This is a genomic window from Zoogloea sp. (assembly GCF_041911615.1).
Classification (GTDB): domain Bacteria; phylum Pseudomonadota; class Gammaproteobacteria; order Burkholderiales; family Rhodocyclaceae; genus Zoogloea.
The window spans coordinates 52953-104663 of record NZ_JAYROR010000015.1; the positions used below are offsets into that span (position 1 = coordinate 52953).

The window sequence follows — 51711 nt, forward strand, 5'->3', positions numbered from 1 at the left end:
CTTCGAGAACGAGGCGGATCGGCTCGGGGTGCAGAACCTCGCGGCGGCGGGTTTCGACGTGCGGGGGATGGTGAGCTTCTTCGAGCGCCTGCAGAAGAACGCGCGGCTCTACGAGAACAACGCGCCGGCCTACATGCGTACCCACCCGCTGACCAGCGACCGGATCACCGAGATGGAGAACCGGGTGGCCCAGATTCCGTATCACCAGGTGCCGGATTCACTGGATTTCCAGCTGGTGCGGGCCAAGCTGAAGGCGGGGCCGCAGCCGTCGCGGGAGCTCATTGCCGAGTTCGAGGCGGCGGCCCGGGTCGGCCATCCGACGGTCGCCGCTCAGTACGGGCTGGTGCGCGCTTACCTGGGGGCGCGCCGGCTTGCAGATGCAGACCGGGCGATGGTTGAGCTGCGCAAGCGCAACGCGCCCTCTCCGATGATCGACGGGCTGGAGGGCGACCTGCGCCTGGCCCACGCCGATCCGGCCGGGGCGGCCAAGATATTTCGCGACGCGCGGGCGCGCTATCCCCAGTCACGTCGCCTGATCTACGGCGAACTGGAGGCGCTGATCGATGCCGGGCGCCCGGCGGACGCGCTGACGGCGGTGAAGGCCGAGCTGCAGACCACCGCCACCGACGCGACCCTGTGGGAGCTGCGGGCACGTGCCGAGGCTGCGTTGGGCAGGCGTTTCGGCCAGCACCGTGCGCTGGCCGAGGTTTATGCGATCCGTGGCAATTACGCCGGCGCGGCCGAGCAACTGTCCCTCGCCCAAGGGGCGGGGGACGGCGACTTCTTCGAGCAGTCGGCGGTGGATTCGCGCCTGCGGGAGGTGCGGGCCCTGCTGGCCGAGCAGATGCGCGAGATGCGCGAGTCGCGCGGCCAGCACTGAATTAGATGGTGCCGTAGCGGACGTACAGCGCCCACACCAGATCGGCGAAGGCTTGCTGGTTGAAGCGCGGTCGGCCACTGACGGTGAGGGCCAGCCGGGTGCGCCCGATGTGCATCGGCCAGAAGCTGAGGCCGCTGATGCCGGCGGCGTCCACGTTGCCCCAGCCGTCGAGCAGATGGTCGCCGAGCTTGGCCAGGGCGACCGACTGACGCTCCGCCACCGACAGGATGTCGGCGCCGAGGGCGGCGAGGGCTTCGCCGGTCTCGGACGGATAGCCGGCCATGGCGAGGCAGAAGCCCATGCTGTCGGCAAGCACTGCCTGACCGCTGTCGCTGAGTGCGCCGAGCAGGACCGGGAGGGTCGATTCGAGGGTGCCCACCGGCGCCATCTTGGGCGCCGACCAGGCTTCGAGACAGGCGCTTTCCTGGAGCTGGAGCAGCGGCGCGAGGGCTGTCTCGGTGTCGGCCTCGCCGGTCCAGGCGCGGGCCTGCTCGGCACTCAGCATCGGGCTCATGGCCTCGCGCAGGATGGCGAGCAGGGCGCGGCGCTCGATGCTGTCGTCGGCGCGGGCGACGGCGCGCCAGGCGCCATAGGGCGTTACCGTGAGGTAGGAGCCGGGAATAATCTCAAGCATCGATCAGTCCGGGGTTGAGGGTGTAGAGAAGGGCCTTGACGAGCATGGCCACGTCGTCGCGGCTGCGCGCGTCGACCCGGAAGATGGCGGGGGCCGGCCGGTGACCGATGGCGGCGAGCTTGGCCCGATAGGCGTCAAGTCCGGGCGATTCGGCGCTGTCCATGTGGGTGACGCCGATCGCGACGGCAGTGCTCGAGATGAAATCCTTGAAGGCGGCGAGGTAGCCTTCGAGGTCGGCGAGCGGATCGGGATTGGCGTTGTTGATTAGCAGCACCAGGCCGATCCCGCCTTCCGACAGGATGTCCCACATGAAACTGAAGCGCTCCTGGCCGGGCGTGCCGTAGAGCATGACCTTCTCGCCGTCGGGCAGGTTCAGCACGCCGTAGTCCATGGCGACGGTGGTGGTCTTCTTGAGCTTGGCGGTCTCGTCGCTGGCCACGGCTTCGGTGCTGACCGGCGGAATGTCGCTGAGCGCGGTGATGGCGGTGCTTTTTCCTGCACCGACGGTTCCCGAGAAGATGATCTTGTTGTGACGGGCGCGTTCAGACCGCATTGAGGAGTTTCCTGAGAATTCTGGACAAAATCGACGGGCGTTGTTGTTGCTGTGGTGGAGGCGCGGCGGGCTCCGGAGCCGCGGCGTGTTGCGGCGCGGTCCGGCTTGCGGGTTGCGCGGGGGCCGGCGCGTCGGTGTCGAGCAGGCCCGCGAAGCGGGCCGACGAGAACACCGAGAAGACGTAGCGCTGCGGGACGCCGAGCCGGCTGGCGATGTCCACCGGGCTGGCCCAGGTGCGCACCCACAAGGCGGTGATGCGCAGCGCGTGGGGCGACATGAAGACCTGGGTGAAGTTGGGCCAGGCGCGCAGACGCACCGGCTTGTAGGGGTCGACGCCTTCCGGCAGGCGACCACGGGCGGCCCAGGCCGCGACGTTCCAGAGGAAATCCTCGGCGGTCCAGGTGGTGGCGTTGCCGGTGACGTGGGCGAGGGTCGAGGCGCCGACGATGCGCGCGGTGGTCTGGGGCAGCTGGGCCATCGACAGCGGGCGCAGCTGGTTGTCGCGAAAGTCGGTGATGCAGGCGGCCGAGGGCTGGGCGCGCACGCCGATGAGACGCGGCAGGCCGGCGATGAGGTGGGGCCGACCGGTGACGACGGCTTGCTCGACGGCGCGCTGGAGGTGGCCGATGAGGTAGTTGTCGGGGTTGAAGAACAGCTTTTCGGGCAGCGGGTAGGTGGGCGTTGCCGGCAGATCGTCCATCGCGCCGCAGAGGTCGCGCTCGTCGTCGGTCTGGACGCCGTGGCCCAGAGCGGCGGGCATCTCGGCCTGGAGCGGCGGTTCGGCGTCGGGCTGGATGGTGGGCGGTGCCGGCATGGTGGGCGGCGCGGGGCGTCGCGGTGGCACGGCGATGGTGCGGGCGCGCTCGGCCGCGGCCTGGGCGAGGATCCCGGGTAGCGCTTCGAGATTGAGCGGCTTGCCGAGAATCACCCGGTTGGGAAAGCGCTGGGCGTGATCCTTGGGGTGGAACGCATAGCAGACGACGCCAACCCGTGGATGGGCGCCAAGCTGCTCGAAGGCAGCGTCGACGCCGGGGCGATCGCAGTCGACGAGCGCCACCCGGGCGCCGTCGAGACTACTGGCCAGTCGTACCGAATGCTTCCAGTGGCGATCGACGGAGAGTCCGATCAGTCGCGCGTCCATGCTGCCCACGTGAAGCAGGAAGAGGGCGGTGGCGGGCTGGCCCGGAAGGATGGAATGGCGGCTCATGACGGTGTGAAACAGGTGGATGGCGGGCTCAGCGGATGCTCCCCGACGGCATCTCGGAATCGTGCAGGAAAACGCGGGCGCCTTCCACTGGCCGCGCCAGCACGGCGCCGGGGAGGGCGATGCGCGGGTCGTGACGGTCGAGCCCGGTGTCGAGGCGCGCGCTGAGGTAGAGTCCGAGGTCGTGCCGCTCCAGCGCTTCGTAGTGGTCGCGCAGCAGGCGGGTGCGCAGGGCTGCGCCGTGCGGGCCCAGGACGATCCACAGGTCGACGATGGCCGCGGCGGTGGCTGCGGCATCGTCGAGTTTGCTCCACAGGGAAATGCGCTGGACGTGAAGGTGCAGGTTCGCCGGCTTGCGGCCGATCTCGCCAGCAAGCAAGGCGCCGGTGGCCGGCGAACGCCAGCGGGATGCGATGCTCAACGTGCGCACCGGCAGACCGAAGACGGCAGGCGGCGCAGGACGGCGGATGCGTTCCGGCTGGGCCGGATCGGTCAGGAACAGCTTCACTGGGTCAGGGTCGAGATGATGTCGATCATGAATTCCACGTCTTCTTGCTGCACGGCTTGCCAGCTACGGGCGCCGAGGGCTTCGAGGATACCGCGCCCCTTGTCGCTTTCGTGCATGGAAACGAGTAGGCCCGTGATTTCGTCGGCACGCGGCTGCAGCGCCGGGCCGATCAGGAATACGTGATGGATGACGTGCAACTGACTGGTGACGAGCACGCGCAAGTCGCGGCGGACGATGGTGGACAGCGCCTCGAAGGCTTCGACCGGGAGGAAGCCGATGTCGGCTTCGCCACGCAGGATTTCGCGGGCGACCTGGATGTAGGTTTCGCGGCGGTGTTCGACGACATTGCCGGCGTCGAGGTTGGCCGGCTCGAGCAGGATGCGGCCCACGGTATTGACGCAGGGGTCGTCGCTGCAGGCGAGGCGGGCGCCGGCGCGCAGTTCGGGGATTGCCTGGACGGTGCTGCCTGCAGCGGCGACGATCACCATCTCGTCGGGCTGGCCTTCGGGGCGGGCGAGGGCGCGGAAGCCCTTTTCGCGTACCAGCAGGGACGCGTCGAAGGGGTTGGCGTAGATGATGTCGACCTTGCCTTCGGCGATGGCGGCACGCTGGTCGCCGAAGCTGTTGTAGAGCTCCAGGTGGATCGGCACCGACAAGGCGCGCTGCAGCCAGGTGTTGAAGATGTACCAGTCGGAAATGCGTTCGTTGGGAAAGCTGGGACTTACCGTGAAGTTGAAGGTCATGATCAGCTCATTTTCCGGTACTGGACTTCGGCAGCGATGACTTTTTCGCGGGAGGGCTCGCGCCGCACCGAGGTGTAGCCGACGATCTGGCCGTTGCGCACGTTGGGCACGACCGTGGCATACACCCAGTAGTGTCCTCCGTCCTTGCGCAGGTTCTTGACGTAGCCGTGCCACTGGCGGCCGGCCTGCACGGTTTCCCAGAGGTCGCGGAAGGCCTCGGCGGGCATGTCGGGGTGGCGCAGCAGGCAATGGGGCTGGCCGATGATCTCGGCTTCGCTGTAGCCGGACATGTCGACGAAGGACTGGTTGCACTGGGTGATGATCCCGGCGGTGTCCGTTCGCGAGACGATCAGCTTGCCATGGGGGTAGGGCGTCTCGATCGAGGTGACGAAAACCCGCCGACGGGTTCCGTCGGCGTAGGTCAGGGTGTGCTCGACAGCGTCGCCCACAATCTGGGCGGGGTCCATGTCATTCACGGCGCGGGCTCCTGTTAGCCGAGGATCCTTCCAATGGCATCGGCGGCGCGGCGGACGTCCAGGAAAACGAGGCCCAGCTTGGCGTTCGGCTTGGCCATGACGGTGAGCACGGCGTCGGCGCCGGCCTGGACCATCAGCACGTAGCCCTTTTCACCCTTGATGAGCACCTGGTCGAGGGCGCCGCGGGCCAGTTCGCGCGCGGTGCGATCGCCGAGGGAAAGCATGGCCGCGCTCATGGCACCGACGCGGTCCTCGTCGACCGTGTTGGGGAGCAGGGCGGCCATCATCAGACCGTCGGAGGAGATGATGGCGGAGGCCTCGATGTCCGCGGAGGTGCCGTTCAGGTCGTTGAGAACGGTTTGGAGCATGTTGGAGCGCATCGTTGAGTACCTTGAAGTGAGAGCGTTGAAGTGGTCGGGCGAAGTGTCGCCCCGCATAACATGTCCGTGTGGGCTGCACTGCAGGGTATCGCTTCGTTTATGACGTTATTTTTCGAGTTGTCATTATTTCACAATCTGTCTTGGGTTTTTTTGATCCGAGTTTGGTTGGTCGTGACGTTGTTATCGGGTCTGGGTGGGTTGCAGGTTAAAATTCTGCCTCGATTGTCCTGGATGAGGCTGGAGTCGTACGATGGATTTTGACAAGGAAGTGGATGCCCGAGGCTTGAACTGCCCGTTACCCATTTTGCGCGCAAAAAAAGGGCTGGCGGAGATGCAGGCGGGGCAGGTACTGCGCGTGCTGGCAACGGATCCAGGGTCGGTTAAGGACTTCGCCGCGTTTGCCCGGCAGACCGGCAACGAGCTGCTGGGTCAGGGCGAGTTGCCCGACAAGGCTTACGAGTTCTTCCTGCGCCGCAAGTAGGCGGTAAAGCGGGAGGCTGCAAGAAAAACGGCCACGCAAATGCGTGGCCGTTTTTCATTGCCGGAGAGGGCGCGTCAGGCGGCCGGCAGCTTGGCGAGCTGCGGCTTGAGCTTGTCCAGCGTGGCGCTGAAGCTGGCGAGGCGCTCTTTCTCCTGGGCGACCACGGCTGCCGGTGCGCGGGCCACGAAGCTCTCATTGGCCAGCTTGGCGTTGGCCTTGGTGATCTCGCCCTCGATCCGGGCGATTTCCTTCGAGAGACGCTCGCGCTCGGCGGCGATGTCGATCTCCACCTTCAGCATCAGGCGCTGCTCGCCGACGATGGCGACCGGGGCGATCTCATCGCTGCCGATCTCATCGACGACCTGGACCTCCGACAGCTTGGCGAGGCCGGCGATGTAGGGCGCGAACCTGGTCAGGCGTGCGCTGTCGCCAGCGGCCACCAGCGGCATGCGCTGGGCCGGGGAGATGCCCATCTCGCCCCGCAGGTTGCGGCAGGCGTAGATCAGGCTCTTGAGTTCGGCGACGTCGGCTTCGCTCGTCTCGTCGCAGCGGCCGAGATCGGCCTCCGGGTAGCGGGCGAGGCACAGGCTGTCCACGTCCTTGCGGCCGGCGAGCGGGGCCACCGTCTGCCACAGCTCTTCGGTGACGAACGGAATCAGCGGGTGGGCCAGACGCAGGATGGTCTCGAGCACGCGGATCAGCGTGCGGCGGGTGCCGCGCTGCTGGGCTTCGTTGCCGGTGTTGATCTGGACCTTGGCGAGTTCGAGGTACCAGTCGCAGTACTCGTCCCAGACGAATTCATAGATGGCTTTGGAGACGAGATCGAAGCGGTAGCCGGCGAAGTGCTCGGCGACTTCCTTCTCGACGCGCTGCAGGCGGCTGACGATCCAGCGGTCGGCGAAGGAGAACTCCAGCGGGCCGTTGCCGCCACAGCTCGGGCCGTCCTGCTTGTGCTCGAGGCCCAGGTCGTGGCCCTGGACGTTCATCAGCACGAAACGGGTGGCGTTCCAGAGCTTGTTGCAGAAGTTGCGGTAGCCCTCGCAGCGGCTCATGTCGAACTTGATGTCGCGGCCCGGGCTGGCGAGGCTGGCGAAGGTGAAGCGCAGCGCGTCGGTGCCGAAGGCGGGGATGCCTTCCGGGAATTCCTTGCGGGTCTTCTTCTCGATGCTGGCGGCCTGCTTGGGGTTCATCAGGCCGGTGGTGCGCTTGGCGACCAGCGCATCCACGCCGATGCCGTCGATCAGGTCGATCGGGTCGAGGACGTTGCCCTTCGACTTGGACATCTTGGCGCCTTCGGCGTCGCGGATCAGGCCATGCACGTAGACGTGCTTGAACGGAATCTTGCCGGTGATGTGCTTGGTCATCATGACCATGCGCGCCACCCAGAAGAAGATGATGTCGAAGCCGGTTACTAGGACCGTGGACGGCAGGTAGAGATCCAGCGCGTCGTTGGACTTGGCCGGGTATTCGGGCGTCCAGTCGAGGGTCGAGAACGGCCACAGGGCGGACGAGTACCAGGTGTCGAGCACGTCCGGGTCGCGGGTCAGCGGGCCGGGGTAGCCGGCCTTGTCGGCCAGGGCGCGGGCTTCTTCCTCGGAGTGCGCAACGAAGCACTCGCCGTCGATGCCGTACCACGCCGGAATCTGATGGCCCCACCACAGTTGGCGCGAGATGCACCAGTCCTGGATGTTGTTGAGCCACTGGTTGTAGGTGTTGACCCAGTTGCCGGGCACGAATTCGATCTCGCCGGACGAGACGACTTCGAGCGCCTTCTCGGTGATCGACTTGCCGTCGGCGCCGGGCTTGCTCATGGCCACGAACCACTGGTCGGTGAGCATCGGCTCGATGACCACGCCGGTGCGGTCGCCGCGGGGCACCTGCAGCTTGTGGGGCTTGGTGTCCACCAGCACGCCTTCGGCTTCCAGGTCGGCCACGATGGCCTTGCGGGCGTCGAAGCGGTCGAGGCCCTGGTATTTGGCCGGGGCGTGCTCGTTGATCTTCGCATCGAGCGTGAGGATGCTGATCTGCGGAAGATTGTGGCGCTGGCCGACGGCGTAGTCGTTGAAGTCGTGGGCCGGGGTGACCTTGACGACGCCGGTGCCGAACTCGCGATCGACGTAGTCGTCGGCGATGATCGGGATGTTGCGGTCGCACAGGGGCAGGCGGACTTGTTTGCCGATCAGGTGGGCGTAGCGCTCGTCTTCGGGGTGGACCATCACGGCCACGTCGCCGAGCATGGTTTCGGGACGGGTGGTGGCGACGGTGAGGCCGGTGAGTTCACCGATCGGGCCGTCCGCAAACGGATAGTTGATGTGCCACATGAAGCCGTCTTCTTCTTCCTGGACGACTTCCAGGTCGGAGACGGCGGTGTGCAGCTTCGGATCCCAATTGACCAGCCGCTTGCCGCGGTAGATCAGGCCTTCGTTGTAGAGGCGCACGAAGGTCTCGGTGACGATCTTGTTGAGGCCGGCGTCCATCGTGAAGCGCTCGCGGCTCCAGTCGGGGCTGGTGCCCATGCGGCGCATCTGGCGGGTGATGGTGCCGCCGGAGTATTCCTTCCACTCCCACACTTTCTCGAGGAACTTCTCGCGGCCGAGGTCGTGGCGGGAGATGCCCTGGGCGTCGAGCTGGCGTTCGACGACGATCTGGGTGGCGATGCCGGCGTGGTCGGTGCCGGGCTGCCACAGGGTGTTCCAGCCGCGCATACGATGGTAGCGGGTGAGCGCGTCCATGATCGTCTGGTTGAAACCGTGACCCATGTGCAGGGTGCCGGTGACGTTGGGCGGCGGCAGCAGGATGCAGAAGGATTGATCGGCGGGCTTGCTGCGGTCGAGTCCGGCGGCGAAGTAGCCGCTCGATTCCCAGTGCTCATACCAGCGGCGCTCGATCTCCGCCGGCTCGAAACTCTTGGCCAATTCCATGGTGGGGGCTGTCTTTGATGGCAAAACGCGGATTATAGCGGATGCAAGCCGCGTGCCTGCCGGCAAGACTTGGCGCGTAACCGTGGCTTACGCGTCGGCGTCGCTGTCGAGGGAGTCGGCGATCCGGGCCGAGACGAGGGGCAGCAGCGTGGCGCGCAGGTGGGCTGCGGCCTTGGTGCTCAGACGTTCGGCGAGTTCGTCGAGTTCGCGGGAGACGAGCTGGGGCAATTCGTTGGCGACCCAGTCCTCGATGTGGCGGGCGATGGCGGTGTCGAGGGCGACAAGACGTTCGGCCAGATCCGTGGGCAGGGCCGTGGATGCGACGGCGGCGATGACCGGGTCGGTGTCCACGGGCTCGAGGATGATCGGTTCGGATTCGCCGATGAAGGGCTCGACGCGCGCATCGTCGAAGTCGTCCACCACATCGGTGAGGATCGGCAGGTCGTCGGCGTCCTGCAGGGGGGCGAGGGCGTCGGCGGTATCGAGCAGGTGATCGCCGTCGTCGTCATCGAGGGGGATTTCGAGTTCGGGCTTGGCGTGGGGGGCGTGAAGGGTCATTCGCCACTCCGTTGGGCGAGGTCATGGGCGTCGAGGGCGTAGCCCTGCTGCTTGTAGCTGCGATAGCGCTGGCGCGCGGCGAGGCGTTCGGGTTCGCTGGGGCCGACGATCTCGATGACCAGCTTGAAACGGTCCACGTCGGCCGGCTGCTCGTCGCCGAGGTTGATCAGGACGTCCTCGTGCGTCAGTGCCTCGAGCCGGCTACCGATGACCACCGGGGTCTCGGCCGCCAGGGGCGAGGTGGCCGGCACGTGGGGGACGAAAGCGAGGGGCTGGAAGCTCCACAGCATGTGGTCGAAGTGCCGGGCAATGCCGTCGTCGGGCGCGAAGACCGACACCCGCCGCCCGCCGGCGCTGGCCTTGGCAGCGAGCACGCAGGCCACGCGCAGACGGTCGGGCGCGTTGTGGTAGAAGCGGATGTCGGTCATCGGCGGGGCTTACTGACCCGCCCGTTCGATCAGGAACTGGGTGAGCAGCGGCACGGGGCGACCGGTGGCGCCCTTGTCGGCGCCGGACTTCCAGGCGGTGCCGGCGATGTCGAGGTGCGCCCACTTGTAGGCCTTGGTGAAGCGGGCCAGGAAGCATGCGGCGGTGATCGTGCCGGCGCCCTTGCTGCCGATGTTGGGGATGTCGGCGAAGTTGCTCTTCAGCATGTCCTGGTATTCGTCCCACAGCGGCAACTGCCAGGCCTTGTCGCCCGCAGCCTGACCGGCGGCGAGGAGTTCGGCGGCGAGGGCGTCGTCGTTGGCCATCAGGCCCGAGGTGAGGTTGCCCAGGGCGATGATGCAGGCGCCGGTGAGGGTGGCCACATCGATGACGGCGGTGGGGTCGAAGCGTTCGGCGTAGGTGAGGGCGTCGCAGAGGATCAGGCGGCCCTCGGCGTCGGTGTTGAGGATCTCGATGGTCTGGCCGGACATCGAAGTGACGATGTCGCCCGGCTTGGTGGCTGCGCCTCCCGGCATGTTCTCGGTGGTCGGCACGAGTGCGACCACGTTGATCGGCAGCGCCATCTGCGCGATGGCCTTGAGCGTGCCGAGCACGCTGGCGGCGCCGCACATGTCGTACTTCATCTCGTCCATGCCCTCGCCGGGCTTGAGGGAGATGCCGCCGGTGTCGAAGGTGATGCCCTTGCCGACCAGCACCACCGGCTTGTCCTTCGGCTTGCCGCCTTTGTACTGGAGGACGATGAACTTGGGCGGCTCGTGGGAGCCGCGCGCCACCGATAGCAGGGCACCCATCCCCAGCTTTTCCATGTCGCCCTTTTCGAGCACCTCGACCTTGATCTTGTGGTCCTTGGCGAGCTTCTTGGCGGTGGTGGCGAGATAGCCGGGTGTGCACACGTTGCCGGGCAGGTTGCCGAGGGTCTTGGCCAGGGCCATGCCGTCGGCGATGGCCTCGCCACGGCGCAGCGCGTCGTCGAGCGCGTCGCCGGGCTTCTTGACGAGGAAGGTGAGCTTCCTGACGCCTTTCTTCGATTCTTCGCGCTTCGACTTGAGTTCGTCGCAGCGGTAGGTGCTGTCCTTGAGCACTTGCGTGGCCTGGGCGATGCGCCAGGCGAGGTCGCGGTGGGGCAGCTCGGCGTCGGCGAGGCAGAACAGCGCTTCGTGCGCCATCGAGCCGGCGAGCTGGCGGGCGGCGGCCGAGATCGCGTCCCGATAAGCTTTGTCGGACAAGTCGTCCGCCTTGCCGAAGCTGACCACCAGCACTCGCGGCGAGGCGACGCCAGGCAGGTCGTGGAGCATCAGCGTGGCGCCGGTCTTGTCGTCGAGCTCGCCGCGGGCAATGAGGGCGGAAATGGCGCCGTTGCTGGCCTTGTCGATGGCCTTGGCCGCCGCGCCGAGATCGCCGCCGGCGTAGGTGCCGACCACGATGCAGCCGCTTTTGAGTTTTTCCGGCGATCCGGCCTTTATGGTAAATTCCACCCGCTTCTCCTTGGAAACACGCGTCATTGGGACATCGCGCCATTATGGCCGGCACCCCGGCGGACGTCAAAACGCCCGCCCGACGACGCCAGACCCCCTCCCTCCGCATGATTTTTCTTCGAGCCGCTCAGCGCGAATTCACGCAGAACGCCGTGGCGGTCTTCGTGGCGCTGTTCGCCATCCTCATTTCCACGGTGCTGATCCGCCTGCTCGGCCAGGCCGCGGGCGGCCGCGTGCCGGCCGACGCGGTGCTGGCGCTGATCGGCTTCGGTGCTGTGGCGCAGATGCCGGTGGTGCTCTCATTGACCGTCTTCATCGCCATCCTGATGACGCTTTCCCGCTGGTATCGGGATTCGGAAATGGTGGTGTGGTTTTCCAGCGGGCTGCCGCTGACCGCCTGGGTCCGGCCGGTGCTGCGCTTCGCGCTGCCGGTGGTGGCGGTGATCGCGGCCCTGTCGCTCTTCGTGGCGCCCTGGGCGCAGAAGAAGAGCGTCGAGTACAAGGAGCAGCTCAGCAACCGCGATGACGTCTCGCGGGTTGCGCCGGGTCTGTTCCGGGAGTCGTCCGGTGGCGAGCGGGTGTTCTTCGTCGAGGCGCTGTCGGGTGACGAGGGCCGCGTGCGCAATGTTTTCGCGAGCAGCATGCAGCACGGTCGTCTCGGAATCATGGTGGCGTCCCAGGGGCACACCGAGGTCGATGCCGCCGGCAATCGTTTCGTGGTGCTCGAGCACGGCCGCCGCTACGAGGGCACGCCGGGGACGCCGAGCTATCGCGTGATGGAGTTCGAGCGCTACCAGATCCTGATGGAGTCCAAGGAAGCCGCCACCGCGCCGCGGGCCCCCAAGACGCTGGCGCTGCCGGCCCTGATCAAGAGTCAGGATGAGCGCAGTCGCGGCGAACTGCTGGCCCGGATCAGTACGCCGGTGCTGGCGATGATGCTCTCGCTGCTGGCGATCCCGCTTTCGTTCGTCAATCCTCGGGCCGGGCGCACCAACAACCTGATCCTCGCCATCCTCATCTACCTGATCTACAGCAACGCGGTGAGTGTCTGCCAAGCCTGGGTCGGTCAGGGTCGGATGCGTTTCGACGTGGGCCTGTGGGTTCCCCATCTGGCGATGCTCGGCGTGCTGGCCATCCTGTTCTATCGTCGGATCAGCGTGTTTGCCCGCTGGCGGAGGCGCTGATGATTCCTGTTTATATCCGCTACCTCGGGCGCGAGATTTATGCCGCGGTCGCGCTGGTGTTGCTGGCCTTCCTGGGGCTGTTCGCGTTCTTCGATCTGGTGAACGAGCTCGACGAGATCGGCAAGAGCGGCTACCAGTTGCATCACGCGGCCATCTACGTGGCCATGATCATGCCGGGGCGGGTCTATGAGCTGATGCCGATCGCGGTGCTGATCGGCACCCTCTACACCCTGACCACGCTGGCGCGGCATTCCGAGATCACCGTGCTGCGTGCCTCGGGCTTGTCCACGGGACGCTTCCTGGGCGGGCTGCTGGCCATCGGCAGCGTTTTCGTGCTGGTCACTTTCGTGTTCGGTGAGTACCTCGCCCCGCCGGCCGAGCGGGCGGCGCAGCAGTGGCGTCTGGCTGCAACCCGGTCGATGGTGTCCCAGGAGCTGCGCACCGGCCTGTGGGTGCGCGACGGGCGGCGCTTCGTCAATGTGCGCAACGTCCTGCCGGATACCTCCCTGCAGGGGGTGCGGCTGTATGAATTCGACGAGAAGGCGGCGCTCGTCTCGATCAGCGAGGCGGAGAAGGGCGTCCACGACAAGCAGGAGGGCTGGAAGCTCACCCATGTCGCGCAGACCCGCTTCCTGGGGAGCCGTACCGAGGTGGTCATCCTGCCCGAGATGCTTTGGAAGTCAGAGCTGACGCCGGATGTGCTGTCGGTGCTGATGGTTGTACCCGAGCGCATGTCGGTCGAAACCCTGTATTCCTACATCCACCACCTGCAGGAAAACAATCAGCGCACCACGCGGTACGAAATCGCGCTGTGGAAGAAACTCGCCTACCCGTTTGCGGCGCTGGTCATGATGGGGCTTGCGCTACCCTTCGGCTACATGCAGACGCGGATGGGTGGGGTGAGCCTGAAGGTGTTCTCCGGCATCATGATCGGCGTCGGCTTCCACCTTCTGAACGGTCTCTTTTCCAACCTCGGGGTGATCAACGGCTGGATTCCGGCGGTTGCGGCACTGACGCCGAGCATCGTCTTCCTGCTCGCTGCGATGGGGATGATGTGGTGGGTGGAGCGCCGCTGAGGCGGTAGGGACGCTTTAGGCGAGGCGTGTTCTGTCGGGCGGTCTCGTTCAGGTGTTCAGCAGGACGATCCGGGTGCCTGCAAGGCGATCGTGAAGGAACTGACGGTCGCGATCCAGAACCGCCCAAACCAGCCCCACGCCAAAAAAGCAGATCGAAGGCCAGGCCAGCGTATAGCGCACGCAAGCCTGGCCCAGCGGAACCGGCTTGCCCTCCACGTCGACGAGGCGAAGCTTCCAGGTCTGCATTGCGAGCGTCTGACCGCCGCGACGCCAATACCACAGGAAATAGCCGCCCAGCACGGCAAAGATGTAGGCCCAAAGCAGCCCGCCGCCGGGCGTGTAGTGGGTGCCGATGCCGATGATCAGGAGCGGCACCATGAAAGTCAGCGCAAGCACACCCAGAAGCAGCAGACCTTCATAAACAAGGCTCGCGAGACGGCGGCGCAGGCCCGCCAGTTCGACAGTCTGCCGCGCAGGAGGGGAAACCTCCGGGCGGGCTTTGCGTTGTTGCATGGCGTTGCCTCAGGGCTGAATTCAGGGCTTGATGGGCGCGGGGGGCGGGGGGGTATTGATCGCAGTCTCGATCGGGGCCGGCGTGACCGCCGGCACCACGGTGCTGGTGGCTGCCGGTGCAGCGGGCGCGCTGGCCTCGACGGCCGGGCTCGGCTTGGCCGGAATCTTCGGCTTGAGCGGGCGCGGCGGCGGCGGGGCTGTCAGGGGCTTGATCGGCGGAGCGCCGATCTTGGGAATCGCCGGCTTGGCGGCAGGCTTGTTCGCTGCCTCGGTGAACCGCTGCTTCTCTTCGCTGGGAAGATCGCGGTAGATGTTCCATTTCTGGCGCAATGCCTCGCGCTGCTCAGGCGGAATGCGCTGCAGGTTGCGGTATTGGTCGCGGGCGACTGCGCGTTGCTCCGGCGTGAGGGAGAACCAGGTTTCCATCCGACCTTGCAGGCGCGACTGCTCCTCCGGCGTGTAGCCGGGAAAGCGATCCGCGATGCCGACCCATTTGCGCTTGCGCTCGTCCGGCAGGTCGCGCCATTCCTTCGCCAGCGGCGCGAGCGTGCGCTGCTGTTCGGGCGTGAGGTCGGACCAGGCCGGTGCGGTGAGCGGAGGCGTCGCGAAAACCGGCGTCGCGCAGGCGATCAGACAGCCGGCTGCGATCAGTCGGGCGAGTCGTTTTGAACCCATGCGTCGAATCCGCGATCCAGGTAAGCATCAATCGGCAGGTCGTCGGCGAGCAGGGCGCTATCGACTTCCTCCATGTCGGCGGTGCGCTGGAGTTCGCCCAGGAAACCGGTGCCCAGTGCGGCCGCGATGACCAGCAGCATCGCCAGGGCGGTCCGGCCGCGGGGCAGGACGTGTTCCGAGAACAGCTGACCAATGCCCGCCACACTCAGGCCGCGCACCGCAACCTTCTGCCGGCCGAGCGCCTTTTGGCGCGCCTCGTGGAGGCGGCTCGAGACGGAAGGCGACAAGTTGCGGGTCGAGGTATTGAGGTGTTGCCGGATCCGGAACTGAAGATCGTGGTCGTTCATAGCGTGATGCCCTTTGCTGCAAGTGCGGCGGCAAGGGTATGCGTCGCCCGCGAACAGTGCGTTTTCACGCTGCCCTCGGAGCACCCCATTGCCGCGGCCGTTTCGGCGATGTCCATTTCTTCCCAGTAACGCATGAGGAAGGCTTCGCGTTGACGTGGCGGAAGCTTTTCGATTTCCCTTTCGATGGCGTTCAGGGTCTGCTGTTGTTCGAGTTGCGTGTGGGGCGATTCGCTCTTGTGTTCGCTGTCGGCCGATTCGATGGTTTCGAGCGGGTCGTGCTCGTCGTCTTCGGGCCCCGAAAACGCCGACAGCAGCGTTGTCCACATGCTCCGCACCTTTTGACGGCGGTAGTGGTCGCGAATGACGTTCTGGAGAATGCGCTGGAAGAGCATCGGCAGTTCGTCGACAGGCTTGTCGCCGTATTTTTCGGCGAGCTTCATCATCGCGTCCTGCACGATGTCGAGCGCCGACTCTTCGTTGCGCACCGCGAACAGCGCTTGCTTGAAGGCGCGCTTCTCGACGCTGGCGAGAAAATCCGATAGTTCGAGGCGGGAGGGCAGGGCGCGTTCCTCAGGAGTCAGGCAGATGCGGCGCGGGCGATGATACGTCGCGGCGGGCGAAGAAGGAAATCGGATAGGGCGGAAGTGCCGGTAACCCGCCTTGACCAATCGCGGGCCGGGCGGTATGGTTCGACGTTTTACATTGCCGATACAGCTTCGGGTGCGTTGATGGTCTTGACCGGTGCGGAAATTGTAATCAGGTGTCTCCAGGAAGAAAAGGTTGATTATCTTTTCGGTTATCCCGGCGGCGCTGTCCTCTATATCTACGACGAACTGTTCAAGCAGGACAAGGTTCGTCACGTTCTGGTTCGCCATGAACAGGCCGCGATCCACGCCGCCGACGGCTATGCGCGCTCGACCGAGAAGGTCGGCGTGGCGCTGGTGACGTCCGGCCCCGGGGCCACCAATGCGGTCACGGGCATTGCCACCGCCTACTGCGATTCGATTCCCCTGGTGGTGATCTCCGGTCAGGTGCCCGCTGCGGCGATTGGCCAGGACGCCTTCCAGGAAGTCGACACCGTCGGCATCACGCGTCCGTGCGTCAAGCACAACTTCCTGGTCCGCGACGTTCGTGAAATCGCCGATACCATCAAGAAGGCTTTCTATCTGGCCAAGACCGGCCGTCCGGGGCCGGTGCTGGTGGATATTCCCAAGGACATCACCGCCCAGAAGTGCGAATTCGAGTACCCGCAAACGGTGTCGATGCGCTCCTACAACCCGGTGGTGAAGGGGCATCAGGGCCAGATCAAGAAGGCGTTGCAGCTGTTGCTCGAAGCCAAGCGGCCGATGGTTTATACCGGTGGTGGTGTGGTGCTCGGCAATTCCGCCGACAAGCTTACCGCGCTGGTTCGCAAGCTCGGTTTCCCGTGCACCAACACATTGATGGGCCTGGGTGGCTATCCCGCCACCGATCGCCAGTACGTGGGCATGCTCGGGATGCACGGCAACTACGAAGCGAACATGGGGATGCACTACTGCGATGTGCTGCTCGCCGTCGGCGCCCGCTTCGACGACCGTGTCATCGGCAGTCCGGCGCATTTTGCGTCCGAGCCGCGCAAGATCATCCACATCGACATCGATCCGTCGTCAATCTCCAAGCGCGTGAAGGTCGATGTGCCCATCGTGGGCGATGTCGGCGAGGTGCTGGGTGAGATGCTGGCGATGCTCGAGGGTGCCGCAGAGCGTCCCGACGAGAATTCGCTGGCGGCCTGGTGGAAGCAGATCGAGGACTGGCGTCGTCGCGATTGCCTGAAGTTCAACCAGGGCGACACACTGATCAAACCGCAATTCGTCATCCAGAAGCTGTGGGAAGTCACCGGCGGCGATGCCTTCGTGACCTCCGACGTGGGGCAGCACCAGATGTGGGCGGCGCAGTACTACAAATTCGACAAGCCGCGCCGCTGGATCAACTCGGGTGGCCTGGGCACGATGGGCTTCGGCCTGCCTGCGGCGATGGGCGTGCAGCTCGCCAACCCGGGCGCTCCGGTCGCTTGCGTCACTGGCGAGGCGTCGATCCAGATGAACATCCAGGAGCTGTCCACCTGCAAGCAGTTCCGGCTGCCGATCAAGGTGGTGATGCTCAACAACCGCTACCTCGGCATGGTGCGGCAGTGGCAGGAGATCTTCCACGGCAACCGCTATTCCGAGTCCTACATGAACGCGCTGCCCGACTTCGTGAAGCTTGCCGAATCCTACGGCCACGTGGGGATCCGGATCGACAACCCGTCGGACGTGGAAGGCGCGCTGCGCGAGGCGTTCAGCCGCAAGAACGATCTGGTCTTCCTCGACTTCCAGGTGGATCAGACCGAGAACGTCTATCCGATGGTCCAGGGGGGCAAGGGCCTCACGGACATGATCCTGTCGGCCGAAGACCTCTGAGCGGTGGGCGCCTGTTGCGACAGGCGCCGATCCGCCGGCCGGATGCCAGCAGGTGTCGCGGGCCGATGAAAAATCACCAAGATACAGTTATGAGACACGTCATCTCTCTTGTCCTCGAAAATGAATCCGGCGCGCTGTCGCGTGTTTCCGGCCTGTTTTCCGCGCGGGGTTACAATATCGAATCCCTGACGGTGGCGCCCACCGAGGATGCCTCCCTGTCGCGCATGACGATCGTCACCTCCGGCTCCGACGACATCGTCGAGCAGATCACCAAGCAGCTCAACAAGCTGGTGGAAGTGGTCAAGGTGGTTGACCTTTCCGAGTCGGCTCACATCGAACGCGAGCTGATGCTCGTCAAGGTGCGGGCGACGGGCAAGGATCGCGAGGAAATGAAGCGCCTGGCGGACATTTTCCGCGGCCGCATCATCGACGTCACCGATGCCAGCTACGTGATCGAACTCACCGGCACCCAGGCCAAGCTCGATTCGTTCGTCAGTGCGATCGATGCCGGGCTGATTCTCGAAACCGTGCGTTCCGGCATCTGCGGCGTTGGCCGCGGGGATCGGGTATTGAAGGTTTAATGTGGCTTGAGGCGGGCCTCCCCGGCGCGCGTCACGCCTTGATTTGCTCCTCTTCTGTCAGAAAGGCAAGAAATGAAGGTTTTTTACGATAAGGATGCGGACCTCTCCCTGATCAAGGGCAAGCAGGTGACGATCGTCGGTTACGGCTCCCAGGGCCACGCTCACGCCCAGAACCTGAAGGAATCCGGCGTCAACGTGACCGTCGGCCTGCGCAAGGACGGCGCCTCGTGGAACAAGGCCGTCGCCGCTGGTCACAACGTTCAGGAAGTCGCCGACGCCGTCAAGGCGGCCGACGTGGTCATGATCCTGCTGCCGGACGAGTCCCAGCCGGACGTCTACAAGAACGACATCGCCCCGAACATCAAGCAGGGCGCGACCCTGGCCTTCGCCCACGGCTTCAACGTGCATTACAACCAGATCGTGCCGCGCGCCGACCTGGACGTGATCATGGTTGCCCCGAAGGGCCCGGGCCACACCGTGCGCTCCGAATACCTCAAGGGCGGCGGCGTGCCGACCCTGATCGCCGTCTACCAGGACAAGTCCGGCAAGGCTCGCGACATCGCCCTGTCCTACGCGGCTGCCAACGGCGGCACCAAGGGTGGCGTGATCGAGACCAACTTCCGCGAAGAAACCGAGACCGACCTCTTCGGCGAGCAGGCTGTCCTGTGTGGCGGCGCTGTCGAGCTGGTCAAGATGGGCTTCGAAACCCTGACCGAAGCCGGCTACGCGCCGGAGATGGCCTACTTCGAGTGCCTGCACGAGCTCAAGCTGATCGTCGACCTGATGTACGAAGGCGGCATCGCCAACATGAACTACTCCATCTCCAACAACGCGGAGTATGGCGAGTACGTGACCGGCACCGAAGTCATCAACGAGAAGTCCCGCGAAGCCATGCGCAACGCCCTGAAGCGCATCCAGACCGGCGAATACGCCAAGATGTTCATTCTGGAAGGCAAGACCAACTACCCGTCCATGACCGCCCGTCGTCGTCTGAACGCTGCTCACCCGATCGAAGTGGTCGGCGGCCAGCTGCGCGACATGATGCCGTGGATCAAGGCCAACAAGCTCGTCGACCAGTCCAAGAACTGATCTGAGCTGTCTTGATTGACGCGCGGGGGACGAAAGTCCCCCGCGTCGTTTCTGGCGCGCGCGACGGCGCCGATGCGCTTTTCCACCGCCATTTCAGGCCCGCCGGATTCAGCTGCGTTACAATCCCGTTCGATTTCACTCAGTGCCCGATTCCATGGCCGATCTGCAATCTCGCAAGCCCCTGCTGAACCCGGAGCGGCGACGCCGCGGCATCTACATCCTTCCCAATCTGTTCACGACCGCTGCGCTGTTCGCGGGCTTCTACGCCATCGTTCAGGCAATGAACGGGCTGTACGAGCAGGCCGCGGTGGCGATCTTCATCGCCATGGTGCTCGATGGCCTCGATGGCCGCGTCGCCCGCCTGACCCGTACCCAAAGCGCTTTCGGGGCCGAGTACGACTCGCTCTCCGACATGGTGTCCTTCGGCGCAGCCCCCTCGCTAATCGTGTACGAGTGGGCGCTCAAGGGCATGGGCAAGCTCGGCTGGATGGCGGCTTTCATCTACTGCGTCGGCGCTGCACTCCGTCTGGCGCGCTTCAATACCAACATCGACGTGGTCGACAAGCGTTACTTTCAGGGGCTGCCCAGCCCGGCGGCTGCGGCACTGGTTGCGGGTCTGGTATGGGTGATGATCGACAACGGCATTGCCGGCCCAGACGTGCGCTGGTACGCCTGCGCCCTGACCATTTTTGCCGGTGTATCCATGGTCAGCAACGTATTGTTCTACAGCGGCAAGGAAATCAACCTGCGTCGCAGCGTGCCCTTCATCGTCATCATCGCCTTTGTGCTGGGTTTCCTGCTGGTTTCCAGCTACCCGCCGGGTGTGCTTTTCGGTTTGTTCCTCTGCTATGCGGTCTCGGGTTATGTGCTCGGCGTCTGGAACTGGATCAAGGGGCGTCGCCGTGGCGCCGCATCGGTTGCGACGCCCGAAAAGACCGACTCATAGTTTTTCGCCCAGGGCTCTCGCAGTGGGCCCTTTGATTTTCCCGTTTTTCGTCCGGCCAATTGAACGGCCGGGTACTCGCATAAATCCAATTCAAGCGTCTCGGCAGGAGCCCATCATGAACGACCAGTTGATCATTTTCGACACGACCCTTCGCGACGGCGAGCAAAGCCCCGGCGCGTCGATGACGCGGGATGAGAAGCTGCGGATCGCGCGTCAACTCGAGCGCATGAAGGTCGACGTGATCGAGGCGGGCTTCGCGGCAGCCTCGAATGGCGATTTCGAGGCCGTTCGCGCGGTGGCCGAAGCGATCAAGGATTCCCGCATCTGTTCGCTGGCGCGCGCCAACGAGAACGACATCCGGCGCGCCGGCGAGGCCATTCGCCCGGCGGCCCAGAGCCGCATCCATACCTTCATCGCGACCAGCCCGATCCACATGGAGAAGAAGCTGCGCATGTCGCCCGACGAAGTCGTCGAGGCGGCGGTGAAGGCGATCGGATGGGCGCGGGAGTACACCGACGATGTGGAGTTTTCGGCCGAGGATGCCGGCCGTTCCGAGATCGATTTCCTGTGTCGCATCTTCGAGCAGGTTATCAAGGCCGGCGCGACCACCATCAACGTGCCCGATACTGTCGGCTACAACATTCCCGAGCAGTTCGCCGCGACGATCCGCACCCTGATCGAGCGGGTGCCCAATTCCGACAAGGTGATCTGGTCGGTGCATTGCCACAACGACCTCGGCCTGGCTGTGGCGAATTCGCTGGCGGCGGTGCGCGCAGGGGCGCGGCAGGTCGAATGCACGATCAACGGCCTCGGCGAGCGCGCAGGCAATGCGTCGCTTGAAGAGGTGGTGATGGCCGTGCGTACCCGCAAGGACGTTTATCAATGCGACACCCGCATCGATACGACCCACATCGTGCCGGCGTCCAAGCTGGTGTCGGGCATCACCGGTTTCCCGGTTCAGCCCAACAAGGCGATTGTCGGGGCCAACGCGTTCGCCCACGAATCCGGCATTCATCAGGACGGCGTGCTCAAGCACCGCGAAACCTACGAGATCATGCGCGCCGAAGATGTGGGCTGGACGGCCAACAAACTGGTCATGGGCAAGCATTCCGGACGCAACGCGTTCCGCTCGCGCCTGCTCGAGCTGGGGGTGGTGATCGAGTCCGAAGAGCAGCTCAACAGCGCGTTTGCGCGCTTCAAGGCGCTGGCCGACAAGAAGCACGAAATCTTCGACGAAGATCTGCAGGCGCTGATGAGCGACGACAGTTCTGAGCCCAAGGAACACTTCCGGCTGGTGTCGTCGGCCTTTCATTCCGAAACCGGCGAATCGCCGTGCGCACGGGTGACGCTGTCGGTCGGCGGTCGTGAGGAAAAGGTCGAGTCGAGCGGCTCTGGCCCGGTTGACGCGGCGTTCAAGGCGATCGAGAGCATTGCCTCGAGCGGTGCTGAGCTGCTGCTCTATTCGGTCAATGCGATCACCACCGGCACCGACGCCCAGGGCGAGGTGACGGTGCGGCTGTCGAAGGACGGTCGCGTGGTCAACGGCCAAGGCGCCGACACCGACATCATCGTCGCGTCGGCGAAGGCTTATCTCAATGCGCTCAACAAGCTGCAGAGCAACACCGAGCGGCTGAATCCTCAGGTGTGAACTGTGGAGCGGCTGGCTCAGGCGTCGGTCTGCGACGCCTTGGCAAGCCGCGACGGCGCAGTGTTGCGGGCATAGAACATCGCCGCCAGAAAGAAGATCACGCTCAACACGGCCTCCGCCAGCGCCAATGCGTTGCCGGGGGCCGGGTCGTTGGTACGGATCACGCCTTCGGTAAGGTAGAGCAGGATCAGCATCGTGCTCCATTGGTAGGTATAGCGCTTGCCGCGCAGGATGCCGAACAGCGGCACCATCAGCGGCAGCACCTTGAGTGTCATCCACGAGCCGCCGGGACGCAGCGGGGCGAGGATGGCCTCCCAGGCGAGGCACAGGGAGATCAGCGCGAGGAGGCTGACTATGGCGATCAGCGAGAGCGTCTTGGGTTTCATGGTGTGGCGAGCTTCAGGGCGGTTTCGGCAAGGCGCTTGCCGAGGGCGATGGCGAGGCGTTGTTCTTCGTCGGTGATGCGGGTGTTGTCGTCGTTGCCGGCAACGTGCGTGGCGCCGTAGGGCGAACCGCCGCTTCGGGTGCGGGTGAGGTCGGGTTCGGAGAAGGGCAGGCCGACGATCAACATGCCGTGGTGAAGCAACGGCGTCATCATCGACATCAGGGTGCTTTCCTGTCCGCCGTGCTGACTTGCCGACGAGGTGAAAACGCATGCCGGCTTGCCGGCGAGGGCGCCGGAAAGCCATGGCCCTGCGGTTCCGTCGAGAAAGTACTTCATCGGTGCCGCCATATTTCCGAAACGGGTCGGACTCCCCAGCGCGAGGCCGACGCACTCTTCGAGATCCCGCATTTCGGCATAAGGGGCGCCGCTTTCGGGAATATCGGCTTCGGTCGCCTCGCAGACGGTCGAGACGCGCGGCACGGTGCGCAGTCGGGCCGCGGCGCCGGGTACGGAATCGACTCCGCGGGCGATCAGGTCGGCCAGTGCGCGGACCGAGCCGCGATGGCTGTAGTAGAGAACGAGGATTTCCTGCATGGTAGGGCCTGTGAAACGGAAAGGCATTATACGTAAATGAGCTCCGGGCCTGATTTCCGGGCGGTCGGCGGATCGGTGTGGTGGCGTCTGGCGGTTGGATCGACGGCTTCCTTGCGCCATCTGCTCGCCGCCGTCTGGCTGCGCTTCTCGGACGGACGCTGCGCCCAGGTGGCCGGCAGTCTGGCGTTCACCACGCTGCTCTCGCTGGTTCCGTTCATCACGCTGGTGGCGGTGGTGCTCAGCAAGTTTCCACAGTCGGCCAGTCTGGATGCGGCGCTGCGTAGCTTCCTGCTCGACAACCTGCTGCCTGACAAGGCGGGCAAGGTGATCGCCACGTACGCGCTGCAGTTCAGCCAGAAGGCAACGAATCTGACCATTGCGGGATCGGTGGTGCTGGTGGTGACGGCCGTCATGCTGATGCGCACCATCGATCAGGTCATCAATCAGATCTGGATGGTGCGGAGCCGCCGCCCGTGGGCAACCCGCCTGGCCGCCTACTGGGTCGCCTTGTCGTTCGGCCCCTTGTTGCTGGCGGGTGGGGTGTTCGTTGCCAGTGCCATGCTGAGCATGTCGCTGAACATCATGAACGAGTCGGTGTGGCTCGAGGCGGCGGGCTTGCGGCTGGTGTCGCTCACCGTGCTGGGGGCCGTGCTGACGAGCCTGTACTACGCCGTGCCACACTGCAGCGTGCGGATGGTCGATGCGGCGATCGCGGGATTTCTGGCGGCGCTAGTGTTCATGGTGATGCAGCGGCTGTTCGGTATCTACCTGAGCCATTTTCCGAGCTACACGCTGGTTTACGGTGCGTTTGCGGCGGTGCCGATCTTTCTCTTGTGGTTGTACCTGTCGTGGATCGTCGTGTTGCTGGGGGCTGCGTTGGCAGCAGTGTTGCCCGAGCGCGATGTGCATCGGCGTCCGCTGCCGATCTTTCCGGGGCGCAGGCTGTATGCGGCGCTCCTGCTGCTGGCCGAGCTCGTGGCCGCTCAGCGGGAAGGGGGCTTTCGCGGGGTCGAAGCGCTGGCGGATGCGGCCCGCTGCGGGCATGGCGAAATTCGGGAAATACTCGAGGTGCTCGAATCTGCGCGCCTCGTGGCGCGACATGAGGGGGGCGGGTGGTTGCTCACGCGATCGGCGCAGCAGATCACACTGGTCGAGATCGCGCACCTCTTCGGCTGGTGCGCGCCGCCTCCAGGCGGGCCTTCGCGCCCGGCGGAGCAGGCGCTGGCACGGCGTTGGGGGGCGCTGCTTGCTGCGCTGGACCGTGAGGCCGAAAGTCCGATCAGCGCATTGACCGATTCCGCCGATAAACCCGACGGGTCATAGCGGATAGGGGTCGATCTCGTACTGGAACAGTTCGACGGCCGGGGTCTGGATGTCGAGGCTGAGCAGGCGGCCTTGCGCGATGTACAACCGTTGAGTGTCGGACACGAGCATGAAACGGCGTGCCGAATAGGTGCCGGCCGGTGCCAGGATGGCCTGCTGGCGCCCGAGTGCGGCAATCGGCGGAAGCACCAGCGCAGGGCGCATCGGACGGGCCTGCTCGGCGTTGCGGAAACCCACGGATACCGGTTTTGCGGTATTGGCGATGACCTGCAGGCCGAGTTCGATCTGCTCGGGCGTCTCGGTACGGATCCAGCGGACGATGCATAGTGTCCATGGGTCGTCGTCGCTGCGTCGGATGGCGATCGCAATGCCCGGGGTCAGATTGCTTGCGGTGCCAGTGACCTGCATGATGGCGTAGCCGGTTGGGCTTTCGTTCACCACCATCCACTCCGAGGCGAAACGGTTCTGGCGCGCCGTGCCGGGCTCACGCAGCATCTTCCAGATCGTGTCCAGACCGCTGCAGACGCTCACCGCGTACTGGTTGCGCCGCCGGGAGTGCTCCCGGTGGGGCGGCGATGCCCAGTATTCGCGAACCCGGCGCAACAGGGTGGCGGTTTCGGTGCGAGGAAGGCCGGTCGGCAGATTAGCGGGTTCCGGGCCGTCGCTCTCGAGTTGTTCGATGAGGGCCGTGGTGCGGCGGGCGAGTTCTTCCGCGGTGAAGTAGACCAGCCCTTCGACGTCGGGCGGCTCGCGACGGTTGATGGAGATGGGCGGCGTGTCCTGGTCGGGATCGATCCACAGCCAGCCGAGCCCGCCTTCGCCGGGCGCGCTGTGGCGGACCGAGGTGCTCTTGGCGTTGGCGGCGAGATAGTCCGAAAGCCAGTTGATTTCCGGTCCAGTCAGGCCCTCGGGCTGGGCGGCGGAGAAGGCCAGCAGATATTTGTAGGCCCGCATCGTCGATTCGGGGATGCTGCCCGGCCGCGCGTCGTTGGGGTTTTCCGAGCGGCTGCCCTGGAAGAACGAGTGCGCCCTCAGCCAGAATTCGAACGGGGCGCTATTGCCGGCGAGGTGGGCGATGGTGAGCTGTTCGCCGAGAATCTCGAGCGCTTTGGCGCTGATGGTTTCCGGGTTGCGACGCATCGTTCTCACCAGGCGATGGCGGACTTCTGCGAGCACTTCGTCGTAGCCGGCGGCGATCTTGCCCAGTGCGGAAACCAGGCGCGTCGCGCCCCGATGGAGGCTGACGGTGAGCGGCAGGGTTGCGGCAGCCAGGCGAATCCGGTGAAGTCGACTGATGGCGAGGGCGCGCGCGTGGAGCAGGTCGAGGCAGCGGTGAAACTGATTGCGGCTGATTTCGGGGCGCGCCAGTTCGTCGAGATGGCGCACGAGCGCCGCGAGCTCCAGATCCGCGTCGGGGGTCAGATCGGTAGCCAGCCAGTCGAGGATGGGAGCTGTGCGGTCGGAATGGGGGGATTCGGCGGCGCTCATTGCCTGCGTTGTGTTCTGAACCAGTTTGCCAGCTTGCTATTGTAATTAAGTTCCCCGAAACATGTGTCCGGAATCGGCGCTGCGGCGCGGGTTCACCTCGTTCGGCGCGGATGTCGTCGGGTGGCGATGCCCGAGCTGGGGCAATCGATTGCCTGGTTGCGTCTTTTCTTGCTGTTTTTGGGATCGTGATTTAATATCCTACGTTTTTCCAATTCCATCGGATCAGGGATAGTCATGGTTGTTATTCGTCTTGCCCGTAGCGGTTCCAAGAAGCGCCCTTTCTACAACATCGTTGCCGCCGATTCCCGCAATCGTCGCGACGGCCGTTTCATTGAGCGCGTGGGTTACTACAATCCGGTCGCCTCCGGCGCCGAAAAGGGTCTGGTTGTCAACACCGAGCGCCTGGCTTACTGGCAGGGCAACGGTGCCCAGCTGTCCGAGACCGTTTCCCGTCTCGTGAAGCAGTCTGCCAAGGCTGCTGCCTGATTGTGCTGAAACAGTGCCTGGCCTTCGCGTAACGTGCCGATGATTGTCCTGGGGCGTATCGTCGCTCCCTTCGGCGTCGGGGGTTGGGTGCGGGTTCATCCTTTCGGGGATGATCCGCTGTCGTGGAAAAAGATGCCCCAGTGGTGGCTCGGCACCGATCCGGATGGTTCGGAGTGGGTGCCTTACACCTTGAAAGGCTGCCGGGAGCACGGGAAAGGCGGCATTGTCGCGGCCTTTGCCGAGGTTGCCGACCGCAATGCTGCAGAGGCTGTCGATGGTTATTACATCGCAGCGCCGCGCGACGCCTTGCCTGTGCCGGACAAGGATGAGTACTACTGGGCCGACCTCGTTGGCCTGGCGGTGCGAAATGCTGCAGGGGTGGGGCTGGGTACCGTGACCGGCCTGCTGTCCACGGGGGCGCACGATGTGCTCCAGGTGCAGGACGGTGACGTCGAACGCCTGATTCCTTTCGTCGCCACTTACGTCACTGCCGTCGATATGGCTGCAGGTTGCGTCACTGTCGAATGGGAAGCGGACTGGTGACGATTGAAGCGGGCTGCAAGGCCTACGACGTCGTCACGCTGTTTCCCGAAATGTTTTCCGCGCTGTCGGGTTTCGGTGTCACCGGGCGGGCTCAGTCGCGTCGGCTGTACGAGCTGAGTTGCTGGAATCCCCGTGATTTTGCCGAGGATCGTTATCGGACCGTGGATGATCGTCCGTACGGCGGTGGGCCGGGCATGGTGATGTTGCCAGCGCCGCTCGAGAAGGCGATAGGCGCCGCAAGGGCGCGGCAGCGGGCGTCGGTCGGACACGAAGGGCGGGTGATCTACCTTTCCCCCCAGGGGCGTCCGCTGACCCATCAACGAGTTGTCGAACTGGCGGCAGAGCCGGCGGTGGTGCTGCTCTGCGGGCGCTACGAAGGTGTCGATCAGCGGTTGATCGAACGCTGTGTGGACGAGGAAATTTCGCTGGGCGATTTCGTTCTCTCCGGGGGCGAGTTGCCGGCGATGGTGTTACTCGATGCGATGATCCGGTTGTTGCCGGGCGCGCTCAATGACGAGGATTCCGCCGCGGAGGATTCCTTTGTCGATGGATTACTGGATTGCCCGCATTACACACGTCCGGTGGTTTATGAGGGCATGTCGGTGCCCGATGTACTGCTGTCCGGGAATCACGCCGAGATCAGGCGCTGGCGCCTGCAGCAGGCGTTGGGCCAGACCGCGCGTCGGCGTCCCGATCTGCTCGCGCACAGAGTGTTGAGCAAAGAAGAATTCCGCTTGCTGGAAGCTTTCCGGCAGGCAGAACAGAAGCCGTAAAGCCTGCTTTCCGGCTTCATAACATGGCGTGTATCAGGTGGCGACCTGCTCTGCACGAACGGCCTCAGGCCTTATTCATTGACTGGAGTTACGCATGAACCTCATTCAGCAACTGGAACAAGAAGAAATCACCCGCCTGACCCAGGGCAAGGCCATCCCCGAGTTCGCTCCCGGCGATACCGTGGTGGTGCAAGTCAAGGTGAAGGAAGGTAACCGCGAGCGTCTGCAGGCTTACGAAGGCGTCGTCATCGCCAAGCGTAACCGTGGCCTCAACTCTGCTTTCATCGTACGCAAGATTTCCTCCGGTGAAGGCGTGGAGCGTACGTTCCAGACCTATTCCCCGCTGGTCGCCAGCATCGAAGTCAAGCGTCGCGGTGACGTGCGTCGCGCCAAGCTCTACTATCTGCGCAGCCGTTCCGGCAAGTCCGCGCGGATCAAGGAAAAGCTCGACTACAAGTCCTTCGCTGCCAAAGCGGCTGCCAAGGCCTGATCGGCGGAGTAAAGAAAACGGCACCTTCGGGTGCCGTTTTTTTCATCCCGCTCCGTGCAGAGGGCGGGTATGTACGATGGCGTTACTGCTTGGTCCGCTTGTCGTGCTCGATGAGGGCGTAGGCGGAGTGGTTGTGAATCGACTCGAAGTTCTCCGATTCGACGATGTAGGCGTCGATTCGGGCTTCGCGGTTCATCACGCCAGCCACGTCGCGAACCATGTCCTCGACGAACTTGGGGTTGTCGTAGGCGCGTTCGGTGACGAATTTTTCGTCGGGGCGCTTGAGCAGACCGTAGAGCTCGCAGGAGGCCTGGGCCTCGACCATCTGGACGAGTTCCTCGATCCAGAGGTGATCGTTGGTGGTGGTAGTCACCGTCACATGGGAGCGCTGGTTGTGCGCACCGTAGGCGGAGATTTTCTTGGAGCACGGGCACAGGCTGGTGACCGGAACGACGATCTTCATCGTGAACGCGTAGATGCCACCTTCGCGGATCTCGCCGATGAAGGTGACTTCGTAGTCCATCAGGCTTTGCACGCCGGAAACCGGGGCCGCCTTGTTGATGAAGTAGGGGAAAGTCATCTCGACGTGGCCGGTTTCGGCCTCGAGCTTGTGGACCATTTCCCGCAGCATCGGCTCGAAGGACTCGACCGATATCTCGCGCTCATGGCTGTTGAGAATCTCGACGAAGCGCGACATGTGGGTGCCCTTGAAGTTGTGGGGCAGGCCGACGTACATGTTGAAGACGGCGATGGTGTGCTGCACACCCCCGTTCTTGTCCATCACCTTGATCGGGTGGCGGATGGACTTGATGCCCACCTTGTTGATGGCGAGCTGGCGGGAGTCGGCGGAGTTCTGGACGTCCGGGATGGCGATGGGGGCTTCAAGCGTAGTCATGGCTGTTCTCTGTGAGTCTCGCGGGAATCTGCGTTCCCAAGCGAATTGATCCTATCATTCCCGACAAAAGCACTCAACTATTCGGGCGATAGGTATTTTCAATGAGTTTGATGATGCCGGCGGGGTCGAGACCTATCTCGGCCATCAGTTGGGATTGGTCGCCGTGATCGATGAAGCGATCGGGCAGGCCCAGTTGCAGGACGCGTACGGTATTGCCGGCTTCGTGGAGGACGCGCGTTACTTCTGAGCCGGCGCCGCCGATGACGGCGTTTTCCTCGAGCGTGACCAGCAGCGTGTGCTCCGCGGCGAGCTTGAGGATCAGTTCGCGGTCGATGGGCTTCACGAAGCGCATGTTGGCGACGGTGGCGTCGATCTGCTCGCCGACCTTCAGCGCGTTGGCGAGCATGCTGCCGAAGGCGAGCAGAGCCACGTCGCCCTTGCCGTGGCGGCGAATCTCGCCCTTGCCGATGGGCAGCAGGCTCATTTCAGCACTCGGCACGACGCCGAGACCGCTGCCGCGGGGATAGCGAACGGCGGTGGGGCCGTCGTGCTGGTAGGCGGTGTAGAGCATCTGCCGGCATTCGTTCTCGTCGGCCGGGCAGAAGATCGTCAGATTGGGGATGCAGGCGAGGTAGGATAGATCGAAGGCGCCGTGGTGGGTAGCACCGTCGGCACCGACCAGCCCGGCGCGGTCGATGGCCATCATCACCGGCAGGTTTTGCAGGGCCACGTCGTGGATGAACTGGTCGTAGGCGCGTTGCAGGAAAGTGGAATAAATCGCCACTACCGGCTTGAAACCTTCGCAGGCAAGGCCGGCACCGAAGGTGAGGGCGTGCTGCTCGGCGATCCCGACGTCGTAGTAGCGGTCGGGGTATTCGTGGGCGAAGCGGACCATGCCGGAGCCTTCGCGCATCGCCGGGGTGATGGCGACCAGGCGCTTGTCGATGGCGGCCATGTCGCAAAGCCAGTCGCCGAAAACCTGGGTGTAGGTAAGCTTGCCGCCGCCCTTGGCGTCCTTGCCGGTGGCGATGCCCGCGGTGTGGTCGAACTTCGAGACGCCGTGGTAGAGGATCGGATCGGCTTCGGCGAGCTTGTAGCCCTGGCCCTTGCGGGTGATCACGTGCAGGAACTGCGGGCCCTTGAGGGTACGCAGGTTCTGCAGCGTGGGGATCAGGGATTCGAGGTCGTGGCCGTCGATGGGGCCGATGTAGTTGAAACCGAATTCCTCGAACATCGTGCCGGGCATGACCATGCCCTTGACGTGCTCCTCGGTGCGGCGGGCGAGTTCGAAGACCGGCGGCGGCAGGTTTTCAAGGAAGCGTTTGCCGATCTTGCGGGCGCCGTTGTAAAGCCGGCCCGACAGCAGTCGCGACAGGTGCTTGTTGAGCGCGCCGACCGGCGGCGAGATCGACATCTCGTTGTCGTTGAGGATGACCAGCAGGTTGGTGTCGTGGATGTCGCCGGCGTTGTTGAGCGCCTCGAAGGCCATGCCGGCCGACATGGCGCCGTCACCGATCACCGCAATCGCGCGACGGTCCTCGCCACGCAGGCGCGCCGCTTCGGCCATGCCGAGGGCCGCGGAGATGGAGGTGGACGAGTGGGCCGTGCCGAAGGTGTCGTAGTCGCTCTCGCAGCGGCGCGGGAAGCCCGAGATGCCTTGATACTGACGCAGCCCCTTCATCGCCTCGCGACGGCCGGTGAGCACCTTGTGAGCGTAGGTCTGGTGACCGACGTCCCATACGATGCGGTCTTCGGGGGTGTTGAAGACGTAGTGCAGGGCGATGGTGAGCTCGACGGTGCCGAGGTTCGACGACAGGTGACCGCCGGTGCGGGAGACGGAGTCGATCAGGAAATTGCGCAGCTCGTCGGCCAGGGTGGGGAGTTCGCCAGGTTCGAGCTTTCGCAGATCCACCGGCGAGGCGATCGTGTCGAGCAGGCTGGCGCGGGGATTGGCGGGCGTTGCGTGGGGCATTCCGGGTTACCGGGTCGTTAATTGGAATTCGGTCGTGCCGCCGGCTCAGAACTGGCGGCGCACGATGAAGCGCGTCAGCTCGGCCAGGCGCCGGCTGCTGTCGCCGAAAGCGGCGAGGCGGTCGAGGGCGTCCTGGCACATTTCCTCGGCGAGTTCCCGGGCGCGGCTTACGCCGAGCAGGCTCACGTAGGTGGGCTTGTCGTTGGCGGCGTCCTTGCCGGCGGTCTTGCCGAGGGTGGCGGTATCGGCCTCGGCGTCGAGGATGTCGTCCACCACCTGGAAAAGCAGCCCGATGACCTTGCCGACATGATCCAGCGAAGCCATCTGCGCATCGTTCAGGGTGCGCCCGCATTGTACGCCAAGGTTGATCGAAGCCCGGATCAGTGCGCCGGTTTTGTGGATGTGCATGAACTCGAGTTCAGGCAGGCTGAGCTGCTGGCCCACCGAGCCGAGGTCGATCGCCTGGCCGCCGCACATGCCGCGGGAGCCGCTGGCAAGCGCCAGCTGACGAATCATCGCGATCTGGCGTCCGGGGTCGTCGCACACCGCGGCGTCGGCGATGTGCTGGAAGGCCTGGGTCTGCAACGCGTCGCCCACCAGCAGCGCGGTGGCCTCGTCGTACTGGACGTGAACCGTCGGCTTGCCGCGGCGCAGGATGTCGTCGTCCATGCACGGCATGTCGTCGTGGACCAGCGAATAGGCGTGGATCATCTCGATGGCGCAGGCGACCCGGTCGAGATGTTCCGGCGCTGCGCCGGTGAGTTGGCCGCCGGCATGAACGAGGAGCGGGCGCACTCGCTTGCCGCCGCCCAGCACGGCGTAGCGCATGGCTTCGTGCAGGCGGGTCGGGGCGATGTCGGCAGCGGGCAGGGCGCGGTCGAGGGCGGATTCGGTGCGTTGCTGGATGTCGCCCATCCATTGGCTGAAAGTGGGGGTCATGGCTGGGCGTCTCCGGGGGCGGCCTCGGCTTCGAGCACGCGGATGGTCTGCTCGGCTTTCGTGAGCTGGGTCTGGCAGTGGCGCAGGAGGACGGTGCCGCGCTGATAGGCGGCGAGGGCCTGGTCCAGCGGAAGCTGGCCGTTTTCCATGTCCTGGACGATGTTTTCGAGTTCGGCGACGGCCGATTCGAAACTGGCGGGCTTGCTAGTGGATGATTTGACCATGCGCGGCCGATGCTGAGCTGAGGCAAACCGTAAAAATAGCCTATCGTCGGGCTACAGGTCAAACGCGTAATACTATATAATAGTGCGCTTTACGTTTCGGGCTTTCGCTTGCGATAAGGGGGTTCGGGATGTCTGACATCGCTTCTCAGGCACTTCTATCTCCGGCAGTTTCCCAGCTGCCGGTCTCGTGGTATTTCGACGAAAAAATCTTCGAACTGGAGAAGCGTCTCCTCTTCGATGCCGGTCCCGGTTACGTCGGCCACGAGCTGATGGTGCCGGAGGTCAATCAGTACCGTTCGCTCGAGTGGCTCGATCACGCCAAGACGCTGATCAACCGCGACGACGGTTACTACCGGATGTCCAACGTCTGTCGCCATCGCCAGGCGATCATGCTGCAAGGCAGCGGTACGGCCGAGCGCAACATCGTCTGCCCGATTCACCGTTGGACCTACGATCCCAACGGGCTGCTGATCGGCGCGCCGCATTTTGCCGACAACCCCTGCCTCAACCTGCAACGCGAGAAGCTGGAGCGATGGCAGGGCCTGTTGTTCAAGGGTCCGCGTTCCGCCAACGCCGATCTCGCGGGTATGCAGGTGGCCGGCGAGTTGAACTTCGAAGGCTACAAGCTCGACAAGGTTGAAATCCACGAGTGCAACTACAACTGGAAGACCTTCATCGAAGTTTACCTCGAGGATTATCACGTTGCGCCGTATCACCCGGGTCTCGGGCATTTCGTCACCTGCGACGACCTGACCTGGCAGTTCGGCGAGTGGTATTCGGTGCAACGGGTCGGCATCACCTCGCTGAAGAAGCCCGGCTCGCCCGCGTACAAGCGCTGGCACGAGGCGGTGCTCAATTACAGTGGCGGCGAGATGCCGAAACATGGGGCAATATGGTTGACCTATTTCCCCAACATCATGGTCGAGTGGTACCCCCATGTGCTGGTGGTGAGTACGCTGATTCCGACGGATGTGAACAAGACGACCAACGTCGTCGAGTTCTACTACCCCGAGGACATCCTCGAATTCGAGCGCGAGTTTGTCGAGGCCGAGCAGGCCGCGTACATGGAAACCGCGATCGAAGACGACGATATCGGCGAGCGCATGGATCGCGGCCGTCTGGCGCTGATGAAGGAAGGCCGTAGCGAAGTCGGGCCTTACCAGTCGCCCTACGAGGATGGGATGCAGCACTTTCATGAGTTCTACCGCCGCATCATGCAGCCGCATCTGTCGCGCTGAATCACGCTCTGCGCCGATCGTGCGCTGAATCAAAAAAAGCCCGCCATCGTGAGATGGCGGGCTTTTTCATATCGTGTCCGGGCGTCGCCGGAGCACGCTGCGATCAGCGGTCTGCTTCGTACATCAGCGTGCCTTCGACGAGGGTATAGCGCACTTTGCCGGGCAGTTCGAGACCGAGGAAAGGGGTGTTCTTGCCCTGGCTCTTGAGCATCGAGCGCTCGATGAGCTGGAATGCGTCCGGATCGAACACGCAGACGTCGGCGCGGGCACCGACCGACAGGTGGCCGCCCTTGGCGATCCCGGCAATTTTTGCCGCCTCGGAGGTGATCCGCGCAATGGCGTCGAGCAGCGGCAGCTTGTGCTCGGCGGCCCACTTGAGGGTGAGCGGCAGCAATAGTTCGAGGCCGGTGGTGCCGGGCTCGGATTCGCTGAACGGCGCCTGCTTGGCGTCGTCGTCCACCGGCGTGTGGTCGGAGCAGATCGCGTTGATACGGCCTTCGGCCACGGCCTTGGACAGCGCGATGCGGTCGCGCTGGCTACGTAGCGGCGGAATCACATGGCAGTGCGGATTGAAGTAGCCGATGTCCATGTCCGCCAGATGCAGGTGGTGGGCAGCCACGTCGCAGGTCACGTCCACGCCGTCCTTGCGCGCCTGTTCGATGAGGTCCAGGCTTTCGGCGCAGGAGAGCCGGGTGATGTGCAGCCGTGCCCCGGTCTGCCTGGCGAGGCGCAGGTAGGTGAACAGCGCGACGACCTCGGCGCTGGCCGGGATGCCGGGCAGACCGAGGCGCGAGGCGACTTCTCCGTCGTGGGCGACGCCGCCGCGGGCAAGGTAGGGGTCGAGGGGCTGCAGCCACACGCGGAAGCCGAAGGTGGCGGCGTACTGCATTGCGCGGCCGAGCACGCGGGTGTCGAGGATGGGCACGTTGGCCTGGCTGAAGGCCACGCAGCCGGCTTCGACCAGCTCGGCCATCTCGGAGAGCTGCTCGCCCTTGAGGCCGATGGTGAGGGCGCCGACCGGATAGACGTGGGCGCGGTTGAGCTTCTTGGCGCGATAGCACAGCATCTCGACGAGGCCCGGCTCGTCGAGCACGGGGTCGGTGTCGGGCGGGATGGCGAGGCTGGTGATGCCGCCGGCCATGGCTGCGTCCATCTCGGATTCGAGGGTGGCCTTGTATTCGAAGCCGGGCTCGCGCAGGCGGGCGGCGAGGTCGATCAAGCCCGGCGCGACGATCAGGCCGCTGGCGTCGATGGTGCGGGCGGCGCTGAAGCCGGCAGGCGCCTGGCCAACGCCGACGATCTTGCCGTCGGCGATGTAGAGATCCTGCTTGGCGTCGAGGCGGTTGGCCGGGTCGATGATCCGGCCATTCGTGATGTGGATGTTCATGGTCGAAAACCTGTAGATCAGTGACTGCCCAGCATGCTCATGACGGCCATGCGCACCGCGATGCCGAAGGTGACCTGCGGCAGGATCACCGCCTGGCCGCCGTCCGCCACGGCGGAGTCGATCTCGACGCCGCGGTTCATGGGGCCGGGGTGCATCACGATGGCGTCGGGCTTGGCGAGGGCCAGCTTCTCGGCGGTGAGGCCCCACACCTTGAAGAATTCCTGCGGGCTGGGCAGCAGGGCGCCGTTCATGCGCTCGTTCTGCAGGCGCAGCATCATTACCACGTCCACGTCCTTGAGGCCTTCCTGCATGGTGGCGCAGTAGCGCACGCCCATCTTTTCGACATCGGTCGGGAGCAGGGTCTTGGGGCCGATGACGCGCACTTCGGGCACGCCGAGGGTGGTGAGCGCGGCGATCTGGGAGCGGGCGACGCGGGAGTGCAGCACGTCACCGACGATGGCGACGGTGAGGTTGTGGAACTCTTTCTTGTAGTGCCGGATGGTGTACATGTCCAGCAGCCCCTGGGTGGGGTGGGCATGGCGGCCATCGCCGGCGTTGACCACGTGGATGTGGTCGCGGCCGGTGTTCTGGAGGTGCTGGGCGATTAGGTGCGGGGCACCGCTGGATTCGTGGCGCACCACGAACATGTCGGCCTGCATCGCACAGAGGTTGTCCACGGTGTCCAGCAGGGTTTCGCCCTTCTTGGTGGACGAGGTGGACACGTTGAGGTTGATCACGTCGGCGGAGAGCCGCTTGGCGGCGATCTCGAAGGTGGTGCGGGTGCGCGTGCTGTTTTCGAAGAACAGGTTGAAGACGCTTTTGCCGCGCAGCAGCGGGAGCTTCTTGACTTCGCGCTCGGCCATCTCGGTGAAGGGGGCGGCGGTGTCGAGGATCTGGGTGATGATGCTGCGCGGCAGACCGTCGAGGGTCAGCAGGTGCTGGAGTTCGCCGTGCTTGTTGAGTTGCGGGTTATGCATGGATCAGCCTCATGGTGAGGGCGCCGGAGTCGTCGCGTTCGAGTTGCAGGTTCTGCCCGGCGGGCAGGGGTTCCGGCAGGGTGAGGGCGCAGAAGCGGGCGGCGATGGGCAGCTCGCGACCGCCACGGTCGATGAGCACGGCCAGGTCGACGCGCGACGGGCGGCCGTAGTCGAAAAGTTCGTTGAGCGCCGCGCGGGTGGTGCGGCCGGTGTAGAGCACGTCGTCCACGATGACGATGTGGGCCCCTTCGACGTCGAAGGGGATCCTGGAGCCCTGGGGTTGCTGGTGCAGGCCCTTGGCGGCGTAGTCGTCGCGGTAGAAGCTGACGTCGATGCTGCCCAGCGGCTGAGACAGCCCCAGCAGGGCGTGGAGGCGTTCGGCCAGCCAGACGCCGCCAGTGTGGATGCCCACCAGCGCGGTGGCGGGCGTAACGTGGGGGCGCATCGCGGCGGCGAGCGTGGCGATGAGGTGTTCGGCGTCAGGTAGCTGCATGTTTGGCACTTTCGAAGTACTGGAGCAGGATGATCTGGGCCGCGGCCGAATCGAGCCGGGGTTTTTGCTTGCGCCAGCCGTGGTGGCCGGCTTCGGAGAGGCGTCCCTCGGCCTCGGCGGACGACAGGCGTTCGTCCACCAACGCCACCGGCAGGCCGTAGCGACCGTGCAGCTGGTTTCCGAAGCGGCGGCAGCGAACCGTCATGGCGTGCTCGCTGCCGTCGAGATGGGTGGGCAGGCCGACGACGAGGGCGGCGGGGCGCCATTCAGCGAGGAGCTTTTCGATGGCGGCGAAGCGTGCCGCGTTGGCTTCCTCGACGATGGCTGCGAGCGGGTGGGCGTGGCCGGTTTCGGTTTCGCCGACCGCGACGCCGATGCGCGCCAGTCCGAAGTCAAAGCACAGGACGGTGCTCACGCGTGGCCGGCGACGTCGGAGAGTTTGGCGAAATCGACGCCGAGCAACTGCATGGCGGCGGCGAGGCGCTCCTCGGGGGGCAGGTCGAAGACGATGGAGAGATCGGCCGGCACGGTGAGCCAGGCGTTCTGGGCGAGTTCGTGTTCGAGCTGGCCGGCGGACCAGCCGGCGTAGCCGAGGGCGACCAGCACCTCGGAGGGCTCACCTTCGTTGGCGAGGGCCTGGAGCACGTCGCGGGAGCTGGTCAGGCCGATGCCGTCGCCGACCTTGAGCGTGGAATGCCAGTTGCCCGCCGGGCGATGCAGCACGAAGCCGCGGTCGGCCTGGACGGGGCCGCCGTAGTACACCGGCAGATCGGCAAACGCGGGTTGCTCGAAGGGGATGTCGATGCGCTCGAACAGGGTGGCGAGGCGCATGTCGGTGGGGCGGTTCACGACGACGCCCATCGCGCCGTTTTCGTTGTGCTCGGCGATGTAAGTGAGCGTGCGCGTGAAGTTCGGATCGGCCATGGCGGGCATGGCGATCAGGAAATGATCGGTGAGATTGATGGTGGAGGTAGTCACGGGTGGTATTTTAAGCCGAGGTCGCCGATTGTAGCGGCAACTTTTGGGTCATGCTCACGTACCTTTTCCAATCCGTCATTCCATGTCTTCCGCACTTGTCTGGTTTCGTCGCGACCTGCGCGACTTTGATCATGCGGCGCTGTTCCAGGCGCTGAAAAACCACCGCCGCGTGTTCTGCGGCTTTGTCTTCGACACCGAAATCCTCGATGGGTTGCCGGCTCGCGTGGATCGGCGCGTCGAGTTCATCCACGCCAGCGTGCTCGAGCTCGATGCGGCGCTGCGGGCGCGGGGCGGCGGGCTGATCGTCCGCCACGGCGCGGCCCGTGAAGTGGTTCCGGCCCTGGCGGCGGCGCTGGGCGTCGAGCGGGTGCTGACCAACCGCGACTACGAGCCCGCCGCCATCGCCCGCGACGAGGCGGTGGCCGAGCGCTTGCGGGTGCTCGGGATCGGCTTCGAGCGCTTCAAGGATCAGGTGATCTTCGAGAAAAACGAGGTGCTGACCAAGAGCGCCACCCCGTTTTCGGTGTTCACGCCCTACAAGCGGGCCTGGCTGGCGACGCTGAACGCCTTTTACCTCAAGCCCTACCCGGTCGAGCAATACGCCGCGAACCTGGCCCCGCCGCCGCCCGGCGAGGTGTTGCCGACGCTGGCCGACATCGGTTTCGTCCCCACGAACCTAGCCGAGGTCGGCATCGTGCCGGGCATGGCGGCGGGGCGGCGGCTGTTCGACGACTTCCAGAAGCGCATCGGACGCTACAAGACCGCGCGGGATTTTCCGGCTCGCAAGGGCGTCTCCTATCTGTCGGTGCATCTGCGCTTCGGGACCGTGTCGATCCGCGAGCTGGCGCGGGTGGCGCTGGCGACGGGCGGCGAGGGCGCCGAGACCTGGTTGTCCGAGCTCGTCTGGCGGGATTTCTACTTCCAGATCCTGTGGCACAACCCGCACGTGGTGGGCGCGAGTTTCCGGCCCGAATACGACCGGGTGCAATGGGACGACGCGCCGGCGCTGTTCGACGCGTGGCGTGAGGGCCGCACCGGCTACCCGATCGTCGATGCGGCGATGCGCCAGATCGCCCACTGCGGTTACATGCACAACCGGCTGCGGATGATCGTCGCGTCCTTCCTGACCAAGGATCTGGGCGTCGACTGGCGCTTGGGCGAGCGGTATTTCGCCGAACAGCTCAACGATTTCGACCTGGCCGCCAACAACGGCGGCTGGCAGTGGGCGGCATCCACCGGTTGCGATGCCCAGCCGTACTTCCGCATCTTCAACCCGGTCACCCAGTCCGAGAAGTTCGACCCGGACGGCAGCTTCATCCGCCGCTATCTGCCGGAGCTGGCCAGGGTGCCGGACAAGTACATCCATGCGCCGTGGACCCTGCCGCCCATCGATCAGAAGCTGGCCGGCTGCGAGATCGGCAAGGACTACCCGGCGCCGGTCGTGGACCACGCCCAGGCGCGGGAGCGCACCCTCGCGCGCTTCGCGGTGGTGAAGGGCGCCGACTAGCGGCGGGCGCTGGCGAGCAGGACGGTGCTCTCGACCACGTAGCCGTCGCCGTCGCGGTGCTCGGCGAGGTCGGCGGCCACTTCGGCGCGCAGGCGGGCCTGGGTGGCGTCGGGCAGTCGGGCGAGGGATTCGGCGGCGCCGCCGGCCAGGTCGAGAAAGGCCTGCCAGTAGTCGTCGGCGCTGTCGAAGCGGCACGCGAAGGTGTGCGGTACGACGCGCACGTCGGCGAAGCCGGCGGCGCCGAGCAGCTCGGCCAGCGCTTCGCCTTCGCCCAGGCGGAACACCGAAGGCCGCGCCACTTTGGGCGCGGGCAGGAGGCGGGCGATGCACGCCTGGGCGCGGGCGATCAGCGGCACCGCTTCCCGCGGGCCCCAGACCGACAGCGCAATGCGTCCGCCGGGGCGAACGACCCGGTGCAGCTCGGCCAGGGCGCGGGCGGGGTCGGGGAAGATGAACAGGCCGAGCCCGACCAGCGCCACGTCGACGCTGGCGTTGGCAAACGCCAGGTGCTCGGCGTCGCAGGCGGCGGCGAGCAGATCCGGCAGGCCTTCGGATTCGGCGCGACGCAGGCCTTCGGCGAGCATGTTCTCGGCGATGTCGCTGGCCAGCACCCAGCCGTCGGGCAGTACCCGGCGGGCCGCGTCGCGGGCCAGCAGGCCGGGGCCGGCGGCGAGGTCGAGCACCTTTTCGCCCGGCGCGAGGCGGGCGGCGTCGAGGAGGGCAGCCTGCAGGCTGGCGCGCAGGGGGGCGCCGTCGGCGTAGCGGGCGGCGATGCGGTTGAAGCCGCTGCGTTCGAGGGCCTTGAAGCGGCGGGCGTCGAAGTCGGAAGTCATTTCAGCAGTCCGGCAAATTGCAGAATTGGGTCAAGGTACTTGTCCCATTGGGTGAAGCTGTGGTCGCCGCCGTCGAGCACGGTCTGGCGGGCGCCGGCATAGCGGGCGACGGCATGGCGGTAGTCGAGCACTTCGTCGCCGGTTTCCACCATCAGCCAGTAGCGTTCCGGGCGGGTGATCGTCGGTGTCTCGATGGCGCGCAGCTGGGCGATGTGCTCGTCGGTGAAATCGAAGGGTTCGCCGGTGTACATGTGGGTCTGGGTGCCAAGGTAGGCGGACAGCGACAGGGGCGCGATCACCGCCGGATTGACCAGCACCGCCGGAATGCCGTGCTTTTCGGCGAGCCAGGTGGCGTAGTAGCCGCCCAGCGAGCTGCCGACCACCGTGGGGGGCGTGTCGGCGCGGGCGATGGCCGCGTCGGCCAGGGCGATGGCGTCGCGGGCCGAGACCGGTAGCTGCTCGCACCAGAAGCGCTCGCCGAGACCGAGCGCGTCCATGCGCGCCTTGAGGCTGCGGGATTTCCAGCTTTGCGGGCCGGAGCGAAAACCGTGCAGGTAGATGATCATTTGTGTTCGAAGCGGTCGTCGGGCCGCAGGCAGGTGGCGAGATCGGTGTCGAGCCAGACCCGGGCAGCGGCGTCGCCGGCCAGGTGGGCGAGCCAGTAGGCGGTGCTGGCGGCGAGCAGCTGCGGACGGAAGGCGGCGGGTTCGCGGCGGATGCGGAACACCACGCCTTCGGCGTCGCTGGCTTCGCCGGCGAAGTCGAGGTGGTTGCCGCCGGCGAATACGAGCAGGTACTTGACGCCGTCGGCCGGCATGTGGCGGTAGGGGAGCTCGCGGTTGGCAGCGGTGATGTCGGACAGGCCCATGCCGTCGTCGCGGCTGCCGGTGAGGCTGAAGAAGGGCAGGTGAATCTGCCCGAAGCGATGGTCGAGGCCGGGGCCGCTGTCGGCCTGACGCGCCGACGGGCTGAGGGCCAGCACAGCGCCGACACGGGCGTCGAGGGGCTGTGGCGGCTGGGTCGGGCGGCGTTCGCCGGCCAGGAGCTGGACGGTGACGGCGCCGAAGGAGTGGCCGGCGAGGCCGATCGCGGTGGCGCCGTGGATGGCGTCGGGCAGAGCGGGATGGCGACCGATGCAGCGCAGGACGAAGTGGAGGTCATCCACCCGCCGGGTGAGCTCCTGGGGGTTCATCGCGGCTTTGAAGGCGCTGCGCAGGGCCAGGGGCGAGTTGTTGCGCAGCAGCGTGCTGTCGGAGCCGGGATGCTGGATCGCCAGAGCGGCGAAACCGTGGCTGGCCCAGTGGCACAGCCACGCCGCGCCGCCTTCGCGGCTGCCGCCGAGACCGTGAGAGAAGAGGATCAGCCCCCGCGGCGCGGGGGTGTCGGGCAGGTAGAGCTTAACCGGCAGGCTGCGCGCGCGCCGGGTGTCGTGGAGGTCGGCGAGACGGGTATCGACCCGCTCCGGTCCGGCCGTGGCAAAGGTGCTCAGTGGGCCGTCCATTCGACGATGCCGAAGTGCCAGGTGACCAGCACGACGATGCCGAAGGCAATGCGATACCAGGCGAAGGGCACGAAGTCGTGGCTCGAGATGTAGCGCAACAGCCAGCGCACGCACAGGAAGGCGGATACGAAGGCCGAGATGAAGCCCACCACCCACATGCCGAGATCGTCGGCGCTGAGAAGTGCGCGTTCTTTGTAGACCTGGTAGACCGTGGCGACGCCGAGGGTCGGGATCGCGAGGAAGAACGAGAACTCGGTGGCGGCCTTGCGGGACAGGCCGAAGAGCATCCCGCCGATGATGGTGGAGCCCGAGCGGGAGGTGCCGGGGATCAGCGCGAAGGCCTGGGCGATGCCCATCTTGACGGCGTCGAGGGGACGCATTTCGTCCACGGTGTGGATGCGTACCCGGTGGTTCTTGCGTTCGGCCCACAGGATGACGAAGGCGCCGACGATGAAGGCGGTGGCCACCGGCAGGGGAGCGAACAGATTGGCCTTGATGGCCTTGCCGAAGGCGAGACCGAGCACTGCCAGGGGCAGGAAGGCGATGAACAGGTTGAGCACCAGCCGGTTGGCCTCGCGCTCGCGACCGAGGCCGGCGAAGGTGCGGGCGAGGCGTTCGCGGTATTCCCACACCACGGCGAGGATGGCGCCGGACTGGATGACGATCTCGAAGAGCTTGCCCCGGTCGTCGTTGAAGTTCAGCAGATCGCCGGCGAGGATCAGGTGGCCGGTGCTGGAGATCGGCAGGAATTCGGTCAGGCCTTCGACCACGCCGAGAATCAGCGCCTTGAGGAGCAGGATGATGTCCATGAACGATTAAGGATTCGGTTCAAAAAGAGCGGCCATTATAGCCTTCGTATATTTGCCGGCCCGTTTAAGCCTGTGTGAATCCGTCACGAACAAGTGTTCAAGACCGTCGTCGTCATGCCGATAAACTGAAAATAACAAGTCCAGATGATGATCCCCGATTCCGATGCTCAAGAAAATTCCGGTCGCCCGGCTCAAACCGGGCATGTTTATTCATGAATTGTGCGGCGACTGGATGTCGCACCCGTTCTGGCGCGCGAAATTCAAACTGAGTGGCGACGGCGATCTGCGCCGCATCGTCGAGGCGGGTATCCAGTTCGTCTACATCGACACCGACCGCGGCCTCGACGACCAGGATGCGATACCGGCCGAGGCGGTGCAGGCGGCCGTCGAGGACGAAATCGCCGCCGCGCTGGCCGTGCCGGACGACAGTCAGCTGCGGGTGTCGGTCCAGGAGGAAATGGCCCGCGCCCGCAAGGTTCACGAGCAGGCCCACAAGGTGGTGCGTTCGATGATGAGCGACGTGCGCCTGGGCAAGGCGATCTCTCTGGAGGACGCAGACCCGGTGGTCGAGGCGATCACCGGTTCGGTGCTGCGCAACGGTGGCGCACTGCTGGGGCTGATCGGCATCAAGAACAAGGACGACTACACCTTCCTGCATTCCGTGAGCGTCTGTACGCTGATGATCGCCTTCGGCCGTTCCCTCGGGCTGGAGGGCGACGCCCTGCGCCAGGGCGGCATCGGCGGGCTGCTCCACGATATCGGCAAGATGAAGGTGCCCGACGAGGTCCTCAACAAGCCCGGCCGTCTGACCGACGCGGAATTCGAGCTGATCAAGCGCCATCCGGGCGACGGCCATGCGGTGCTGCTGGAGACGCCGGGCATCGGCCCGGTGCCGCTGGACATCACCCGCCATCATCACGAGCGCCTCGACGGCAGCGGCTACCCCGACAAGCTGAAGGCCGACGACATCTCGACCATGGCGCGGATGGCGGCGATCGTGGACGTCTACGACGCCATCACCGCAGACCGCTGCTACCACAAGGGCATGCCAGCCGCGGAAGCGCTGCGCAAGATGTGGGAATGGAGCAGTGCCCACTTCGACCAGAAGTTGTTGCAGGCCTTCATGCGCTGCGTCGGCATCTATCCGGTGGGCAGCCTGGTTCGGCTGGAGTCGGGGCGCCTGGGCGTGGTGATCGAGCAGAACGAGTCGAACCTGCTCATGCCGCGCCTGCGGGTGTTCTTCAGCACCCGGTCGAACGGCTACATCAAGCCCGAGATCGTCGACCTGAGCCGTCGGCTCGGTGCGGGCGGCGGCGATCGCATCGTCTCCGCCGAGGCGCCCGACAAGTGGGGCGTGGACCCGGTGCGCTTCCTGCTGGCGGCCTGAACTCAGCCGTGGCGCAGGCGGGCGTCGAGGCTATCGACCACGGCGCTCCAGTCGGCATCCTCGGCGATCTCTGCCTTCAGGAAGGCCGCCTGGGCGGGCGTCCAGAACGGCGCGTCGGCCAGCTTCAGCGCTGGCGGCAGCGGCGCATGGGTGGCGATGAAGGCGTCGATGGCGGCTTTGTCGCTGGGCAGGCCGAGTTGGGCAAAAAGCTGGCTGAAACCATGCACGTGGGCTTCCATCATCGATCTCCTGGGTGAAAAAAACGGTTGGGGATGCCCTTTGGTGCCGGGCAGGCGCCAATAAGTTTCATCCGCGGCGCGTTGTCTTCGGCGCGCGTATGGGCGGCTGGTGGCGGCTTTGTCGTATTCTCTGCAGCCCTGCTCGAGCGGAAGTCTTCTGCCATGTTCATTTTCGATCCGCTGCCGAGGTGCCGATGAGCATCGCGGCGCTGGTGTCCCAGTATGGCTACCTGGCGGTGGCCCTCGGCTGCATCCTCGAAGGCGAGACGGTATTGCTGATGGCGGGTTTCGCTGCTCATCGGGGCCTGCTGGATCTGCCCACGGTGCTGGTGGTGGCGTGGCTGTCGAGCTTTGCGGGCGATCAGTTCTGGTTTGTCGCCGGACGTCGGCACGGGGCGGCGCTGGTGGCCCGGTTTGCCGGGGTGCAGCGGGTGTTGCCGCAGGTTCAGCGGCTGATCCGCACGCATCAGGACGCGTTGGTGCTGGGCGTGCGCTTTATGGTCGGCGTGCGCGTCGCGGGGCCGATCCTGATGGGCTGGAGCGGCGTGCCGGCATCCCGATTCCTGGTGCTCAACCTGCTTGGTGCCGTGCTGTGGACGGCGGTGGTGGGCGGCGGCGGCTACTTTTTCGGCCAGTTGCTCGAACGCGTGCTGCCCGATCTGAAACGGGTCGAGGAGGGGGTGATCGTCGTCGTGGTGCTCGGCGGGCTGGTCGTTCATGGCCTGCGCCTGTGGCGGCGGCGCCGTGGCTGAGACGAGGATATATCCTGTATATTAGGGTTTTCTGATTTTTGGAGACTCGATCATGACCCGTCACGCCGTTTTTGTTGCCGCCCCGCTGGTGCTGGCCCTGTTCGCCGGCGCCGCCCAGGCGCAGGATCTGGACGCCCTGAAGGCCGACACCCGTAAGAACGCGTTGCCCGTGCTGCCCAAGGTGGTCGCCATGATGCAGGAGACCGTCGCCGAAAAGGGCGCCGCCGATGCGATTCCGGTGTGCAAGGAAAAGGCGCCCCAACTGCTCAAGGAGCAGGCCGCCAAGACCGGCTGGGACATGCGTCGGGTGAGCCTGCGCACCCGCAATCCCGAGCGCGGCACGCCGGACGTGTGGGAGGCGCGCCAGCTGGCCGACTTCAACATCCGCGCGGCCAACGGCGAAAAGGTCGAAACCCTCGAAACCGGCGAGGTCGTCACCGAGAACGGCAAGCAGGTGTATCGCTACATCCGCGCGATTCCCGTGGGCGACGTGTGCCTGAAGTGCCACGGCCCGGTCGAGCAGATCGACGCCGGACTCAAGAGCCAGCTGGCCAGGAGCTACCCGCAGGACAGCGCTTTCGGCTACGCCAAGGGCCAGATTCGCGGTGCGCTGACGGTCAAGCGTCCGCTCTGACCCGTGCGCCGTACGCTGCCGATTCTTGTGGAATAATCGGCGCGACCCGTTCCACCTCAACCAGCAAGGGAGTTGCCAGATGAAAATCAAGAAACTGGTCGTTGCCGCCGTCGCCTTCGGCATTGCCGCCGGCGCCAGCGCGCAGATGAAACCGGAAGATCAGATCAAGACCCGCAAGGCCGGCTACAGCTTCATGGCCTGGAACATGGGCAAGATCAAGGCCCAGACCATCGACAACCCGGGCAGTTTCAACAAGGATCAGGTGCTGGCCGCCGCCAACGTCATCGCTGCCACCGCCAACTCGGGCATGGGCGCGCTGTTCGGACCGGGCACCGACAAGGACGTGGGCAGCCAGAAGACCCGCGTCAAGCCGGAGCTGTTCCAGCCCCAGCATCAGGATGAACTGAAGAAGGTGGCCGCCGCCTTCAACAAGGAAGCCAACGAGCTGCAGAAGGTGGCCGCCACGGGCGATGCCGCGGCGATCAAGGCCCAGTTCGGCAAGACCGGCGAATCCTGCAAGGCCTGCCACGACAAGTTCCGCAAGGACGAATGAGCGAGGCCGTGGTTCGGTAGTCCCGACGATAAAGGCAGCCTTCGGGCTGCCTTTATCGTTTCACCACGCCGGTGCGGCGGCCGGGGCGGGCGCAGAGGGGGGCGCTTGCCAGCGCCCGCTGGCGACCCACGCGGTGCCCACGCCCACCGCCAGCGCCAGCGCAAGGGCGATCCATCCGCCACCACGGGGCTCGACCGCAGCCGTGGTGGCGGCGATCCGCTTGCGGCCGGTGATCATCGGCCCGACGAGTTGCTCGCGCTTTACCCGGGTGTAGAACGCAATCGCCGCCAGATGCAGCCCGACGAGCAGCAGCACGAGCCAGAAGCCCTTGCGGTGCAGACCGGTGAGCCAGTCGCTGGTGTCCTTCGAGACCAGCCCGTAAAGCGGGCCCTGGAAGGCGATGTCGTCATTGCCGAACAGGCCGCCCGCGGTCTGCAAGCCGATCACGCCGAGCAGGCCGAGCACCGACAGCGCACCCAGCGGGTTGTGACCGAGCCCGTGCCAGTGGCCGCGCAGGTAGGCGCCGATGGCTGCGGGGCCGCGCACGAAGCTGACGAATCGGGAGTGGGTCGAACCGATCAGTCCCCAGGCGAGCCGGAAGCCGATCAGGCCGGCGATGAGCACGCCGACTCGGCCGTGCCAGTCCATCAGGTTGCCCCCCAGCAGGCCGGTGGCGACGGCCGCGACGATGGCGGCGACGAGCAGCCAGTGGAACAGGCGCAGGGGCAGATCCCAGACGCGGACGGTTTTCATGGCGGGTTTTCCTTTCGGTCGAGGAGCGGATTCTGCCATGGGGGCGCGAAACGCGACCACGGCAGGGCATGCTTCCGTATCATTCGCGCCATCCGAATCCGATATCGAGGTGACACGTGAAGATCCTGGCCAGTTTCCTGCTCATCGCCTGCGTGGCGGGCAACGCGAATGCCTGCGGGCGCTACCACGACGACTGGGCGGGTTCCGACAAGGCCGCCCACTTCGGGGTTTCCTTCGCCCTCGGCGTCGGGGCATCCCGGCTGTCGGACGACACGACCACCGCCTTCGGGCTGGCGCTGCTGCCCGGCCTGGCCAAGGAGCTCTACGATGCTGGACAGGACTGCAATCGCTTCTCCTGGAAGGACATGAGCTGGAATGCCGCCGGCGCCTATCTCGGTGTGCGGACGGGCAACTGGGTGCTCGGGCCGACCGGCGTGAGCTACGTGCGGGCCTTCTGAGCCGATGCGCATCCTGCTTGTCGAAGACGACCGCCTGCTGGGCGACGGGATTCAGGCCGGGCTCGGCGGCGCCGGGTTCGCGGTCGATTGGGTGCGCGACGGCGAGGCGGCGCTGGCGGCCGTGGCGGCGGAGAGCTTCGCCGCCATCGTGCTGGATCTGGGGCTGCCGCGGCGCGACGGCTTGTCGGTGCTGTCGGCCCTGCGCGGGGCGGGCAACCCGGTGCCGGTGCTGGTGCTCACGGCGCGCGATCAGGTGGCGGACAAAGTGCGGTGTCTCGATCTGGGCGCCGACGACTACGTGGTCAAACCCTTCGATCTCGATGAACTGGCGGCCCGCTTGCGCGCCTTGATACGCCGCGCGGCCGGTCGGGCCGAGGCCTGTCTGCGTCACGGCGAGCTGATGCTCGACCCCGCCGGGCGCAGCGTCACCTTGAATGGCGTGCCGGTGGTGCTCACCGGGCGCGAGTTCGATCTGCTGCGGATGCTCCTCGACGCCGCCGGCCGGGTGCTGACCCGCCGGGTGCTCGAGGAGCAGCTCTACGCGTGGGGCGAGGCCGTCGGCAGCAACGCCCTCGAAGTGCATATTCATCATCTGCGACGCAAGCTCGGCAGCGAACTGATCCGCACCGTGCGCGGCGTCGGTTACATGGTGGACGAGGTGCCGCGGTGAATGTCCCGCGCGCCGTCTATTCGCTGCGGCGGCGCCTCGTGGCGCTGCTGATCGGCGTGGTGGCGCTGTTGTGGGGGCTGTCGGCGCTGGTCGCCTTCCGCACCGCCCACGCCGAGGCGGACGAGCTGTTCGATGCCCAGCTGGTACAGGTGGCCGAGACGCTGCTGGCCATCGTGGCCGCCAGCGGCAACCCCCAGGTGGCCACCGAGATGGCGGAGCACCAGCATGCCTACCAGCTGCCGGTGGCCTTCCAGGCCTGGCAGCGCCACGCCGACGGGCGCTGGGTGCTGTTGATGCGCTCGGCCGAGATGCCGGACGCGCCGGCAGTGGCGGCGCCGGGCTTCGACGAGCACGACCTGGACGGCGAGCTGTGGCGTTTCTTCAGCATCGATCACAGCCACAGCGGCTACCGCGTCATCGTCGGGCAGAATCACGGCGCCCGTTACCGGCTGGCCGGCACCATCGCGCTGCACCTGCTGCTGCCCATCGTGGTTGGTCTGCCGCTGATGGCGCTGGGAATCTGGGCGGTGGTCGGGCGGGCGCTGCGGCCGGTCAATGCCACCGCCACGGCGGTGGGCGGGCTGGACCCAAGGCGGCTGGCACCCGTGCGGGTGCCCGGGCCGCTGCCCGCCGAGATCGCGCCTTTGGTGGCGTCGCTCGACGCTTTGGTGGAGCGGGTGACCGAGGTGCTGGACAACGAACGCCGCTTCACCGCCGACGCGGCCCATGAACTGCGTACACCGCTCGCAGCCCTCAAGATTCAGGCGCAAGTGGCCCGCCGCGCCGGCGACGAAGGGGTGCGCCGGCACGCGCTGGATCAGGTGCTGTCGGGCGTGGACCGCATGAGCCATCTCGTCGAGCAGCTGCTGACGCTGGCTCGCCTCGATCCCGAGGCGGGACCGGCGGCCCATGCGAGCTTCGATCTGACCGAGCTGGCCGAAGGGGTGTGCTCGGCCCTGACGCCCCAGGCCCTGCGTCGCGGCCAGCGGCTTGCCCTGGAGGCGCCGGCGCCTTTCGTGCTGGCGGGCAACCGCTGGTGGCTGGAGGTACTGCTGCGCAACCTGGTGGACAATGCGCTGCGCTATGCCCACGAAGGCGGGCAGGTGACGATCGTGCTCGATGCGGACGCCCGCGTGCTGCGGGTGGTGGACGACGGCCCCGGGATCGCGCCCGCGGAGCGCGCCCAGATGCAGACGCGCTTCGCACGCGGCCCCGACGTGGATGCGGAGGGGTGCGGGCTGGGACTGTCGATCGTCGGCCGGATCGCCGAGATCATCGGTGCCCGCCTGACGTTCGCGGATGGTCTGCGCCGCACGGACGGTGGCGTCGGGCTGGCGGTGGTGCTCGAGTTTCCGCCACAGGCCGCAGGTTGAAGAGGCGGGCCCGGGCGCGTTGGCCGGCGCCGGCATGAAAAACGGGATGCCGTGGCATCCCGCTGAGACGTCCGGGGGCGGGCGACGCTCAGGTGCTCATGCCGCCGGAGATGTAGCCGGAGAGCTGGTCGATGGTGGCCTGCTGCTGCTCCATGACCGACTTCACCGCGTCGCCGATGCTGATGATGCCCACCACCTTGCCGTGATCGACCACCGGAAGATGGCGGACGTGGTTGTTGGTGATGATGCACATGCAGTCGTCGATGGTATGGCTGGGCGAAACGGTGAGGACGTTGGGCGTCATCAGGTCGCCGACCTTGGTGTCCTTGGACGCCAGACCCTTGAGGACGACCTTGCGGGCGTAATCGCGCTCGGTGAAGATGCCGGCGAGGCGTTCGCCTTCCATGACCAGCACCGCGCTCACGTTGCGCTCGGCCATGAGCTGGAGGGCCTGCAGCACGGTGGTGTCCGGCGTGACGGCGTAGCTCGCGTTGCCCTTTTGCTGAAGAATCTGTTGAACCGTGGCAGCCATTGTCTTTGTCCCTCCTTGTTTTTGGTGTGCAGGCGCAGATGCGCCTGATCGGAGTGCATAGATTGAATGCACGATGGCAATTGTGCAAGGGGCTGCGCGCCTTTTCGCTGGGGCGCGGGCTGGCGTCGAATGCCGCGCTCGTCGGTGCCGTGATCGAGTTCGCGTCGTCGGCGATTCCGGTGGCAGCCTGCCGTGCCGACGTGAAGTAATCGGCGACGTCGGGTCGGGCGGGCCTCTAAGCTTGGGTCGTAATCACTCAACGAATGGGGTTCGACATGAACACGATGCTGATTACAGGCCTCGGGCTGGCGCCGCTTGCGGTGGCCTTCTGGCAAATGCGGCGACGCGGCGCCGGAGCGTCGGCTCAGATTTCTCCCGAATGGATCGCCTCGATCGGGCGCATCGCCAACGCTCAGGCGCTCGGTCATCACCGGGAAGTGCGCCGTGGCGTGCTGCAGGCGATGCTGGGCCTCGAGCAGCAGGGGAGCGCATCGCGCATGGCGCAGCACGTGCGGGTTCGTCTGGCGGCGCTGCTGGCGAAGGATCCGGTGTATCCGGAAGTCTTGCGGGCGATCCGGGCGGCCTGTGCGGCCGAGCCGGCGATCACGGAGCTGGCGCTGTGCGTGCGCCTGCGTCAGTTTCTGGTCGAGGACATCCGCCAGTGTGAAGAGCTGGCTGAACATCTTGGGCAGATCCGCAGACGCAACACCGACGGCGACGCCTTGCTGATCGCGCGCTTCTCGGCGGCCGCCTGAGCGGGGCGGACCGGCCCGTCAGCGGGGGACGAAGATGCCTTTCTGCTGCGCCCGCTCGATGATGGCGCGTGCGGCGGCCTGATCCGGATGGGTGATCACGCCCTTCGTCAGATCGTCGCTGCGCTTGCGCATGTCCCGCTGGGCCGGCGCGAACGAGAAGGCGAAGGTGAGCACCGCCACCGCCACTCCGGCCTGCATCCGACGTGTGCGCACGGTGTCGCTGCCCGCGTGGCTCAGCCCCAGCAGGTAGAGCAGGCTCATCAGGATCAGGCTGTACTCGGAGTAGCGGCTCGAGAGGGCCTGCTGGATGCCGAAACCGGAGCGCGTCAGGGCAGTCACGAAGGCCGTTTCCAGCACGAACAGCACCACCAGGATCAGGAAACGGTCGGCCTTGTCGTGGCGACGGATGAAATGCACGCTGAGCGCCAGCAGGATCAGTCCGAGCGGAATGGCGATGCGGATGTTCCGCGATACGCTGCCCAGGAAGGCCGGGATGTAGCCGGCGAGGATGTGCGGGCTGAGCATCGCGGTGACGATGCTGGGATGATGGACGGGCTTGGCGTAGGGGAAATAGACGAAATACGCAAAGGCCAGGGTACCGGCAAAAGCAACGACCACCGCGGCCAGCCGGAATCGGCGCTCGAGGCAGGCGTGCAGGACGAGTAGGGGCGCGACGAGCAGGCCGCCGCCGCCCGAGAAGCTCGCGACCGCGAGGCACAGCAACGCGAGGCCATGGGCTTCGCGCACGAACAGGTAGAGCGCGAGAATGGCGAAGAACAGCTGGGCGTATTGCTGCATCGAGGCCATCGCCCAGGTGATGAGTTCATGGTGGGTGAGCGACAGCAGCAGTAGCGGCACGACCGAGAACTCTGCCGCACTCACCCCGCGCCGACGCGCGGCGACCCAAAGCAGGCCGATCAGCGCAAACCACGGGAGGTTGCCGATGAAGGTCAGCACCCGCAGATCCACCTGGCCGAACAGCGAGTAATACAGCGCGGTGATCGATCGGTTGTACGCCAGGCGGTGTTCGTTGTGCTGCGAGAAGATCAGCTCGAGCCGGTTGCCAAAGCCCGTGGTCTCGGTGTACTGATTGAGAAAGCCGAGGATGGCGTCGATGTCGTCGCAGTAGGGCAGCGGGTTCGAATACGCGTAGAGCCCCCACAGGTAGGCCAGAACGGGGATGGTGACCAGGATCGGCCACGCCTTGTGCAACACGGTATCGCGGTTCATCGTCGGTCGTCCGGGGCGACACCGCAGCGGCGTCGGGTGGGGCGTGGAGCCGCTCAGATTTCCAGGTTGTCGATCAGGCGGGTCTTGCCCAGCCGCGCGGCGGCGAGCACCACGAGCGGGCTGTCGTCGTGGGCGGCGGGCACCTGCAGATCGCTGCGACGGCGGATCGACACGTAGTCCGGCTGCCAGCCGTGGGCGGCGAGTTCGGCCACGGCTTCGGTCTCGAGGCGCAGGCGGTCGCGCTCGCCGGCGGCGATGCGCTCGCGGATGCGGCGCAACTGGCGTTGCAGGCGCGGTGCCTCGACGCGCTCCTCGGCGCTGAGGTAGCCGTTGCGGGACGACAGGGCCAGACCGTCGTCGGCACGACAGGTTTCGCCGCGGATGATCTCGATCGGTAGCGCGAACTCATTGACCATGTTGCTGATGATCATGAGCTGTTGGTAATCCTTCTTGCCGAACACGGCGACCTGCGGCCGCACGATGTTGAAAAGCTTGAGCACCACGGTGGCCATGCCGCGGAAGTGGCCGGGGCGCGCGGCGCCGTCGAGCATGTCGGTGTGGGCGGGGTTCGGCTCCACGTGGTAGTGCTGGGGTGTCGGGTACATTTCGGCCTCGAGGGGCGCGAAGAGATGATCGACGCCGGCCTCTTCGAGGCGCGCGCAGTCGGCCTCGAAGGTGCGTGGGTACTTGTCGAAATCCTCGTTGGGGCCGAACTGCAGGCGGTTGATGAAGATGCTGGCGACCACCACGTCGGCGTGCTCGCGCGCCTGGCGCATCAGCGAG

General features: G+C 65.6%; 61 protein-coding genes (2 of these 61 running past the window's edge). 25 read left to right on the forward strand and 36 right to left on the reverse strand.

The genetic code is table 11. The features are described 5' to 3' along the window. Positions 1 to 880 carry the 3' portion of a M48 family metalloprotease gene (locus tag ACE3P2_RS02000; RefSeq protein ID WP_374260359.1) on the forward strand. It extends 569 nt beyond the left edge of the window, so only the last 880 of its 1449 coding nucleotides appear in the window; its start codon lies off the left edge, out of view; the stop codon is at positions 878 to 880. A 1-nt stretch (position 881) separates the two neighbouring features. On the opposite strand, the gene ACE3P2_RS02005 is transcribed toward ACE3P2_RS02000, so the two are convergent. The 7 genes from ACE3P2_RS02005 to ACE3P2_RS02035 are packed head-to-tail and all read right to left on the reverse strand — an operon-like array spanning position 882 to position 5366. Then, entirely contained in the window at positions 882 to 1514 is a 633-nt protein-coding gene (locus ACE3P2_RS02005) for a hypothetical protein (RefSeq protein ID WP_374260362.1), read from the reverse strand. Then, entirely contained in the window at positions 1507 to 2067 is a 561-nt protein-coding gene (locus ACE3P2_RS02010; protein WP_374260364.1) for an ATP/GTP-binding protein, read from the reverse strand. Before ACE3P2_RS02010 ends, ACE3P2_RS02005 begins: the two co-directional genes overlap by 8 nt. After that, on the reverse strand, positions 2057 to 3274 hold the full coding sequence (locus ACE3P2_RS02015; protein ID WP_374260366.1) for a hypothetical protein: 1218 nt from the start codon (positions 3272 to 3274) through the stop codon (positions 2057 to 2059). The genes ACE3P2_RS02010 and ACE3P2_RS02015 overlap by 11 nt, the downstream gene beginning before the upstream one ends. A 28-nt stretch (positions 3275 to 3302) precedes the next feature. Continuing rightward, entirely contained in the window at positions 3303 to 3779 is a 477-nt protein-coding gene (locus ACE3P2_RS02020; RefSeq protein WP_374260368.1) for a hypothetical protein, read from the reverse strand. Beyond that, positions 3776 to 4522: a phosphate/phosphite/phosphonate ABC transporter substrate-binding protein gene (locus ACE3P2_RS02025; RefSeq protein ID WP_374260370.1), complete on the reverse strand. Its 747-nt coding sequence runs from the start codon at positions 4520 to 4522 to the stop codon at positions 3776 to 3778. Before ACE3P2_RS02025 ends, ACE3P2_RS02020 begins: the two co-directional genes overlap by 4 nt. A 2-nt stretch (positions 4523 to 4524) precedes the next feature. Further along, entirely contained in the window at positions 4525 to 4989 is a 465-nt protein-coding gene (locus ACE3P2_RS02030) for a PAS domain-containing protein (protein WP_374260583.1), read from the reverse strand. A gap of 23 nt (positions 4990 to 5012) precedes the next feature. Further along, the gene (locus ACE3P2_RS02035; protein ID WP_374260372.1) at positions 5013 to 5366 is read right to left on the reverse strand and encodes a roadblock/LC7 domain-containing protein; all 354 of its coding nucleotides are present in this window, start codon (positions 5364 to 5366) and stop codon (positions 5013 to 5015) included. Between the two features lie 262 nt (positions 5367 to 5628). On the opposite strand from ACE3P2_RS02035, the gene ACE3P2_RS02040 reads away from it, so the two are divergent. Continuing rightward, complete coding sequence (locus tag ACE3P2_RS02040) at positions 5629 to 5859, forward strand: sulfurtransferase TusA family protein (protein ID WP_374260374.1); 231 nt, start codon at positions 5629 to 5631, stop codon at positions 5857 to 5859. Between the two features lie 74 nt (positions 5860 to 5933). On the opposite strand, the gene ACE3P2_RS02045 is transcribed toward ACE3P2_RS02040, so the two are convergent. The 4 genes from ACE3P2_RS02045 to ACE3P2_RS02060 form a co-directional block, all read right to left on the reverse strand. Continuing rightward, on the reverse strand, positions 5934 to 8780 hold the full coding sequence (locus ACE3P2_RS02045) for a valine--tRNA ligase (RefSeq protein ID WP_374260377.1): 2847 nt from the start codon (positions 8778 to 8780) through the stop codon (positions 5934 to 5936). Between the two features lie 87 nt (positions 8781 to 8867). After that, positions 8868 to 9338 carry a hypothetical protein gene (locus ACE3P2_RS02050; protein WP_374260379.1) on the reverse strand — a complete coding sequence of 157 codons (471 nt, stop codon included), beginning with the start codon at positions 9336 to 9338 and terminating at the stop codon, positions 8868 to 8870. Next, positions 9335 to 9766 (reverse strand): DNA polymerase III subunit chi, encoded by a 432-nt coding sequence (locus ACE3P2_RS02055; RefSeq protein ID WP_374260381.1) that lies wholly within the window; start codon positions 9764 to 9766, stop codon positions 9335 to 9337. The genes ACE3P2_RS02050 and ACE3P2_RS02055 overlap by 4 nt, the downstream gene beginning before the upstream one ends. A 9-nt stretch (positions 9767 to 9775) precedes the next feature. Continuing rightward, positions 9776 to 11260, reverse strand: coding sequence for a leucyl aminopeptidase (locus tag ACE3P2_RS02060; RefSeq protein WP_374260384.1), 1485 nt, complete (start codon positions 11258 to 11260; stop codon positions 9776 to 9778). 107 nt (positions 11261 to 11367) lie between these two features. Here ACE3P2_RS02060 and lptF point away from each other — a divergent pair, with 107 nt between their 5' ends. Then, complete coding sequence (gene lptF / locus ACE3P2_RS02065; protein WP_374260386.1) at positions 11368 to 12444, forward strand: LPS export ABC transporter permease LptF; 1077 nt, start codon at positions 11368 to 11370, stop codon at positions 12442 to 12444. Continuing rightward, entirely contained in the window at positions 12444 to 13520 is a 1077-nt protein-coding gene (lptG, locus tag ACE3P2_RS02070; protein ID WP_374260389.1) for an LPS export ABC transporter permease LptG, read from the forward strand. The genes lptF and lptG overlap by 1 nt, the downstream gene beginning before the upstream one ends. A gap of 48 nt (positions 13521 to 13568) precedes the next feature. Here lptG and ACE3P2_RS02075 read toward each other — a convergent pair whose 3' ends face one another. Genes ACE3P2_RS02075 through ACE3P2_RS02090 form a run of 4 tightly spaced genes read right to left on the reverse strand, consistent with a single transcriptional unit; the run spans position 13569 to position 15723 of the window. Continuing rightward, the gene (locus ACE3P2_RS02075) at positions 13569 to 14033 is read right to left on the reverse strand and encodes an RDD family protein (RefSeq protein WP_374260392.1); all 465 of its coding nucleotides are present in this window, start codon (positions 14031 to 14033) and stop codon (positions 13569 to 13571) included. A 21-nt stretch (positions 14034 to 14054) separates the two neighbouring features. Further along, positions 14055 to 14708, reverse strand: a complete 654-nt coding sequence (locus ACE3P2_RS02080; protein WP_374260394.1) for a DUF3106 domain-containing protein — start codon at positions 14706 to 14708, stop codon at positions 14055 to 14057. Continuing rightward, the gene (locus ACE3P2_RS02085; protein WP_374260397.1) at positions 14681 to 15055 is read right to left on the reverse strand and encodes a DUF3619 family protein; all 375 of its coding nucleotides are present in this window, start codon (positions 15053 to 15055) and stop codon (positions 14681 to 14683) included. The genes ACE3P2_RS02080 and ACE3P2_RS02085 overlap by 28 nt, the downstream gene beginning before the upstream one ends. Next, complete coding sequence (locus tag ACE3P2_RS02090) at positions 15052 to 15723, reverse strand: RNA polymerase sigma factor (RefSeq protein ID WP_374260400.1); 672 nt, start codon at positions 15721 to 15723, stop codon at positions 15052 to 15054. The genes ACE3P2_RS02085 and ACE3P2_RS02090 overlap by 4 nt, the downstream gene beginning before the upstream one ends. A gap of 60 nt (positions 15724 to 15783) precedes the next feature. On the opposite strand from ACE3P2_RS02090, the gene ACE3P2_RS02095 reads away from it, so the two are divergent. From ACE3P2_RS02095 to ACE3P2_RS02115, 5 genes are all read left to right on the forward strand, one after another. Next, positions 15784 to 17493 (forward strand): acetolactate synthase 3 catalytic subunit, encoded by a 1710-nt coding sequence (locus ACE3P2_RS02095; protein ID WP_374260402.1) that lies wholly within the window; start codon positions 15784 to 15786, stop codon positions 17491 to 17493. Positions 17494 to 17582: 89 nt separating this feature from the next. After that, entirely contained in the window at positions 17583 to 18074 is a 492-nt protein-coding gene (gene ilvN / locus ACE3P2_RS02100; protein ID WP_374260404.1) for an acetolactate synthase small subunit, read from the forward strand. A 72-nt stretch (positions 18075 to 18146) separates the two neighbouring features. Continuing rightward, the gene (gene ilvC, locus ACE3P2_RS02105; protein WP_374260406.1) at positions 18147 to 19163 is read left to right on the forward strand and encodes a ketol-acid reductoisomerase; all 1017 of its coding nucleotides are present in this window, start codon (positions 18147 to 18149) and stop codon (positions 19161 to 19163) included. Positions 19164 to 19317: 154 nt separating this feature from the next. Further along, positions 19318 to 20109 carry a CDP-diacylglycerol--serine O-phosphatidyltransferase gene (gene pssA, locus ACE3P2_RS02110; protein ID WP_374260409.1) on the forward strand — a complete coding sequence of 264 codons (792 nt, stop codon included), beginning with the start codon at positions 19318 to 19320 and terminating at the stop codon, positions 20107 to 20109. Between the two features lie 115 nt (positions 20110 to 20224). Then, entirely contained in the window at positions 20225 to 21757 is a 1533-nt protein-coding gene (locus ACE3P2_RS02115) for a 2-isopropylmalate synthase (protein ID WP_374260586.1), read from the forward strand. A 17-nt stretch (positions 21758 to 21774) separates the two neighbouring features. On the opposite strand, the gene ACE3P2_RS02120 is transcribed toward ACE3P2_RS02115, so the two are convergent. After that, positions 21775 to 22143: a DUF2069 domain-containing protein gene (locus ACE3P2_RS02120; RefSeq protein ID WP_374260411.1), complete on the reverse strand. Its 369-nt coding sequence runs from the start codon at positions 22141 to 22143 to the stop codon at positions 21775 to 21777. Next, a complete protein-coding gene (wrbA, locus tag ACE3P2_RS02125) occupies positions 22140 to 22736 on the reverse strand; it encodes an NAD(P)H:quinone oxidoreductase (protein WP_374260588.1) in 597 nt (198 codons plus the stop codon). The genes ACE3P2_RS02120 and wrbA overlap by 4 nt, the downstream gene beginning before the upstream one ends. Before the next feature lie 111 nt (positions 22737 to 22847). Between wrbA and ACE3P2_RS02130 the strand changes: the two genes are divergently transcribed. Continuing rightward, a complete protein-coding gene (locus ACE3P2_RS02130) occupies positions 22848 to 24059 on the forward strand; it encodes a YihY family inner membrane protein (protein WP_374260415.1) in 1212 nt (403 codons plus the stop codon). Here ACE3P2_RS02130 and ACE3P2_RS02135 read toward each other — a convergent pair. Next, positions 24054 to 25547, reverse strand: coding sequence for a hypothetical protein (locus ACE3P2_RS02135; RefSeq protein ID WP_374260417.1), 1494 nt, complete (start codon positions 25545 to 25547; stop codon positions 24054 to 24056). The genes ACE3P2_RS02130 and ACE3P2_RS02135 overlap by 6 nt on opposite strands. A gap of 234 nt (positions 25548 to 25781) precedes the next feature. On the opposite strand from ACE3P2_RS02135, the gene rpsP reads away from it, so the two are divergent. The 4 genes from rpsP to rplS all read left to right on the forward strand — a co-directional run bounded on the left by rpsP (position 25782) and on the right by rplS (position 27839). Then, positions 25782 to 26033, forward strand: a complete 252-nt coding sequence (gene rpsP, locus ACE3P2_RS02140; protein WP_374260419.1) for a 30S ribosomal protein S16 — start codon at positions 25782 to 25784, stop codon at positions 26031 to 26033. Positions 26034 to 26072: 39 nt separating this feature from the next. Continuing rightward, positions 26073 to 26576 carry a ribosome maturation factor RimM gene (rimM, locus tag ACE3P2_RS02145; protein ID WP_374260421.1) on the forward strand — a complete coding sequence of 168 codons (504 nt, stop codon included), beginning with the start codon at positions 26073 to 26075 and terminating at the stop codon, positions 26574 to 26576. Continuing rightward, complete coding sequence (gene trmD, locus ACE3P2_RS02150; RefSeq protein ID WP_374260424.1) at positions 26558 to 27349, forward strand: tRNA (guanosine(37)-N1)-methyltransferase TrmD; 792 nt, start codon at positions 26558 to 26560, stop codon at positions 27347 to 27349. The genes rimM and trmD overlap by 19 nt, the downstream gene beginning before the upstream one ends. A gap of 94 nt (positions 27350 to 27443) precedes the next feature. Next, the gene (gene rplS / locus ACE3P2_RS02155; RefSeq protein ID WP_374260426.1) at positions 27444 to 27839 is read left to right on the forward strand and encodes a 50S ribosomal protein L19; all 396 of its coding nucleotides are present in this window, start codon (positions 27444 to 27446) and stop codon (positions 27837 to 27839) included. 82 nt (positions 27840 to 27921) lie between these two features. On the opposite strand, the gene folE2 is transcribed toward rplS, so the two are convergent. The 4 genes from folE2 to ACE3P2_RS02175 form a co-directional block, all read right to left on the reverse strand. Then, positions 27922 to 28734 (reverse strand): GTP cyclohydrolase FolE2, encoded by an 813-nt coding sequence (folE2, locus tag ACE3P2_RS02160; RefSeq protein ID WP_374260428.1) that lies wholly within the window; start codon positions 28732 to 28734, stop codon positions 27922 to 27924. A gap of 73 nt (positions 28735 to 28807) precedes the next feature. Beyond that, the gene (gene dxs, locus ACE3P2_RS02165; RefSeq protein WP_374260431.1) at positions 28808 to 30706 is read right to left on the reverse strand and encodes a 1-deoxy-D-xylulose-5-phosphate synthase; all 1899 of its coding nucleotides are present in this window, start codon (positions 30704 to 30706) and stop codon (positions 28808 to 28810) included. 45 nt (positions 30707 to 30751) lie between these two features. After that, complete coding sequence (locus ACE3P2_RS02170; protein WP_374260434.1) at positions 30752 to 31645, reverse strand: polyprenyl synthetase family protein; 894 nt, start codon at positions 31643 to 31645, stop codon at positions 30752 to 30754. Beyond that, a complete protein-coding gene (locus ACE3P2_RS02175) occupies positions 31642 to 31869 on the reverse strand; it encodes an exodeoxyribonuclease VII small subunit (RefSeq protein ID WP_374260437.1) in 228 nt (75 codons plus the stop codon). Before ACE3P2_RS02175 ends, ACE3P2_RS02170 begins: the two co-directional genes overlap by 4 nt. A 128-nt stretch (positions 31870 to 31997) precedes the next feature. On the opposite strand from ACE3P2_RS02175, the gene ACE3P2_RS02180 reads away from it, so the two are divergent. Further along, a complete protein-coding gene (locus ACE3P2_RS02180) occupies positions 31998 to 33107 on the forward strand; it encodes an aromatic ring-hydroxylating dioxygenase subunit alpha (RefSeq protein WP_374260440.1) in 1110 nt (369 codons plus the stop codon). Positions 33108 to 33210: 103 nt separating this feature from the next. Here ACE3P2_RS02180 and ACE3P2_RS02185 read toward each other — a convergent pair whose 3' ends face one another. Genes ACE3P2_RS02185 through ACE3P2_RS02205 form a run of 5 tightly spaced genes read right to left on the reverse strand, consistent with a single transcriptional unit; the run spans position 33211 to position 36897 of the window. Next, positions 33211 to 34494, reverse strand: a complete 1284-nt coding sequence (locus ACE3P2_RS02185) for a dihydroorotase (protein WP_374260443.1) — start codon at positions 34492 to 34494, stop codon at positions 33211 to 33213. A gap of 17 nt (positions 34495 to 34511) precedes the next feature. Continuing rightward, positions 34512 to 35471, reverse strand: a complete 960-nt coding sequence (locus tag ACE3P2_RS02190; protein ID WP_374260446.1) for an aspartate carbamoyltransferase catalytic subunit — start codon at positions 35469 to 35471, stop codon at positions 34512 to 34514. After that, the gene (gene pyrR / locus ACE3P2_RS02195; protein ID WP_374260448.1) at positions 35464 to 35964 is read right to left on the reverse strand and encodes a bifunctional pyr operon transcriptional regulator/uracil phosphoribosyltransferase PyrR; all 501 of its coding nucleotides are present in this window, start codon (positions 35962 to 35964) and stop codon (positions 35464 to 35466) included. Before pyrR ends, ACE3P2_RS02190 begins: the two co-directional genes overlap by 8 nt. Beyond that, positions 35951 to 36379, reverse strand: coding sequence for a Holliday junction resolvase RuvX (gene ruvX, locus ACE3P2_RS02200; RefSeq protein WP_374260449.1), 429 nt, complete (start codon positions 36377 to 36379; stop codon positions 35951 to 35953). Before ruvX ends, pyrR begins: the two co-directional genes overlap by 14 nt. Beyond that, the gene (locus ACE3P2_RS02205; protein WP_374260590.1) at positions 36376 to 36897 is read right to left on the reverse strand and encodes a YqgE/AlgH family protein; all 522 of its coding nucleotides are present in this window, start codon (positions 36895 to 36897) and stop codon (positions 36376 to 36378) included. Before ACE3P2_RS02205 ends, ruvX begins: the two co-directional genes overlap by 4 nt. A gap of 127 nt (positions 36898 to 37024) precedes the next feature. On the opposite strand from ACE3P2_RS02205, the gene ACE3P2_RS02210 reads away from it, so the two are divergent. After that, positions 37025 to 38449: a deoxyribodipyrimidine photo-lyase gene (locus ACE3P2_RS02210; RefSeq protein WP_374260451.1), complete on the forward strand. Its 1425-nt coding sequence runs from the start codon at positions 37025 to 37027 to the stop codon at positions 38447 to 38449. On the opposite strand, the gene ACE3P2_RS02215 is transcribed toward ACE3P2_RS02210, so the two are convergent. Genes ACE3P2_RS02215 through ACE3P2_RS02230 form a run of 4 tightly spaced genes read right to left on the reverse strand, consistent with a single transcriptional unit; the run spans position 38446 to position 41592 of the window. Further along, entirely contained in the window at positions 38446 to 39282 is an 837-nt protein-coding gene (locus tag ACE3P2_RS02215) for a class I SAM-dependent methyltransferase (RefSeq protein ID WP_374260453.1), read from the reverse strand. The two genes, ACE3P2_RS02210 and ACE3P2_RS02215, sit on opposite strands and share 4 nt — an antisense overlap. Continuing rightward, positions 39279 to 39848: a YqiA/YcfP family alpha/beta fold hydrolase gene (locus tag ACE3P2_RS02220; RefSeq protein WP_374260456.1), complete on the reverse strand. Its 570-nt coding sequence runs from the start codon at positions 39846 to 39848 to the stop codon at positions 39279 to 39281. Before ACE3P2_RS02220 ends, ACE3P2_RS02215 begins: the two co-directional genes overlap by 4 nt. Further along, on the reverse strand, positions 39845 to 40783 hold the full coding sequence (locus ACE3P2_RS02225; RefSeq protein ID WP_374260458.1) for an alpha/beta hydrolase family protein: 939 nt from the start codon (positions 40781 to 40783) through the stop codon (positions 39845 to 39847). The genes ACE3P2_RS02220 and ACE3P2_RS02225 overlap by 4 nt, the downstream gene beginning before the upstream one ends. Beyond that, positions 40768 to 41592 (reverse strand): undecaprenyl-diphosphate phosphatase, encoded by an 825-nt coding sequence (locus ACE3P2_RS02230; protein WP_374260460.1) that lies wholly within the window; start codon positions 41590 to 41592, stop codon positions 40768 to 40770. The genes ACE3P2_RS02225 and ACE3P2_RS02230 overlap by 16 nt, the downstream gene beginning before the upstream one ends. Before the next feature lie 163 nt (positions 41593 to 41755). Between ACE3P2_RS02230 and ACE3P2_RS02235 the strand changes: the two genes are divergently transcribed. Next, positions 41756 to 42979, forward strand: a complete 1224-nt coding sequence (locus ACE3P2_RS02235) for an HD-GYP domain-containing protein (protein WP_374260463.1) — start codon at positions 41756 to 41758, stop codon at positions 42977 to 42979. A 2-nt stretch (positions 42980 to 42981) separates the two neighbouring features. Here ACE3P2_RS02235 and ACE3P2_RS02240 read toward each other — a convergent pair whose 3' ends face one another. Further along, positions 42982 to 43221: a DUF2789 domain-containing protein gene (locus ACE3P2_RS02240; protein ID WP_374260466.1), complete on the reverse strand. Its 240-nt coding sequence runs from the start codon at positions 43219 to 43221 to the stop codon at positions 42982 to 42984. A 191-nt stretch (positions 43222 to 43412) separates the two neighbouring features. Between ACE3P2_RS02240 and ACE3P2_RS02245 the strand changes: the two genes are divergently transcribed. The 3 genes from ACE3P2_RS02245 to ACE3P2_RS02255 all read left to right on the forward strand — a co-directional run bounded on the left by ACE3P2_RS02245 (position 43413) and on the right by ACE3P2_RS02255 (position 45157). Then, positions 43413 to 43970 (forward strand): DedA family protein, encoded by a 558-nt coding sequence (locus ACE3P2_RS02245; RefSeq protein ID WP_374260469.1) that lies wholly within the window; start codon positions 43413 to 43415, stop codon positions 43968 to 43970. Between the two features lie 52 nt (positions 43971 to 44022). Beyond that, on the forward strand, positions 44023 to 44604 hold the full coding sequence (locus ACE3P2_RS02250; protein ID WP_374260472.1) for a DUF3365 domain-containing protein: 582 nt from the start codon (positions 44023 to 44025) through the stop codon (positions 44602 to 44604). Between the two features lie 79 nt (positions 44605 to 44683). Beyond that, positions 44684 to 45157: a cytochrome c gene (locus ACE3P2_RS02255; protein WP_374260474.1), complete on the forward strand. Its 474-nt coding sequence runs from the start codon at positions 44684 to 44686 to the stop codon at positions 45155 to 45157. Positions 45158 to 45217: 60 nt separating this feature from the next. On the opposite strand, the gene ACE3P2_RS02260 is transcribed toward ACE3P2_RS02255, so the two are convergent. Further along, positions 45218 to 45910 carry a cytochrome b/b6 domain-containing protein gene (locus ACE3P2_RS02260; protein WP_374260477.1) on the reverse strand — a complete coding sequence of 231 codons (693 nt, stop codon included), beginning with the start codon at positions 45908 to 45910 and terminating at the stop codon, positions 45218 to 45220. A 116-nt stretch (positions 45911 to 46026) separates the two neighbouring features. Here ACE3P2_RS02260 and ACE3P2_RS02265 point away from each other — a divergent pair, with 116 nt between their 5' ends. Genes ACE3P2_RS02265 through ACE3P2_RS02275 form a run of 3 tightly spaced genes read left to right on the forward strand, consistent with a single transcriptional unit; the run spans position 46027 to position 48411 of the window. Beyond that, positions 46027 to 46368, forward strand: a complete 342-nt coding sequence (locus ACE3P2_RS02265) for a hypothetical protein (protein ID WP_374260479.1) — start codon at positions 46027 to 46029, stop codon at positions 46366 to 46368. A gap of 4 nt (positions 46369 to 46372) precedes the next feature. Beyond that, positions 46373 to 47038 carry a response regulator gene (locus ACE3P2_RS02270; protein ID WP_374260482.1) on the forward strand — a complete coding sequence of 222 codons (666 nt, stop codon included), beginning with the start codon at positions 46373 to 46375 and terminating at the stop codon, positions 47036 to 47038. Next, a complete protein-coding gene (locus tag ACE3P2_RS02275; protein ID WP_374260485.1) occupies positions 47035 to 48411 on the forward strand; it encodes an ATP-binding protein in 1377 nt (458 codons plus the stop codon). The genes ACE3P2_RS02270 and ACE3P2_RS02275 overlap by 4 nt, the downstream gene beginning before the upstream one ends. An 88-nt stretch (positions 48412 to 48499) precedes the next feature. Here the strand turns inward: ACE3P2_RS02275 and ACE3P2_RS02280 are convergent, their stop codons facing one another. Continuing rightward, positions 48500 to 48943, reverse strand: a complete 444-nt coding sequence (locus tag ACE3P2_RS02280; RefSeq protein WP_374260486.1) for a CBS domain-containing protein — start codon at positions 48941 to 48943, stop codon at positions 48500 to 48502. A gap of 38 nt (positions 48944 to 48981) precedes the next feature. Here ACE3P2_RS02280 and ACE3P2_RS02285 point away from each other — a divergent pair, with 38 nt between their 5' ends. Together ACE3P2_RS02285 and ACE3P2_RS02290 are read left to right on the forward strand one after the other, a co-directional pair. Further along, the gene (locus ACE3P2_RS02285; protein WP_374260489.1) at positions 48982 to 49152 is read left to right on the forward strand and encodes a hypothetical protein; all 171 of its coding nucleotides are present in this window, start codon (positions 48982 to 48984) and stop codon (positions 49150 to 49152) included. A 66-nt stretch (positions 49153 to 49218) separates the two neighbouring features. Next, entirely contained in the window at positions 49219 to 49698 is a 480-nt protein-coding gene (locus ACE3P2_RS02290; protein WP_374260491.1) for a hypothetical protein, read from the forward strand. A gap of 18 nt (positions 49699 to 49716) precedes the next feature. Here the strand turns inward: ACE3P2_RS02290 and ACE3P2_RS02295 are convergent, their stop codons facing one another. Together ACE3P2_RS02295 and panC are read right to left on the reverse strand one after the other, a co-directional pair. Next, positions 49717 to 50928 carry a hypothetical protein gene (locus tag ACE3P2_RS02295; protein WP_374260493.1) on the reverse strand — a complete coding sequence of 404 codons (1212 nt, stop codon included), beginning with the start codon at positions 50926 to 50928 and terminating at the stop codon, positions 49717 to 49719. A 53-nt stretch (positions 50929 to 50981) separates the two neighbouring features. Next, on the reverse strand, positions 50982 to 51711 hold the 3' portion of the coding sequence (gene panC / locus ACE3P2_RS02300; protein WP_374260496.1) for a pantoate--beta-alanine ligase. Its footprint extends 107 nt past the window's final position; the window shows 730 of its 837 coding nt (coding positions 108-837); its start codon lies off the right edge, out of view; the stop codon is at positions 50982 to 50984.

What these genes read in the sequence shown, in the direction of transcription:
- ACE3P2_RS02005 (WP_374260362.1), bottom strand. Translation starts at nt 1,514, where the DNA reads ATGCTTGAGATTATTCCCGGCTCCTACCTCACGGTAACGCCCTATGGC.
- ACE3P2_RS02010 (WP_374260364.1), bottom strand. Translation starts at nt 2,067, where the DNA reads ATGCGGTCTGAACGCGCCCGTCACAACAAGATCATCTTCTCGGGAACC.
- ACE3P2_RS02015 (WP_374260366.1), bottom strand. Translation starts at nt 3,274, where the DNA reads ATGAGCCGCCATTCCATCCTTCCGGGCCAGCCCGCCACCGCCCTCTTC.
- ACE3P2_RS02025 (WP_374260370.1), bottom strand. Translation starts at nt 4,522, where the DNA reads ATGACCTTCAACTTCACGGTAAGTCCCAGCTTTCCCAACGAACGCATT.
- ACE3P2_RS02030 (WP_374260583.1), bottom strand. Translation starts at nt 4,989, where the DNA reads ATGGACCCCGCCCAGATTGTGGGCGACGCTGTCGAGCACACCCTGACC.
- ACE3P2_RS02035 (WP_374260372.1), bottom strand. Translation starts at nt 5,366, where the DNA reads ATGCTCCAAACCGTTCTCAACGACCTGAACGGCACCTCCGCGGACATC.
- ACE3P2_RS02040 (WP_374260374.1), top strand. Translation starts at nt 5,629, where the DNA reads ATGGATTTTGACAAGGAAGTGGATGCCCGAGGCTTGAACTGCCCGTTA.
- ACE3P2_RS02045 (WP_374260377.1), bottom strand. Translation starts at nt 8,780, where the DNA reads ATGGAATTGGCCAAGAGTTTCGAGCCGGCGGAGATCGAGCGCCGCTGG.
- ACE3P2_RS02050 (WP_374260379.1), bottom strand. Translation starts at nt 9,338, where the DNA reads ATGACCCTTCACGCCCCCCACGCCAAGCCCGAACTCGAAATCCCCCTC.
- ACE3P2_RS02055 (WP_374260381.1), bottom strand. Translation starts at nt 9,766, where the DNA reads ATGACCGACATCCGCTTCTACCACAACGCGCCCGACCGTCTGCGCGTG.
- lptF (WP_374260386.1), top strand. Translation starts at nt 11,368, where the DNA reads ATGATTTTTCTTCGAGCCGCTCAGCGCGAATTCACGCAGAACGCCGTG.
- lptG (WP_374260389.1), top strand. Translation starts at nt 12,444, where the DNA reads ATGATTCCTGTTTATATCCGCTACCTCGGGCGCGAGATTTATGCCGCG.
- ACE3P2_RS02075 (WP_374260392.1), bottom strand. Translation starts at nt 14,033, where the DNA reads ATGCAACAACGCAAAGCCCGCCCGGAGGTTTCCCCTCCTGCGCGGCAG.
- ACE3P2_RS02080 (WP_374260394.1), bottom strand. Translation starts at nt 14,708, where the DNA reads ATGGGTTCAAAACGACTCGCCCGACTGATCGCAGCCGGCTGTCTGATC.
- ACE3P2_RS02085 (WP_374260397.1), bottom strand. Translation starts at nt 15,055, where the DNA reads ATGAACGACCACGATCTTCAGTTCCGGATCCGGCAACACCTCAATACC.
- ACE3P2_RS02095 (WP_374260402.1), top strand. Translation starts at nt 15,784, where the DNA reads ATGGTCTTGACCGGTGCGGAAATTGTAATCAGGTGTCTCCAGGAAGAA.
- ilvN (WP_374260404.1), top strand. Translation starts at nt 17,583, where the DNA reads ATGAGACACGTCATCTCTCTTGTCCTCGAAAATGAATCCGGCGCGCTG.
- ilvC (WP_374260406.1), top strand. Translation starts at nt 18,147, where the DNA reads ATGAAGGTTTTTTACGATAAGGATGCGGACCTCTCCCTGATCAAGGGC.
- pssA (WP_374260409.1), top strand. Translation starts at nt 19,318, where the DNA reads ATGGCCGATCTGCAATCTCGCAAGCCCCTGCTGAACCCGGAGCGGCGA.
- ACE3P2_RS02115 (WP_374260586.1), top strand. Translation starts at nt 20,225, where the DNA reads ATGAACGACCAGTTGATCATTTTCGACACGACCCTTCGCGACGGCGAG.
- ACE3P2_RS02120 (WP_374260411.1), bottom strand. Translation starts at nt 22,143, where the DNA reads ATGAAACCCAAGACGCTCTCGCTGATCGCCATAGTCAGCCTCCTCGCG.
- wrbA (WP_374260588.1), bottom strand. Translation starts at nt 22,736, where the DNA reads ATGCAGGAAATCCTCGTTCTCTACTACAGCCATCGCGGCTCGGTCCGC.
- ACE3P2_RS02135 (WP_374260417.1), bottom strand. Translation starts at nt 25,547, where the DNA reads ATGAGCGCCGCCGAATCCCCCCATTCCGACCGCACAGCTCCCATCCTC.
- rpsP (WP_374260419.1), top strand. Translation starts at nt 25,782, where the DNA reads ATGGTTGTTATTCGTCTTGCCCGTAGCGGTTCCAAGAAGCGCCCTTTC.
- rimM (WP_374260421.1), top strand. Translation starts at nt 26,073, where the DNA reads ATGATTGTCCTGGGGCGTATCGTCGCTCCCTTCGGCGTCGGGGGTTGG.
- trmD (WP_374260424.1), top strand. Translation starts at nt 26,558, where the DNA reads ATGGGAAGCGGACTGGTGACGATTGAAGCGGGCTGCAAGGCCTACGAC.
- rplS (WP_374260426.1), top strand. Translation starts at nt 27,444, where the DNA reads ATGAACCTCATTCAGCAACTGGAACAAGAAGAAATCACCCGCCTGACC.
- folE2 (WP_374260428.1), bottom strand. Translation starts at nt 28,734, where the DNA reads ATGACTACGCTTGAAGCCCCCATCGCCATCCCGGACGTCCAGAACTCC.
- dxs (WP_374260431.1), bottom strand. Translation starts at nt 30,706, where the DNA reads ATGCCCCACGCAACGCCCGCCAATCCCCGCGCCAGCCTGCTCGACACG.
- ACE3P2_RS02170 (WP_374260434.1), bottom strand. Translation starts at nt 31,645, where the DNA reads ATGACCCCCACTTTCAGCCAATGGATGGGCGACATCCAGCAACGCACC.
- ACE3P2_RS02175 (WP_374260437.1), bottom strand. Translation starts at nt 31,869, where the DNA reads ATGGTCAAATCATCCACTAGCAAGCCCGCCAGTTTCGAATCGGCCGTC.
- ACE3P2_RS02180 (WP_374260440.1), top strand. Translation starts at nt 31,998, where the DNA reads ATGTCTGACATCGCTTCTCAGGCACTTCTATCTCCGGCAGTTTCCCAG.
- ACE3P2_RS02185 (WP_374260443.1), bottom strand. Translation starts at nt 34,494, where the DNA reads ATGAACATCCACATCACGAATGGCCGGATCATCGACCCGGCCAACCGC.
- ACE3P2_RS02190 (WP_374260446.1), bottom strand. Translation starts at nt 35,471, where the DNA reads ATGCATAACCCGCAACTCAACAAGCACGGCGAACTCCAGCACCTGCTG.
- pyrR (WP_374260448.1), bottom strand. Translation starts at nt 35,964, where the DNA reads ATGCAGCTACCTGACGCCGAACACCTCATCGCCACGCTCGCCGCCGCG.
- ACE3P2_RS02205 (WP_374260590.1), bottom strand. Translation starts at nt 36,897, where the DNA reads ATGCCCGCCATGGCCGATCCGAACTTCACGCGCACGCTCACTTACATC.
- ACE3P2_RS02210 (WP_374260451.1), top strand. Translation starts at nt 37,025, where the DNA reads ATGTCTTCCGCACTTGTCTGGTTTCGTCGCGACCTGCGCGACTTTGAT.
- ACE3P2_RS02215 (WP_374260453.1), bottom strand. Translation starts at nt 39,282, where the DNA reads ATGACTTCCGACTTCGACGCCCGCCGCTTCAAGGCCCTCGAACGCAGC.
- ACE3P2_RS02220 (WP_374260456.1), bottom strand. Translation starts at nt 39,848, where the DNA reads ATGATCATCTACCTGCACGGTTTTCGCTCCGGCCCGCAAAGCTGGAAA.
- ACE3P2_RS02225 (WP_374260458.1), bottom strand. Translation starts at nt 40,783, where the DNA reads ATGGACGGCCCACTGAGCACCTTTGCCACGGCCGGACCGGAGCGGGTC.
- ACE3P2_RS02230 (WP_374260460.1), bottom strand. Translation starts at nt 41,592, where the DNA reads ATGGACATCATCCTGCTCCTCAAGGCGCTGATTCTCGGCGTGGTCGAA.
- ACE3P2_RS02235 (WP_374260463.1), top strand. Translation starts at nt 41,756, where the DNA reads ATGCTCAAGAAAATTCCGGTCGCCCGGCTCAAACCGGGCATGTTTATT.
- ACE3P2_RS02240 (WP_374260466.1), bottom strand. Translation starts at nt 43,221, where the DNA reads ATGATGGAAGCCCACGTGCATGGTTTCAGCCAGCTTTTTGCCCAACTC.
- ACE3P2_RS02245 (WP_374260469.1), top strand. Translation starts at nt 43,413, where the DNA reads ATGAGCATCGCGGCGCTGGTGTCCCAGTATGGCTACCTGGCGGTGGCC.
- ACE3P2_RS02250 (WP_374260472.1), top strand. Translation starts at nt 44,023, where the DNA reads ATGACCCGTCACGCCGTTTTTGTTGCCGCCCCGCTGGTGCTGGCCCTG.
- ACE3P2_RS02255 (WP_374260474.1), top strand. Translation starts at nt 44,684, where the DNA reads ATGAAAATCAAGAAACTGGTCGTTGCCGCCGTCGCCTTCGGCATTGCC.
- ACE3P2_RS02260 (WP_374260477.1), bottom strand. Translation starts at nt 45,910, where the DNA reads ATGAAAACCGTCCGCGTCTGGGATCTGCCCCTGCGCCTGTTCCACTGG.
- ACE3P2_RS02270 (WP_374260482.1), top strand. Translation starts at nt 46,373, where the DNA reads ATGCGCATCCTGCTTGTCGAAGACGACCGCCTGCTGGGCGACGGGATT.
- ACE3P2_RS02280 (WP_374260486.1), bottom strand. Translation starts at nt 48,943, where the DNA reads ATGGCTGCCACGGTTCAACAGATTCTTCAGCAAAAGGGCAACGCGAGC.
- ACE3P2_RS02285 (WP_374260489.1), top strand. Translation starts at nt 48,982, where the DNA reads ATGCGCCTGATCGGAGTGCATAGATTGAATGCACGATGGCAATTGTGC.
- ACE3P2_RS02290 (WP_374260491.1), top strand. Translation starts at nt 49,219, where the DNA reads ATGAACACGATGCTGATTACAGGCCTCGGGCTGGCGCCGCTTGCGGTG.
- ACE3P2_RS02295 (WP_374260493.1), bottom strand. Translation starts at nt 50,928, where the DNA reads ATGAACCGCGATACCGTGTTGCACAAGGCGTGGCCGATCCTGGTCACC.